This window comes from Arthrobacter sp. A2-55 (assembly GCF_025548615.1).
In the GTDB taxonomy this organism is placed as follows: domain Bacteria; phylum Actinomycetota; class Actinomycetes; order Actinomycetales; family Micrococcaceae; genus Specibacter; species Specibacter silviterrae.
This window is the reverse complement of the sequence record NZ_JAJLOZ010000034.1, coordinates 1-44,732: the sequence shown is the minus strand read 5'-3', so window position 1 is coordinate 44,732 and position 44,732 is coordinate 1. Positions and strand designations below refer to the sequence as shown.

General features: G+C 65.7%; 38 protein-coding genes. 27 read left to right on the top strand and 11 right to left on the bottom strand.

Annotated elements, in window-relative coordinates; all coding sequences use genetic code 11:
* Positions 1 to 145 precede the first annotated feature (145 nt).
* Positions 146 to 955, bottom strand: a complete 810-nt coding sequence (locus tag LPN03_RS11125) for a helix-turn-helix transcriptional regulator (protein WP_165180652.1) — start codon at positions 953 to 955, stop codon at positions 146 to 148.
* A 149-nt stretch (positions 956 to 1,104) separates the two neighbouring features.
* Here LPN03_RS11125 and LPN03_RS11120 point away from each other — a divergent pair, with 149 nt between their 5' ends.
* Positions 1,105 to 2,496: an FAD-binding oxidoreductase gene (locus LPN03_RS11120; protein WP_165180653.1), complete on the top strand. Its 1,392-nt coding sequence runs from the start codon at positions 1,105 to 1,107 to the stop codon at positions 2,494 to 2,496.
* Between the two features lie 37 nt (positions 2,497 to 2,533).
* On the top strand, positions 2,534 to 2,728 hold the full coding sequence (locus LPN03_RS11115; protein WP_165180654.1) for a DUF1059 domain-containing protein: 195 nt from the start codon (positions 2,534 to 2,536) through the stop codon (positions 2,726 to 2,728).
* Between the two features lie 72 nt (positions 2,729 to 2,800).
* Here the strand turns inward: LPN03_RS11115 and LPN03_RS11110 are convergent, their stop codons facing one another.
* Positions 2,801 to 3,436: a uracil-DNA glycosylase gene (locus LPN03_RS11110; RefSeq protein WP_165180655.1), complete on the bottom strand. Its 636-nt coding sequence runs from the start codon at positions 3,434 to 3,436 to the stop codon at positions 2,801 to 2,803.
* A gap of 213 nt (positions 3,437 to 3,649) precedes the next feature.
* On the opposite strand from LPN03_RS11110, the gene LPN03_RS11105 reads away from it, so the two are divergent.
* The 6 genes from LPN03_RS11105 to LPN03_RS11080 all read left to right on the top strand — a co-directional run bounded on the left by LPN03_RS11105 (position 3,650) and on the right by LPN03_RS11080 (position 9,415).
* The gene (locus LPN03_RS11105; protein ID WP_165180656.1) at positions 3,650 to 4,027 is read left to right on the top strand and encodes a PadR family transcriptional regulator; all 378 of its coding nucleotides are present in this window, start codon (positions 3,650 to 3,652) and stop codon (positions 4,025 to 4,027) included.
* A complete protein-coding gene (locus LPN03_RS11100; RefSeq protein ID WP_262454273.1) occupies positions 4,024 to 4,971 on the top strand; it encodes a permease prefix domain 1-containing protein in 948 nt (315 codons plus the stop codon). Before LPN03_RS11105 ends, LPN03_RS11100 begins: the two co-directional genes overlap by 4 nt.
* Positions 4,972 to 5,126: 155 nt before the next feature.
* Positions 5,127 to 6,122, top strand: a complete 996-nt coding sequence (locus LPN03_RS11095) for an ATP-binding cassette domain-containing protein (RefSeq protein ID WP_262454272.1) — start codon at positions 5,127 to 5,129, stop codon at positions 6,120 to 6,122.
* A complete protein-coding gene (locus LPN03_RS11090) occupies positions 6,119 to 6,904 on the top strand; it encodes an ABC transporter permease (RefSeq protein ID WP_262454270.1) in 786 nt (261 codons plus the stop codon). Before LPN03_RS11095 ends, LPN03_RS11090 begins: the two co-directional genes overlap by 4 nt.
* Before the next feature lie 73 nt (positions 6,905 to 6,977).
* Positions 6,978 to 8,216 carry a pyridoxal phosphate-dependent aminotransferase gene (locus LPN03_RS11085; protein WP_165180660.1) on the top strand — a complete coding sequence of 413 codons (1,239 nt, stop codon included), beginning with the start codon at positions 6,978 to 6,980 and terminating at the stop codon, positions 8,214 to 8,216.
* A gap of 140 nt (positions 8,217 to 8,356) precedes the next feature.
* Positions 8,357 to 9,415 (top strand): LLM class flavin-dependent oxidoreductase, encoded by a 1,059-nt coding sequence (locus LPN03_RS11080; protein WP_262454269.1) that lies wholly within the window; start codon positions 8,357 to 8,359, stop codon positions 9,413 to 9,415.
* A gap of 40 nt (positions 9,416 to 9,455) precedes the next feature.
* Here the strand turns inward: LPN03_RS11080 and LPN03_RS11075 are convergent, their stop codons facing one another.
* Together LPN03_RS11075 and LPN03_RS11070 are read right to left on the bottom strand one after the other, a co-directional pair.
* The gene (locus tag LPN03_RS11075) at positions 9,456 to 10,166 is read right to left on the bottom strand and encodes an SDR family NAD(P)-dependent oxidoreductase (RefSeq protein ID WP_262454268.1); all 711 of its coding nucleotides are present in this window, start codon (positions 10,164 to 10,166) and stop codon (positions 9,456 to 9,458) included.
* A 101-nt stretch (positions 10,167 to 10,267) separates the two neighbouring features.
* Positions 10,268 to 11,275, bottom strand: coding sequence for a pirin family protein (locus tag LPN03_RS11070; RefSeq protein ID WP_262454267.1), 1,008 nt, complete (start codon positions 11,273 to 11,275; stop codon positions 10,268 to 10,270).
* A gap of 316 nt (positions 11,276 to 11,591) precedes the next feature.
* On the opposite strand from LPN03_RS11070, the gene LPN03_RS11065 reads away from it, so the two are divergent.
* The gene (locus LPN03_RS11065; protein ID WP_165180779.1) at positions 11,592 to 12,950 is read left to right on the top strand and encodes an inorganic phosphate transporter; all 1,359 of its coding nucleotides are present in this window, start codon (positions 11,592 to 11,594) and stop codon (positions 12,948 to 12,950) included.
* Positions 12,950 to 13,258 carry a hypothetical protein gene (locus LPN03_RS11060; RefSeq protein WP_240901660.1) on the top strand — a complete coding sequence of 103 codons (309 nt, stop codon included), beginning with the start codon at positions 12,950 to 12,952 and terminating at the stop codon, positions 13,256 to 13,258. The genes LPN03_RS11065 and LPN03_RS11060 overlap by 1 nt, the downstream gene beginning before the upstream one ends.
* Before the next feature lie 124 nt (positions 13,259 to 13,382).
* On the opposite strand, the gene LPN03_RS11055 is transcribed toward LPN03_RS11060, so the two are convergent.
* Entirely contained in the window at positions 13,383 to 13,841 is a 459-nt protein-coding gene (locus LPN03_RS11055) for a hotdog fold thioesterase (protein WP_240901661.1), read from the bottom strand.
* Positions 13,842 to 13,956: 115 nt separating this feature from the next.
* Between LPN03_RS11055 and polA the strand changes: the two genes are divergently transcribed.
* The 3 genes from polA (at position 13,957) to LPN03_RS11040 (ending at position 19,338) form a co-directional block, all read left to right on the top strand.
* Positions 13,957 to 16,587 carry a DNA polymerase I gene (gene polA / locus LPN03_RS11050; RefSeq protein ID WP_262454274.1) on the top strand — a complete coding sequence of 877 codons (2,631 nt, stop codon included), beginning with the start codon at positions 13,957 to 13,959 and terminating at the stop codon, positions 16,585 to 16,587.
* Positions 16,588 to 16,643: 56 nt separating this feature from the next.
* On the top strand, positions 16,644 to 17,987 hold the full coding sequence (locus tag LPN03_RS11045) for a GNAT family N-acetyltransferase (RefSeq protein ID WP_165180665.1): 1,344 nt from the start codon (positions 16,644 to 16,646) through the stop codon (positions 17,985 to 17,987).
* Between the two features lie 106 nt (positions 17,988 to 18,093).
* Positions 18,094 to 19,338, top strand: a complete 1,245-nt coding sequence (locus LPN03_RS11040; RefSeq protein WP_165180666.1) for an NAD(P)/FAD-dependent oxidoreductase — start codon at positions 18,094 to 18,096, stop codon at positions 19,336 to 19,338.
* A gap of 32 nt (positions 19,339 to 19,370) precedes the next feature.
* On the opposite strand, the gene LPN03_RS11035 is transcribed toward LPN03_RS11040, so the two are convergent.
* On the bottom strand, positions 19,371 to 20,123 hold the full coding sequence (locus LPN03_RS11035) for an ABC transporter permease (RefSeq protein WP_262454266.1): 753 nt from the start codon (positions 20,121 to 20,123) through the stop codon (positions 19,371 to 19,373).
* Positions 20,124 to 20,313: 190 nt separating this feature from the next.
* Between LPN03_RS11035 and rpsA the strand changes: the two genes are divergently transcribed.
* Together rpsA and LPN03_RS11025 are read left to right on the top strand one after the other, a co-directional pair.
* Positions 20,314 to 21,792 (top strand): 30S ribosomal protein S1, encoded by a 1,479-nt coding sequence (rpsA, locus tag LPN03_RS11030; protein ID WP_165180668.1) that lies wholly within the window; start codon positions 20,314 to 20,316, stop codon positions 21,790 to 21,792.
* Between the two features lie 126 nt (positions 21,793 to 21,918).
* On the top strand, positions 21,919 to 22,284 hold the full coding sequence (locus LPN03_RS11025) for a hypothetical protein (protein ID WP_165180669.1): 366 nt from the start codon (positions 21,919 to 21,921) through the stop codon (positions 22,282 to 22,284).
* A 26-nt stretch (positions 22,285 to 22,310) separates the two neighbouring features.
* Here LPN03_RS11025 and LPN03_RS11020 read toward each other — a convergent pair whose 3' ends face one another.
* Positions 22,311 to 23,033, bottom strand: coding sequence for an IMPACT family protein (locus tag LPN03_RS11020; RefSeq protein ID WP_410468583.1), 723 nt, complete (start codon positions 23,031 to 23,033; stop codon positions 22,311 to 22,313).
* A gap of 19 nt (positions 23,034 to 23,052) precedes the next feature.
* Between LPN03_RS11020 and coaE the strand changes: the two genes are divergently transcribed.
* Complete coding sequence (gene coaE, locus LPN03_RS11015) at positions 23,053 to 24,267, top strand: dephospho-CoA kinase (protein ID WP_262454264.1); 1,215 nt, start codon at positions 23,053 to 23,055, stop codon at positions 24,265 to 24,267.
* A gap of 50 nt (positions 24,268 to 24,317) precedes the next feature.
* Here the strand turns inward: coaE and LPN03_RS11010 are convergent, their stop codons facing one another.
* Entirely contained in the window at positions 24,318 to 24,662 is a 345-nt protein-coding gene (locus LPN03_RS11010) for a DUF4190 domain-containing protein (RefSeq protein ID WP_262454263.1), read from the bottom strand.
* Positions 24,663 to 24,785: 123 nt separating this feature from the next.
* Here LPN03_RS11010 and uvrB point away from each other — a divergent pair, with 123 nt between their 5' ends.
* A complete protein-coding gene (gene uvrB, locus LPN03_RS11005; protein WP_165180672.1) occupies positions 24,786 to 26,861 on the top strand; it encodes an excinuclease ABC subunit UvrB in 2,076 nt (691 codons plus the stop codon).
* Between the two features lie 162 nt (positions 26,862 to 27,023).
* Positions 27,024 to 28,019 carry a TerC family protein gene (locus tag LPN03_RS11000; protein WP_165180673.1) on the top strand — a complete coding sequence of 332 codons (996 nt, stop codon included), beginning with the start codon at positions 27,024 to 27,026 and terminating at the stop codon, positions 28,017 to 28,019.
* A 24-nt stretch (positions 28,020 to 28,043) separates the two neighbouring features.
* Here LPN03_RS11000 and LPN03_RS10995 read toward each other — a convergent pair whose 3' ends face one another.
* Both LPN03_RS10995 and LPN03_RS10990 read right to left on the bottom strand, forming a co-directional pair.
* Entirely contained in the window at positions 28,044 to 29,330 is a 1,287-nt protein-coding gene (locus tag LPN03_RS10995) for an alpha/beta fold hydrolase (protein ID WP_240901662.1), read from the bottom strand.
* Positions 29,327 to 29,827: a GNAT family N-acetyltransferase gene (locus LPN03_RS10990; RefSeq protein ID WP_165180674.1), complete on the bottom strand. Its 501-nt coding sequence runs from the start codon at positions 29,825 to 29,827 to the stop codon at positions 29,327 to 29,329. The genes LPN03_RS10995 and LPN03_RS10990 overlap by 4 nt, the downstream gene beginning before the upstream one ends.
* Before the next feature lie 171 nt (positions 29,828 to 29,998).
* Here LPN03_RS10990 and LPN03_RS10985 point away from each other — a divergent pair, with 171 nt between their 5' ends.
* Positions 29,999 to 31,372, top strand: a complete 1,374-nt coding sequence (locus LPN03_RS10985; protein ID WP_165180675.1) for an MFS transporter — start codon at positions 29,999 to 30,001, stop codon at positions 31,370 to 31,372.
* A gap of 20 nt (positions 31,373 to 31,392) precedes the next feature.
* On the opposite strand, the gene LPN03_RS10980 is transcribed toward LPN03_RS10985, so the two are convergent.
* Positions 31,393 to 33,930, bottom strand: a complete 2,538-nt coding sequence (locus tag LPN03_RS10980; RefSeq protein ID WP_262454261.1) for a DEAD/DEAH box helicase — start codon at positions 33,928 to 33,930, stop codon at positions 31,393 to 31,395.
* On the opposite strand from LPN03_RS10980, the gene LPN03_RS10975 reads away from it, so the two are divergent.
* The 8 genes from LPN03_RS10975 to uvrC form a co-directional block, all read left to right on the top strand.
* A complete protein-coding gene (locus LPN03_RS10975; RefSeq protein WP_262454260.1) occupies positions 33,929 to 34,771 on the top strand; it encodes a trans-aconitate 2-methyltransferase in 843 nt (280 codons plus the stop codon). The genes LPN03_RS10980 and LPN03_RS10975 overlap by 2 nt on opposite strands.
* Before the next feature lie 37 nt (positions 34,772 to 34,808).
* Positions 34,809 to 35,507, top strand: coding sequence for a PIG-L deacetylase family protein (locus LPN03_RS10970; RefSeq protein WP_205677967.1), 699 nt, complete (start codon positions 34,809 to 34,811; stop codon positions 35,505 to 35,507).
* A gap of 115 nt (positions 35,508 to 35,622) precedes the next feature.
* Positions 35,623 to 37,365 carry an ABC transporter ATP-binding protein gene (locus LPN03_RS10965; protein ID WP_262454259.1) on the top strand — a complete coding sequence of 581 codons (1,743 nt, stop codon included), beginning with the start codon at positions 35,623 to 35,625 and terminating at the stop codon, positions 37,363 to 37,365.
* Positions 37,362 to 39,296, top strand: a complete 1,935-nt coding sequence (locus LPN03_RS10960; protein WP_165180679.1) for an ABC transporter ATP-binding protein — start codon at positions 37,362 to 37,364, stop codon at positions 39,294 to 39,296. Before LPN03_RS10965 ends, LPN03_RS10960 begins: the two co-directional genes overlap by 4 nt.
* Entirely contained in the window at positions 39,293 to 39,685 is a 393-nt protein-coding gene (locus tag LPN03_RS10955; protein ID WP_240901663.1) for a GntR family transcriptional regulator, read from the top strand. The genes LPN03_RS10960 and LPN03_RS10955 overlap by 4 nt, the downstream gene beginning before the upstream one ends.
* A gap of 93 nt (positions 39,686 to 39,778) precedes the next feature.
* Complete coding sequence (gene uvrA / locus LPN03_RS10950; RefSeq protein ID WP_262454258.1) at positions 39,779 to 43,273, top strand: excinuclease ABC subunit UvrA; 3,495 nt, start codon at positions 39,779 to 39,781, stop codon at positions 43,271 to 43,273.
* Positions 43,260 to 43,928 carry a lysophospholipid acyltransferase family protein gene (locus tag LPN03_RS10945; RefSeq protein WP_165180682.1) on the top strand — a complete coding sequence of 223 codons (669 nt, stop codon included), beginning with the start codon at positions 43,260 to 43,262 and terminating at the stop codon, positions 43,926 to 43,928. Before uvrA ends, LPN03_RS10945 begins: the two co-directional genes overlap by 14 nt.
* A 2-nt stretch (positions 43,929 to 43,930) precedes the next feature.
* Positions 43,931 to 44,732, top strand: an 802-nt coding sequence (uvrC, locus tag LPN03_RS10940) for an excinuclease ABC subunit UvrC (protein ID WP_262454257.1), incomplete at its 3' end; no start/stop codon positions are given.

The window sequence follows — 44,732 nt, the reverse complement described above, 5'->3', positions numbered from 1 at the left end:
CGCTGACAACCGTGCTTCCCTGTGGGGATGCCGGTGCAGCCGTGGAGCAGCCCGTGGTGGCAAGTACGGCGGAGGCGGCCAGTGCCAGTGCGACCGCCAGCGGCAGTTTCATGGTCTGAGCCTAGCCCAAGCCTGCCTGCACGGCTCAGTGCTCCGCCCCGCTGCTGTGCTGCCCGCTTAGAAGTTCCAAGTGGTTCAGGGCTTCGCTGTCGGCCGCAAATTTGGCGGCGGCTTGCGAGCGGTCCTGCACCTGGAGTTTGCGATAGGTGTGTTCGAGGTGTTTTGCGACAGTGCGGGGACTGCAGCCGGTCCGCCGGGCGATGGCGGCGTTGGTTTCGCCCGCTGCCACCCTTGAGAGAACGTCGAATTCCGCGTCAGTCAGCAGGGCCAGGGTCCGGCCTGGTGACGGGGCATAGTCCCTGTTCCGTTCCGCGGCCCGGACCAGGCAGGCGAAGGACTTGGCCAGGGGCCGCTGCAGCACTGCCAGGATGGCGCGGTCCGTTTCGGTGAAGTCGTGCTGTGAGCGGTTCAGGGCGATCCCTACCACTGTGGGGCCGGGCGCCTCCACGGTGATGGCCATTTGGTGTTCCACGGGGATCGGGCGAAAAAAGTACTCATAGAGGTCGAGCCGGTGGAAATGCCCCGTGTCGAGGAAGTCGCTCACCTTGACCGGGTCCACGTGGTGCGGGTCCTTGTAGTAGTTGACCAACGGGTGTTCAGCGACAAATTGCGCAAAGACCTGGCGGGTTTCCAGTGCCAGGCTGCCGGACGGGAAATCCCGGTAGCTGACACCCTGGGGCCCAATTTCGTTGTACGTTGCCACATCGCAGCCCAGCAGCGACGCCAGGGCCGGAAGCACCAATTCCGGAAATTGCTCAGGGCGGGACAGCGAATCCAGGCCCCCGACCAGGTCCACAACAATCTCCAGCTGGCGCAGCGATATGTACATGTCCATCGACCGATTTCACGATGCGGTTCGGCGGCAATGCCGTTCCGGCCAAGGGCCGGGGCGGCGTGCACAATGTGCGTATAGTCTACCGCCGCCCGTGTGCCTAGCGTAGGGGCTGGGAGGAAGCCTATGGCGACAATTGAGGACGGGACATCATGGACACCGGACAAGTGGCACAGTTGCGCGAGAGCATTCACGGAACAGTTATTTCCCCCCAGGATGCGGGCTATGACGCGGCGCGGGCCGTGTACAACGGCATGATCGACAGGCACCCTGCCGCCGTGGTCCAGGTCTCTGACGCCGGCGACGTGGTGGCCGCCGTCGCCTTTGCCCGCGGGCAGGGCCTGGACATCGCCGTCCGCGGCGGGGGCCACAGCGCGCCCGGTTTTGGGACGTGCGACGGCGGCTTGGTCATCGACTTCTCCAAGCGCACCGGCATCCGGGTCGACGCTGCCGCGCAGACGGCACGCGCGGAAGCCGGGACCACCTGGTCCGGATTCGACCACGCCACGCACACCTACGGGCTGGCGACCACGGGCGGCATCATCGGATCCACCGGCATTGCCGGGCTGACACTGGGCGGCGGCATCGGATACCTGGCGCGCAGGCATGGACTGGCCTGCGACAACCTGCTGCAGGCAGACGTGGTGCTGGCAGACGGCCGCCTGGTCAGCGCCAGCATTGACGAAAACGAGGACCTCTTCTGGGCCCTTCGCGGCGGCGGCGGAAACTTTGGAGTGGTGACTTCGCTGGAATATGCCCTGCATCCCGTCGACACCGTCTACGGCGGGGTTGTCATCTTTCCGGCCAGCGCGGGCCGTGAGGTGGGCGGGTTCTTCCGCGAGTACATTGCCGCAGCCCCGGAGGAATTTGGCGCGTTCCTCGGTTTCCACCAGGGCCCGCCCGTGCCATTCCTCCCGGAGGAGTTCCATGGAACACCCATTTGCGTGGTGGTGGGGGCCTGGTCCGGGGCCCTGGCCGACGGCGCCCGCATGTGGGAGCCGGTCCTGGCGGCAGGACCCGTGCTGGGACAGTTCACCGGGCCGATGCCCTACCCCGCGGTCAACGGGCTGTTTGACGCCCTGCTTCCGGCCGGGCTGCAGGCGTACTGGAAGGCGGACTTCATGGGGGAGCTCAGTGACGCGGCCCTCGGGGTTGCCGTTGACTTTGGTTCGAAGGTTCCCAGTGTCCAGTCCGCCAACCATTTCTATCCCATTGACGGGGCCGTGCAGCGCGTTGCTGCCGACGCCACGGCATTTGGGTACCGCGACGTTGGCTTTGCGCCTGTCATTGCGGGCATGTGGGAGGACCCCGCGGACAACGAGGCCAACATCAACTGGGTTCGGGACTATTGGACTGCGCTGCACCCTTACGCGGAGGCCGGCGGATACATCAATTTCATGGACGCCGACGACCAGCACCGCATCCAGGAAAACTATCGCGGGAACTTCGACAGGCTGGCCGCAGTCAAGGCCAAGTACGATCCGGACAACGTGTTCCACCTCAACCAGAACATCGTTCCGGCAGTGCCCGCCGCATCACGGTAGGGATGGCAGCCGGATGGCATGAAAGGAGGTGAATGAAATGGCACGGGTAATGATTGATTGCCGCAAGCTTCCCAGCGACGTGGGCTGCACACTGACCGTGGCGGGAACGGAGGAGGAAGTCCTGCCGGTCTCCACGGCCCACGCGGTGGCGGTGCACGGAGAAGTGGACGGCCCCGAGCTCCAGGAAATGCTCCGCAGCGCCATGGAACCTGCCGAAGCGGCCATGGCGTAGGACGCCGGCAACGGTGCAGGTGCCGCTCCGGGCGGCACCGGCTCCGTGCTGCCCGGCACGTTGGTGGTTCGGTCAGCGGCCCTTGACGGGAATGCCGTTGCGGGTCATGGACTCGGCGTATGCCTTGGCCGACTCCAGGAGCCAGCCTGCCTGCCGTTCGGCGGAGCCGGCAAAGCTGCGCCCGCTCAGGGAGCGGACCTTGTAGATCCCGAAGCCGCGCTTGTAGAGCATGGGCCCCTGGGCCTTCAGGAGTTGGTCGGCCAGGCGATGTGCCTCGGTGCCGTGCGCCACGAGGGCGGAAGCCCGGGGGACCAAGGTCAGGAACTTCACGAGGGGGCGCAGTCCCTGTTCAATCTGCTGTGCGCTCAAGCGGCCGTTGGCAGCACCGGGCGTGAACCACGGATGGACATTCCACGGCATGACATAGCTTGGCTTGAGCCCCAGCTGCCAGTGGATGCCGAGGAGGCGCGTGGCGGCCTGCTCGTCGCCGGCGGTGACAAAGCCGGCCTCATCCAGTTCCCCCACGTTGGAGAACAGGCTGATGATGCGGCACTCATCGACATCGTGCACCGGATCCACATACGCAACCTGCTGCCCGGGCCGGGCCTCGGCCAGTGCGTCGCAGAGTTCGGTGATGGGCGCTATGTTCTCGTCGTAACGACGGTTCCAGAGCTGTTCACGCAGTGATTCAGTAGCCACGGATGTCATTGAGGGCTTGGTCTCCTTGGGGTTTGGGAATGAGTGACCCGCGCTTCCCCAAAAGCGGGTTGGTCCAGCGATTGAGCCTACCAATTTTCCGCCGTTCATGGGCGCTGGAGGTTTGTGCTAGGCCCTGCGGCGGGCCGCAAGTGTGAGAAACTCAACAGCCATTTTCGATATACCCCTTCCCAGGCTAGTAGTTGATCAGATACAGTAATAGTCATGGTTCAGAACCCCAGCGAAAGCCCCCCGCAGTCCGAACCCTTTGCGGCCGACCTGCTGCGGGGCCACACGGACACGATCGTGCTGGGCGTCCTTCGCGGGGCCGAAAGCTATGGCTTCGAGATTTACAAGACCATCAGGGATGCCACAGGCGGCCTGTACGAAATCAAGGAAGCAACCCTGTACGCCACCTACCGCCGGCTGGTCAAGGACGGACTCGTCGAGGCCAGCTGGGGTGACGAGACCCAGGGCGGACGGCGCAAGTACTACCGCATCACCGACGCCGGCCGGGCCGTCTACGCCAAGAACGTCCAGTCGTGGACGGCAACACAGCGGATCATCAACACGCTCCTGAACGTGAAAGGCGGCACGCCATGAGCAGCGCCGAACACTCCAACATTCACCGCTACCTGGACGACGCCTTCGCTGGCCTGCCCATGAACGCCGAACTTCAGGACCTCAAGGAGGAAATCCGCTCCAACATGCAGTCAAGGGTGGCTGAACTGGAAGGGCAGGGCGTGGCGCCTGCCGCCGCGGCCGCCACGGCCATTGACGAGTTGGGCGACGTTCGGGCCATCATCGGGGACAGTGGCGCCGGAACCAACGAAGGAAGCAACGCAGGAAGCAACGGAAGAACCGCAGGAACCGTTGCCGAGCACCTGGCCGCGCACGCCGCCAACAAGGTCAGGCCACGGCCGGGCTTCGTCACAGGCACGGTGCTGTTGTCGGTCATTGCCCTGGCGGCCCTGCTGCTCTTTGTCCTGGTCCTGGGAGACCACGGTTCGCCGGCGCCTGCCGTCCTCTTCGGATTCGCCCTCGCCATGTGCGCAGGGGCCATCACGGCGTGGAGCCTGCAACAGGAGACCAGCCAAAACTATCCGCTGCCACGGCGCCGGGCCCTGGGATACGGCGCGGCGGCAGCGGCCGCCGTCGTCGGGCTGTGCCTGTGCGCGCTGGTGGCGGTGGCCGGCACCGGACTGCTGGTGGCGGGCATCTTCGTGGTGCTTGGCGCCACGGTCGGATTCATCCGGCTGGGCCTGTCCCAAACGAACCGGCGCAAGCCCTGGGTGCGGGCCATGGCCCGCGACTACCAGGCGCAGGACAGGTTCACGCAGGACCCTGTGGCGGCGGCCAGGTTCGGCATTTATACGGCCGCCATTTGGATTCTGGCGATCGCTGTCTTCATCTGGCTGACCTTCACCTTGGGCTGGGGGATCTCCTGGCTGGCCTTGCTGACGGGCCTGGCCCTGTTCCTGGTTGTCCTGGCGCGCATGCTCTTCCCCGCCGGGGAGGCTGAGCGGCGCCAGGCAAAGAGAGAGTAGTCCCAGGAAAAACAAACGGCCCGGATGTTCGAGCATCCGGGCCACCTGTTCCAACCATTGAGTCTCCCCAGGGGATTAGCCGCAGCGAACTCAAGGCACACCCACAGTTTACTGCAGCGGCCCCGTCGGCAGGCTCCGTTTCAAAGGAGCCCATCATGGCACACAACCCAACCCCGGCGGCCATCGAGGCCGGCGGCCTGACCAAGAGCTATCCCGGCGGCCGAGGAAAACCGCCCACCCGGGCCTTGGCCGGACTCAGTTTCGCGGTGGAGCCCGGCACCATTTTCGGCCTGCTGGGGCCCAATGGCGCCGGCAAGTCCACCACCGTCAAAATCCTGGCCACCCTGGCAACCGCCGACTCCGGCAAGGCCACCGTTGCCGGGCACGACGTCGGCCGGCACCCCGGGCGGGTCCGTCACGCCATCGGCTTTGTCGCCCAGAAGCAGGTGTCCGACCCCATGGACACGGGCCGGGAAAACCTGGTCCTGGCCGGCCGCCTCCAGGGCCTTTCCGGACCCGCGGCCAGGGCCCGGGCCACGGAGCTGCTGGAGCGCTTTTCCCTCACGGATGCCGCCGGGCGCCTGGTCAAGACGTATTCCGGCGGCATGGCCCGCAAGCTGGATGTCGCCATCGGCCTGATGCACCGGCCCCGGGTCCTTTTCCTTGACGAGCCCACCACCGGGCTGGACCCCGAGGCGCGCGCGGACATGTGGGCGGAGCTGGAAGGCATGGCCCGGGCCGAGGAGATGACGGTGCTGCTGACCACGCACTACCTGGAGGAGGCGGACAGGCTGGCCAAGCGGCTCGCCATCGTCGACAAGGGGCGGATCGTGGTCGAGGGCACCCCCGGGGAACTGAAAGACGCGCTGCACGGGGACGCCGTCGTCGTCGAACTTGCCGATCCTGCGCGGGACGCGGGCCGGGCCCGGGAGGTGGTGGCCGGAGCCGGACTGCTCCGGGAGATCCTGGCGGACGGCCGCTTCCTGCGGGGGAGGGCGGATGCTGGCGGAACCGCGCTGCCGGCAGTGCTTGCACGGCTGGAGGCGGCCGGCATCGCGGTCGTTTCCGCAACCGTCGCCCGGCCCAGCCTTGACGACGTCTACCTGCGCCACACCGGGCACGTCTTTGCGCAGCTGGAGGTGGCGGCATGAGCATCCTGGGCGCCACCACACACACCGCGATCCTCACGGCCCGCCAGTTGCGAGCGTTCGGGCGGATGCCGGTGTACCTGGCGATGAACCTCATCCAGCCCATCATCTGGCTGCTCCTGTTTGGGCAGCTGTTCAAGTCGGTGGTCAACATCCCCGGCTTCAGCGGAGGCAGCGACTACCTGGTGTTCCTGACCCCCGGCATTGTCATGATGATGGCCCTCTTTGGCAGCGCCTGGGCCGGGACGTCGTACATCCAGGACATGGACCGGGGAGTCATGGACAGGTTCCTCACCTCGCCCACCAGCCGCGGTGCCATGATTCTGTCCACCATGCTGTTCCAGGCCGTGCTGACGGTCCTCCAAACACTGGTGGTGCTGGGCGTGGCATGGCTTGCCGGTGCCAGGTTCGACGGCGGACTGCCGGGCCTGGCCGTCCTCCTTCTTTCCGCCGTGCTCCTGACGTTTGTGTTTGCCGCCTTCTCCAATGGCATGGCCCTGCTGGCGAAGACACAGACGGTCCTCATCGCCATCTCGCAGCTCATTTCCTTTCCGCTGATGTTCCTCAGTTCCGCCATCATGGACACCTCGCTTTCTCCCGCGTGGGTGGGCGTGGTGGCGCGGTTCAACCCCTTCGAATGGGCCGTCGCCGCGGGGCGCGGGGCGCTGCAGGCGGCGCCCGACTGGGGTTCGGTCTGGGGTTCTCTGGGACTGCTGGCGGCGCTTGCCGTGCTCATGACCTGGCTGGCCGCGCGGGCGTTCCGCTTCTACCAGCGCGGGCTGTAGAACGGCGGGGGCTGGCGGCCGGATGGTGGACAAATCCGGCCGCCCGGCCCCTGTTTGTGTGAAGATGGATGGCATGCGCCCCATGCAACACTCCAGCAAACTCGCCAATGTACGGTATGAACTTCGCGGCCCGATTCTTCACGCGGCCCAGAAGATGGAGGCGGAGGGCCACCGGATCCTGCGCATGAACCTTGGCGACACCGCGCCCTTCGGGCTGGAGGCCCCCGAATCCATTGTGGTGGACATGATCCACCACCTGCGCGGCGCCCAGGGCTACAGCGATTCCAAGGGCATCTTCTCCGCCCGCACCGCCATTTCGCAGTACTACCAGACCCGCGGCCTGATGAAGATCGGCGTCGAGGACATTTTCGTGGGCAACGGCGTGAGCGAACTGATCTCCATGACCCTGCAGGCGTTTTTGGAAAACGGCGATGAAGTGCTCATCCCGGCCCCCGACTACCCGCTGTGGACGGCCTCCGTGACGCTGACCGGCGGGGTTCCCGTCCACTACCTGTGCGACGAGGACAATGAATGGTGGCCGGACATGGCGGACGTCGCGGCCAAGATCACCCCGAACACCCGCGCCATCGTCATCATCAACCCGAACAACCCCACGGGCGCCGTTTACCCGCGGCACATCCTGGAGCAGTTTGTGGACCTGGCCCGGGACAACGACCTGGTCATCTTTGCTGACGAAATCTACGAAAAGATCCTCTACGACGGCCGCACGCACATCCACATGGCCTCCCTGGCCGACGATGTCTGCACACTCACGTTCAGCGGACTGTCCAAGGCCTACCGGATGCCCGGCTACCGGGCCGGCTGGGTGGCGCTGTCCGGGCCACGTGCCGCCATGGCGGACTTCAAGGAGTCGCTGGAGCTGATCGCCTCCCTGCGCCTGTGTTCCAACGTCCCAGCCCAGCACGCCATCCAAACGTCCCTGGGCGGCTACCAAAGCATCAACGACCTGACGAAACCCGGCGGGCGGCTGTGCGAGCAGCGCACCCGCGCCTCGGAGCTGCTCAACGCGCTGCCGGGCGTCTCCTGCGTCCCCGCCGCCGGCGCGATGTACCTCTTCGTGAAGCTGGACCCGGAGATGTATCCGATCGACAATGATGAGAAATTCGTCATCGACCTGCTGCAGGACCAAAAGCTCCTGGTGTCCCACGGCACCGCCTTCCATTGGCCCACGCCGGACCATTTCCGCTTCGTGGTGCTGCCCTCCGTTGGCGACATCGAAGAGGCCGTGCGCAGGATTTCCACCTTCCTGGCGGTCTACCGGCGCAAGTACGCCGCGGCAGCCCAGCGTTAGCCGGGCGGACGCCGCCTGCCGCCGACAGACGCCCGGGAATAGTTCCGGGCACGCCAAAGTTCCCAATGTAGATACAAACGCATATTCATGACCGGGGTGCTTGACCGCCTCGGCAGAACAACAGAGCGGACGGAACACACGTGGCAAACGGAGCAATTGAAGCCCCCGGCATTGAGCTGGGACTGGACACCTTTGGCGACGTCACCCTGGCGCCGGGCGGGGAAGCGAAGCCGGCCGCCCAGGTGATCCGCGACGTCGTCGAACAGGCCGTGCTGGCCGACTCCCTGGGCCTGGACTACTTCGGCGTGGGGGAGCACCACCGTGACGACTTCGCCATTTCCTCACCGGACATGGTCCTGGCGGCGATTGCCGGGCAGACGAAGCGGATCCGCCTTGGCTCGGCCGTCACCGTCCTCAGTTCCGACGACCCCATCCGAGTCTTCCAGCGCTTTTCCACGCTCGACGCCGTTTCCTCCGGCCGCGCCGAAGTCACCCTGGGCAGGGGGTCCTTCACGGAATCCTTCCCCCTGTTCGGCTTCGACCTGAGCCAGTACGAGGAACTGTTTGAGGAAAAGCTGGCGCTGTTCGCCGAACTCCTCAAGCAGGGCCCGGTCACGTGGAGCGGAAACACCCGGCCGGCCCTGACGGAGCAGATGGTCTACCCGCACACCGAATCAGGCGCGCTCAGGGCCTGGGTTGCGGTGGGCGGCAGCCCGCAATCCGTGGTCCGGGCAGCCCACCATGGGATGCCCCTCATGCTGGCCATAATTGGCGGGGAACCGCTGCAGTTCGCGCCGTTCGCCGACCTCTACCACCGTGCGCTGGCCGAGTTTGGCCGGCCAGAACTTCCCATCGGTGTGCATTCGCCCGGGCACGTGGCGGAGACGGACGAACAGGCCATGGAGGAGCTGTGGCCGCACTACGCAGCCATGCACAACCGCATTGGCCGCGACCGCGGGTGGCCGCCGCTGACCCGCCTGCAGTTCAACGCAGTGGCAAGCCCCAACGGCGCACTGGTGGTGGGCTCCCCGGAGACAGTTGCCCGGAAGATCACGAAAGTGGCGAAGGCGCTGAAGCTGTCTCGCTTCGACCTGAAGTACAGCCATGGCACGCTCCCGCACGACGCCATGCTCAGGAGCATCCAGCTCTACGGGTCCCAGGTGGCGCCGATGGTGCGGGAAAACCTCGCCAAGGGCTGAGCCGGCCCTCTGGCCGAATCCGGCCTTCTGGCCGGGCCGGTCACCAGGGGACGGCTTCGCCGCGATAGTCCAGGAATTGCAAGCCTCCCCGGCCGTGCTGGGCATCAATGGTGCGCACCAGGCGGGGGATGCTTTCCCCAATTGTCAGCGGGGCATTCGGGCCGCCAACGCCGGTGCCCTTGATCCACCCCGGCGCCATGAGCAGCAGGGTGCGGGGGTCGCGGGCGTTGCGGGCGGCGTAGCTGCGCATGAGCTGGTTGAGGGCGGACTTGCTGGCACGGTAGATCTCGAAGCCGCCACGGGTGTTGTTGGCGACGCTGCCCTGGCCGGAGGACATGACGGCGATGGTCCCCGCGGCGGAAACCAGGTCCTTGAATTCCTCGACAACGCGCAGGGGGCTGAGGGCGTTGGTGACCATGAGGCGGGTGAATTCTTCGGTGCTGACGTTCGCCGCTGTTTCGTTTGCGGCATTGGCCACCCCGGCATTGACGAACAACAGATCGAACCGTCGGGCGGCCAGCCTGCCGTGGAGGCTGGTGAGTTGGTCGGGGATGGTGATGTCCACGGTCTCGATCTCCAGGTGGCCGGCAGCACGGTCCTGCAGTTCATGCAGGGAGGTGCGGCCGGGTCCGCGCACCGTGGCAACCACGTTTGAACCGTTGTTGAGGTACTCCTCTGCCAGGGCCAAACCCAAGCCGCGGGAGGCCCCGATGATGAGAATTGAGGTGTTGGGTTTGGCTTGGCTCGTCATGAATCCCGTTTCCTTTTTCATGGTGCTGGACGTTGCATTCCTGCGACCCATTCAACACCCGGCCCCCCGACGCGGGTACCGGCGCCACGACGGAGGCAGGCCTAGCTTGGATTGCTCCGCGGGCGCAGGTTGACGGTGGGAAGCCCGGGGGCCGGCAGCGGCGGATCCACCTGGTTGGCGGGAAGCCCGAACTGGCGGTCCCCGCCCGGCACGCCGCCCATGCCGTCCGGCGTCGTCCCGAAGGCGGCAATCTCCGCCTGCCACGCCGCACGGAAAGCCACCACTTCCTCGTGGGAGCGCCCCACGAAGTTCCACCACATGACGATTGACTCGCCCAGGGGAGTTCCGCCGATCAGCAAAAGCCGCACCGGCGCCTGTCCGGCGACCAGCGTCAAGGACCCGCGCCCGGGGCCCGTGTACCCAAGTTCGCCCGGCGCCAGGGCGTTGCCGTCCACGCTGAGCGTGCCGGAATCGACCAGGAAGCCGTGTTCAAAGGCAGGGTCCACGTCCAAGCTGACGGTGGCGCCGGCGTCGAGCAGCAACTCCGCCCCCAGGAGGGGGGTGTGTGTAACCACCGGGGACGTCCCGCCGGCAAGCGACCCCAGGAAAACGCTGAGGGTCACCCCCGGCAGCTGCACGGGCACCGGCCGGAAGTGCTCAAATGTCGGTTCCATGAACCGGGCATGCTCCGGCAGGGCCACCCACAGTTGGGCTCCGTGCAGCACGGTGGTGCCGGGCGTGGAGTATTCGGAATGGCTGATGCCGCGGCCCGCCGTCATGAGGTTCAGCTCGCCGGGCCGGACCATGGCGTGATATCCGGCACTATCGGTGTGTTCCACCTCGCCGGTAAACAGCCAGCTGACGGTCTGCAGGCCTGTGTGCGGATGCGGCGGCACGGCCATCCCTCCCGTCGCCGAAACGTCATCCGGGCCGTAGTGGTCCACGAAGCACCACGCCCCAATGAGGGAGCGCTGGCGCTGCGGCAAAGTCCGGCGCACTGTCATCGCCCGGGGACCGCCCAGGGGGACCATCCGCGGTTCCAGCACCTCCACGGCGCCCGGACTGCTGGGGCAGAGGAGCTCCTGCGGCTCCGAATCCAAATTGCTCATCTCAATGCACCATTCCCTACGGCAGGTCGGCGGCCAGGGCCCTTTCCTTGAATCGTAGTGCGTGCCGGGCCGCCCTGCAGCGCGGCACCCGCGGCCCGGGAGCATACCGCCGGCAGGTAAACGCCAGCCAAACGCCAGCCAAAGAAATGGGTGGCGCCAGGCAAATCCGTCGTAGGATCGTAGGGGCTGGTTCCCCGCCCGGACAGGTTCCCCACGGCGCCCGCCATCCCGCACGCCGCAGTTGTCCGACTAGACTCTTTGCTGTTTCGCTTTTGCCCCCAATAGAAATGGATCTCGGGTGGATCACCTCACCTTCATGGTCGTGCTCGTCATTGCACTGGCTCTTTTCTTCGATTTCACCAATGGCTTTCATGACACGGCCAATGCCATGGCAACACCGATTGCCACCGGGGCCATCAAGCCCAAGACCGCCGTGGCGCTGGCAGCCATCCTGAACCTGGTCGGAGCGTTCCTCTCCACCGAGGTGGCGAAGACCATTTCCGGCGGCATCATCAACGAGAAGCAGTTTGCCATCACGCCGGCCATCATTTTTGCCGGGTTGATGGGGGCCGTGCTGTGGAACCTGTTCACCTGGCTTTTGGGCCTGCCGTCCAGTTCCTCGCACGCACTCTTCGGCGGATTGATCGGTGCGGCCATCGTGGGCACCTGGAACTTCGGGGCCGTCAATTTCCTGGTGGTGCTTTCCAAGGTCATTTTCCCGGCACTCCTTGCCCCCGCGGTTGCGGGCCTTGTTGCCTACGTGTGCACGAAGCTGGCTTATGGAATTACGCGCCGTTCGGACCCGGATTCCGGGGACAAGCTCACGCAGAAGCGCGGCGGGTTCCGACGCGGCCAGGTCTTCAGCTCATCGTTGGTGGCGCTGGCCCACGGCACCAATGACGCGCAGAAGACCATGGGCGTCATCACCCTGGTGCTGATAGCCTCCAATCTCCAGGAATCCGGCACCGGACCGCACATTTGGGTCATCACCGCGTGCGCGCTGGCCATTGCCGGCGGCACATATGCCGGCGGCTGGCGGATCATCCGCACGCTGGGTTCGGGCCTGACCGACGTCAAGCCGGCCCAGGGCTTTGCCGCTGAAACCAGCACCGCCGCAGCCATCCTGGCCTCCAGCCACCTGGGCTTTGCACTGTCCACCACCCACGTGGCGTCCGGTTCCGTGGTCGGCTCGGGCCTTGGTCGCAAGGGTTCCACCGTCCGCTGGGGCGCCATTGGCAAGATCAGCCTGGGCTGGCTGTTCACGCTGCCGGCTGCCGCCGTCGTCGGGGGGCTGGCTGCCCTGCTGATCCGCACCGGCGTCCTGGGCCTGGTCATCGTCACGGTGCTGGGCATCGGCGCAATCCTGTTCATGTTCTTCCTCTCCCAGCGGGAAACGGTCGACCACAACAACGCCATCAGCGACGTGGACGCGGTTGGCGAGGCCCTCCACATCCCCAGCAGGAAGGAGCGGGACCGCCTGGCGGCCAAGGCCCGCGCCGCAGCCAAGCTGGCCGACAAGGCCGCGAAGCGCGCCGCGGAAACGGCAGCCATCCGGGCCAAGGCGCAGGCGGCCGTGGACCAGGCGGACACCGCCGTCCTGAAGGCCATGACCAAGGCCGCACAGGCAGCAGAATCGCCCAAGGGCAAGAAGCAGACCAGCAAGAAGGGCAAATAATGCAGTTGGCCTCCATCACCGCCATGGCAGCAGCAGCTGCCTCCAAGCCCGTCATTGACTGGATGGGATTCGTTGTCGTTGCAGTGGTCACCCTGGTCGGGGCGGGCTTCGTTGTCGTCATGTACTCGCTGGGCGTGCGCCTGACAGCCGTCAGCGGCGACGGCGACGGCACCCGCGCCAGCCTCGCCGCCAAATGGGGCGCCTATGTGTCCTTCGGCTTCAGCGTGCTGGCCGTCGTCATCGGGATCGTGCTGATCGTTCCCCCGTTTTACAAGTTCGCCATGCACCTGTTCGGCATCACTGCCTGACTCTGCACGCAGCCCACCCCGTTCAAGAACGACGCCGGGCACCCGCCCTCCGCTGACAGCGGCACGCGGGTGCCCGGCGTCGTTTGTTGACGGCGGCGGGCGGGCCGGGCGGGGCGGAAAGTGCTCAGTTGTCCAGGATCATGTTCGTGATCCTGGCGGTGGAGAGCTTGCGGCCCTCCGGATCCGTCATGACCACTTCATGGGTGGCCAGCGTCCGGCCCAGGTGGATGGCGGTGGCGGTGCCCGTGACCAGTCCGGACTTGATGCCGCGGTGGTGGGTGGCGCCAATCTCGATCCCCACCACGTGGCGGTGCGGACCGGCATGCATCGCGGCGGCAAAGGAGCCCAGCGTCTCGGCCAGGACCAGGTGGGCGCCCCCGTGGAGCAGCCCGGCCACCTGGGTGTTGCCCTCGACGGGCATCGTGGCCGTCATGTGCGCGGCGGACATCTCGCCGAACACGATCCCCATCTTCACCACCAGGGCGCCGACCCCCATGTGGGACAGCCATTCATGCATCTCCTCGGGAACCCCCGCGGCCACGAGTTCGGCGGTATGGGCATGTGGCGTGAAATTACTGTTCATGATGACTAGGCTGGCACCTGTGAGTGAATCTGCCAAGACGGCCCCCCCGACACCTGTTTCCGCTGCCACCCAGGACGGGGAAACGCCGCGCCTGCTGGTGATCGACGGCCATTCCATGGCATTCCGCGCCTTTTACGCCCTGCCGCCGGAGAATTTCGCCACGGACACCGGCCAGCACACCAACGCCGTCCACGGCTTCACGTCCATGCTTTTGACCATGATCCGCCAGCAAAAGCCCACACACGTGGTGGTTGCCTTCGACCTGGACACCCCCACCTTCCGGTCCCTGGAGTACACGGAATACAAGGGGGGGCGCAACAAAACGCCCGAGGACTTCTACGGGCAGATCGACCTCATCATCAAGGTCATGGCCGCCATGAACATCCCCACCATCTCCGTAGACGGCTTCGAGGCGGACGACATCATTGCCACGCTCTCCGTCCAGGGTGAAACCGCCGGCTGGGACGTGCTGGTGGTGTCGGGGGACCGGGACGCCTTCCAGCTCATCACCGACAAGGTGCTGGTGCTCTACCCCAAAAAGGGCATCTCCGACATCCCGCCCATGGACGCCGCCGCGGTGGAAGCAAAGTACTTCGTGCCGCCCAACAGGTATTCGGACCTGGCCGCGCTGGTCGGGGAGACGGCCGACAACCTCCCCGGCGTGCCGGGGGTTGGCCCGAAGACGGCTGCCAAGTGGATCAACCAGTACGGCGGCCTCGAGGGCATCCTGGACAACCTGGACTCGATCGGCGGGAAGGTGGGCGAGTCACTGCGTGCCCACGTGGACGACGTCAAGCGCAACCGCCGCCTCAACCACCTGCTGCGGGACATGGAACTCCCCGTTGCCCTGGATGACATGGTCCTCCAGGCGCCTGACCGCGAGGCTGTGGAGGAGCTCTTCGACGCCCTCCAGTTCAACACCCTCCGCAAGCGCCTCTTCGACCTGTTCGGTGAGGAGGAGGAGCACGACGACGGCGAGGGCCACCAGGTGCCAGCCCACCAGTTGGTCACGGAGGCTGCCGCGCTGAAAAAGTGGCTCGCGGCCGGCAAGGCCACGCTGACCGCCGTGGACGTGCTGAGCGAGCCCCTGGGTCTCCAGCGGGAGGCAGTTGCGGTGGCGCTGGTCCGCGCGGACTCGGCCGCCGTCGTCGAACTCGGGACGGCAGACGAGGCCCTTGACAGGCAACTCGGCACGTGGCTGGCGGGGGACGCGCCCAAGGTGGTCCACGAATACAAGGAAGCGCTCAAGGCGCTGGCCCCCCGCGGGCATTCGCTGGGAGGAGTGGTGGATGACACGTCACTGTCCGGCTACCTGATCCAGCCCGACCGCCGCAGCTACGACCTGCCGGACCTGAGCCAGATGCACCTCAAGGTCACCTTCGCCGCGGCCGGCACCTCAGACGCCGGCCAGCTTGACCTGGGCCTGGAAGGCGGGGCCAGGTTCGCCGACGCCGTCCAGCGCGGCTACGTGGCCCTCCTGCTCAGCGAACACTTTGCCCCGATGCTGGCGGAGCGCGGCGCGGCCACACTGCTGGCACAGCTGGAACTGCCGCTCGCCGCCGTCCTGGCGCAAATGGAACTGACAGGCATTGACGTCTCCCAGGAGCGCCTCGACGCCCTCCTGGCTGATTTCACGGCAGCCATGAACGCCGCCCAGGCAGCGGCCTTTGATGCCATCGGCCACGAGGTGAACCTGGGCTCGCCGAAGCAGCTGCAGGAGGTGCTCTTTGAGGAGCTGGGCCTGCCCAAGACCAAGAAGATCAAGACCGGCTACACCACGGACGCGGCCTCCCTGAAGGCCCTGCTGGAAAAGACCGGACACGAATTCCTGGCCCAGCTCATGGCACACCGCGAGGCATCCAAGCTCAAGCAGATGGTGGAAACCCTGAAGAAGTCAGTGGACGCCGACGGGCGCATCCACACCACCTACGCACAAAACGTGGCTGCCACGGGCCGGCTGTCCTCCAACAACCCGAACCTGCAGAACATCCCCATCCGCAGCGAAGAGGGGCGCCGCGTCCGCGACCTGTTCGTGGTCAGCGACGGCTATGAATGCCTGCTGGCAGCGGACTACTCGCAGATCGAAATGCGCATCATGGCCCACCTGTCCGGGGACGCCGGCCTCATCCAGGCATACGCCCAGGGTGAGGACCTGCACCGCTACGTGGGATCGCACGTGTTCGGCGTTGCCCCCGAGGAGGTCACCTCCGCCATGCGCTCCAAGGTCAAGGCCATGTCCTACGGGCTGGCCTACGGGCTGACCAGCTTTGGCCTGTCCAAGCAGCTGGAAATCTCGGTGGATGAGGCCCGCACCCTGGTCAAGGACTACTTCGACAGGTTTGGCGGGGTGCGCGACTACCTGCGCGGCGTGGTCGAACAGGCCCGCATTGACGGCTTCACCTCCACCATTGAGGGCCGCCGCCGCTACCTGCCGGACCTGACCAGCACGGACCGCCAGCTCCGCGACCTGGCCGAACGCGTGGCGCTGAATTCGCCCATCCAGGGATCCGCCGCCGACATCATCAAGCACGCCATGCTCGGTGTTGCCGCGGAACTGGACAAGCAGGGGCTCAAGTCCCGCATGCTTCTTCAGGTCCACGACGAACTGGTCCTGGAGATCTGGCCGGGGGAGCGGGACGCCGTCCAGGCGCTGGTCGTGGCCCAAATGGGGGCTGCCGCAGACCTGTTGGTGCCGCTGGAAGTCCAGGTCGGCGTCGGCTCCAGCTGGAACGACGCCGGCCACTAGCCGCCCCGCCCGCCCCACAGACAGCCAGAGAAAAACGGACCTACGGAGGAAGCACCATGAGCCACGAGCGTGAGATCCCCGGCCGGAATCCGCGGTCGTTCCCTTATGAACTGCGCTCGTTTCCCGTCCGGCTGGTTGACGGGGTGGTCCCCGAGGAAGTCGCCAAGTGGTCCCAGGCCGTTGCACTCGGTTTCTACGGGGACGCGCCCACAGGGGAGAACCTGGCCAAGTTCGCCGTGCTGGAACAGGCTGACGGGCGCATGGCCACGGGCGCGTACCTGAAGGACGCGGCCGCCCCCGCGGGTGCATGGGGCCCGGAGTACCCGGTGGCCACCTACGCGTACCACCGCAAGAACCTCAACGTCGGCGGGGGCACCCTGCTGCCGGTGCACCAGATCACCGCGGTCACCGTGCGCCCCAGCCACCGGCGCCGAGGGATCCTGCGTGCCATGATCAGCTCCGACCTGGCCCAGGCCAAGGCCGCCGGCATCCCCCTGGCCGCGCTGACCGCGTCCGAGGCAACCATCTATGGCCGTTTCGGCTTTGGCGTCGCCACCCACAAGTGCACGGTGGAAGTGGCCACGCGGGGCGGCATTGCCTTCCACAACCCGTCCGCCGCTGCGCAGGGAACCGTGGAGGTGGCCGATCCGCTGGTGGTCCGTGACCTGCACCATGAAATTTTTGCCCGCGTGCACGCTGCCACCTACGGGTCGATCGGCCGGCACGACATGTACCGGCTGGTGGCCTCGGGCCAGGGCAATTACGCGTCCATGACCCCGGTGCGCAACATCCGGGCCGCGCTGCACTACGACGACGCCGGCGAGATCGACGGGTATGTCACCTACAGGCCAAACGAGGAAGCGAAGCCGCCCACGGTTGAGGTGGTGGACCTGCTGGCGGTCGGTGAAAGTGCATATTTGGCGTTGTGGAACTATCTGGGCTCCTTGGACCTGATCGAACGGATCACGTGGACCATGGCACCGGAAGTGGACCCGCTGGAATGGGCCATGGCTGCCAAGCGCGACTACAACCGCACCGGCACCGAGGACCACCTGTGGCTGCGCATCCTGGACACGCCTGCAGCCCTGGCCGCACGGCACTACCTTTCCGACGGCAGCATCACGGTCCACGTGGGGGACCCCCTGGGCCACGCGTCCGGCATTTTCCGCATTGACGTGGTCCACGGGATGGCCACCGTGAAACGCTGCCCCGAAGACGGCTCCGTTGAAGCAGAGCTGGGCTTGGGGGTCAGCGAACTGTCCAGCATCTACCTGGGTGCTGTCAGCGCGCGCACCCTGTCCGCCGCGGGACGGGTCCGGGAGGACGTCCCGGGGGCCGTGGCCCGCTTCGACGCACTCTTCGCCCCGCCGGGCCCCGCCCACAGCCTGACAAACTTTTAGGCGCCTGCCCCTGTCCTGCCACTTCGCCCGTGTCGCGGGTAGGATGCATCACAAGAGGCAGCAGTTCCACGGCCGGCGGGCCCGGCACGGATGAAGGAGCCAGGCAATGGAAACGTCGTTCCAGGTCATCGTGGTGGGCGGAGGCTTTGCCGGCGTGGCCGCCGTCAAGGAACTGGGCCGCAAGGGCGTGAAGGTGCTGCTCATTGACCAGCACAACTACCACCAATTCCAGCCCTTGCTCTACCAGGTGGCGACAGCGCAGATTGGCGTCTCCGAGGTCACGCGGACGTTCCGCGGCCTGTTCCAGCGCTACCGCAGCGCCACCGTGCTCACGGCGAAGGTGGCGTCCGTGGACGTTGCGGCCCACACCGTCACCACGGACCAGGGCGACACCTTCCACGCCGACATCCTGGTCCTGGCTGCCGGCGCCGAGGCGAACTACTTCAACACCCCCGGCGCCCAGGAGAATGCCTACCCCCTGTATTCCGTGACTGACGCGGTGCGACTGGGCAATGCCATGGTCCACACGCTTGACGCGGCCCAACGGGACAGTGGTGGCGGCGGCGTGCACATTGTGGTGGTCGGCGGCGGGCCCACGGGCGTGGAGACGGCGGGGGCCATCGCCGAGAACTTCAAATACGTCATTCCCAAATACTTTTCCCCGGAACTGGCCGCGAACTCAAGCGTCCATCTCGTGGACATGGTCCCGAGCGTGCTGACGCCCTTTTCGGACAAGTCCAAGGCCTACGCCACGAAGCGCCTCCAGGAGGCCGGCGTCGTGCTCAAGATGGGCTCCGGCGTCACCGACGTCCGCCAGGACGGCGTGACCTTTGCCGACGGCACCTCGCTGCCCGCCCAAATTATTGTCTGGGCCGGCGGGCTCAAGGCAGGTGCCGTTGTCGCCGCGTCGGGCCTGGAACAGGGACGCGGCGGCCGCATTGACGTCAACCCGGACCTGACGGCCCCCGGCGCCCCCGGCGTCTACGTCCTCGGCGATGCAGCCAACATGACCGACGCCCACGGAGTGAAACTGCCCCAGTTGGGCTCATGTGCCCAGCAGGCGGGAAAGTGGGCTGCCCGCAACATCCACGCCGACCTCACCGGCGGCACGCGGGCACCGTTTGCCTATGTGGACAAGGGCTACATGGCCATGATTGGCCGGGGCGCCGCGGTGGCCGAGCTGGGCCCCAAGCGCATCCAAATGCAGGGACCGCTGGCGTTTCTGGCCTGGCTGGGCGTCCATGTGGTGCTGCTGTCGGGCAACCGCCAGCGCATCAGCGCCCTGGTTTCGTGGGCGGACGACTACCTCACCCACAGCCGCTCCCACGTGGTCCTGGGCAACCCCGACTGACAGTCGGGCCCTGCCGGGGCCCGGGGGATGCTTCAGGCGGGCTCCCGCACCCACGCTCCGCGGCAGGCCAGCCAGAGCGTGGCCGCGGCTGCCGTCGAGTTGACCAGCAGCAGTGAAATCAACACCAGCAGCTGGATGAGGCCTGCATCCAAGGGGGTGGCACCGCCCAGGATCATCCCCACGAACGCGCCGGGCAGGGTCACCAGGCCGGCCGTGCGGGTTTGGTCGATGGAGGGCAGCACAGCCTCCCCGGCCACCGGGCGGCCCACCATGAGCCGGGCTGCCGGCCACTGGAATCCAAGCGCGACGGCGGCCTCCACCTCGCCGCGGCGCACGTCCAGTTCGTCCCGCACACGCCGCCCGCCCAAGGTCACGGTGGACATGGCCCCGCCGATTTGCTGGCCCACCACGGCAATGATGGCCAGGGCGTTGAACGGCAGCACGCCCGCCGCAAACATCAAGGCAGCCACCGGCACCACCCCGGCCGCCAGCGGGACGGCGGCCATCCACCACCGGCCCGACGGCGCCACCCGGTGGCCGGAGGTCCAGACGGCCACCACAAACATCAGCCCCACAAAGGCGAACGCCCAGGCGCCGCGGTTGGCCAGGAACGCGATGACCAGCGCAACGGCGGCCAGCTGCACCAGGGCGCGCAGCCCCGCCACCAGCATTTGGGCAGGGGAGCCCTCCAGGGCCAGGCGCCAGACTGCGGCGGCCAGGACCAGCAGGGCGGCCAGCAAAATCCAGGCAGCGGGGCCCAAAACCAGGAGGGTCGATTTATCCACAATCGCCATTATTGCCGCCGCACCCGGGTTTTGCGCTCCTAGGCGCGAACAACTAGACTAAATGGGCACGTAATGGGCGGTCAATCCTGCCCGGAACCGTGCAGGCACCATCCGCAGGAACCCCTGCAACCATCATCATTAGCCGGACGTGTCCGGCCCAGCCAACTATCCACATCGGAGCCCCTACTACATGACCATCACGACCCACGAGAAGACTGGTACCCCTGTTGTTGCGATCAACGACATCGGTACTGCTGAAGAATTCCTCGCCGCAGTGGACGCAACCATCAAGTACTTCAACGACGGCGATCTCGTCGAAGGTGTTGTTGTCAAGGTTGACCGCGACGAAGTTCTGCTCGACATCGGTTACAAGACCGAAGGTGTCATCCCCTCCCGCGAGCTTTCCATCAAGCACGACGTCGACCCCGGGGACGTTGTCTCCGTGGGCGACCAGGTCGAAGCCTTGGTCCTCACGAAGGAAGATAAAGAAGGCCGCCTGATCCTCTCCAAGAAGCGCGCACAGTACGAGCGCGCCTGGGGCGACATCGAGAAGGTCAAGGAAGAAGACGGTGTCGTCACCGGTACCGTCATCGAGGTGGTCAAGGGTGGTCTTATCCTCGACATCGGCCTGCGCGGCTTCCTGCCCGCATCGCTCGTCGAGATGCGCCGTGTGCGCGACCTGGCTCCGTACATCGGCCAGCAGATCGAAGCCAAGATCATCGAGCTGGACAAGAACCGCAACAACGTGGTCCTGTCCCGCCGTGCCTGGCTCGAGCAGACCCAGTCCGAGGTTCGCTCCACGTTCCTCAACAAGCTGGAAAAGGGCCAGGTTCGTCCCGGCGTTGTTTCCTCCATCGTCAACTTCGGTGCCTTCGTGGACCTGGGCGGGGTGGACGGCCTCGTCCACGTTTCCGAGCTGTCCTGGAAGCACATCGACCACCCGTCCGAGGTTGTCGAAGTTGGCCAGGAAGTCACCGTCGAGGTGCTCGAAGTGGACCTGGACCGCGAGCGCGTGTCGCTCTCGCTCAAGGCTACGCAGGAAGATCCGTGGCAGACCTTCGCCCGCACGCACGCGCTGGGCCAGGTTGTCCCCGGAAAGGTCACCAAGCTGGTTCCGTTCGGCGCGTTCGTTCGCGTTGAAGACGGCATCGAAGGCCTGGTCCACATCTCCGAGCTGGCCGTGCGCCACGTGGAGCTGGCCGAGCAGGTTGTCTCCGTGGGCGACGAACTGTTCGTCAAGGTCATCGACATCGACCTGGAACGCCGCCGCATCTCGCTGTCCCTCAAGCAGGCCAACGAAGGTGTCGACGTCGACTCCACCGAGTTCGACCCGGCCCTCTACGGCATGGTTGCCGAGTACGACGAAGAGGGCAACTACAAGTACCCCGAGGGGTTCGACCCCGAGTCGAATGAATGGCTCGAAGGCTACGAGAGCCAGCGCGCCGTCTGGGAGCAGCAGTACGCTGACGCCCAGGCCCGCTGGGAGTCCCACAAGAAGCAGGTTGCCCAGCACGCCGCAGAAGATGCAGCAGCTGACGGTGCCGGTGCCAGCGGCGAAGCCGCAGGCACCAGCTACTCCTCCGAGCCGGCTGTCTCCGACGCCGGAGCCGGCACCCTGGCTTCCGACGAGGCCCTGGCCGCCCTGCGTGAGAAGCTCACCGGAAACTAATTTCCGACAGGCGTCCAACGCTTCAGTGATCGGGTCCTCCACCTTCAGGTGGGGGACCCGTTCCCTTTAACAGCCCGGCACCCCACCAAGGAGTGCTGCACCCAGCCACCACACGAAAGGTCAGGCATGCCCGCGTCGACTTGGATGAAGGTTGCCCGCTCCGGAGACGGCGAGACCGTCGGCTATCTGGCGCCGCTGGCCCCCGACTGGTCCGAAGTCCAGCCGTACAACCTGCTGGGCCACGCCGTGGGCGGGCCCACCGACTTCCTGGCGGGTGAGGAACGGCTGCTGGAACGTGGGATTTCTGAGCTGGCGGAACGCTGGCAGTTGCGCGACCCGGATCCTGAACTGTGCAACGGCGTCGTCATACTGGAGGTATCCCAGGACGGCATTGTCGTGGCTCACGCCGACCTCACCAAGGCACTCGTCTTTGGGAAGCGCCTCACGGTGCCGTGGCCGGACGTGGCAGGGGCCCTGGCCCGCGAACGCTGAATCGGCCGGACCATCGGACGGGCGCTTCAGCGCGCCGCCAGCGGCCTATCCACCCAATCCGTGCCAGCCGGCACCAGCATGGCCCGGCCCGCCGTCAGCGAGGCCAGCTTGTCCTGCGCCGCGGCAATCACGGAGGAATCGTCGGCCATCGCCAGCCCCACCAAGGTGGTGGCGGCACCGTAGCTGTTGCCCGTCATGGTGTAGCCGGCACTGCGGAGCTCGTGCTCCAGCCGCCCCGCGTCCCCATGCGCCACAGCCACCGTAAACAGCTGCATGCGGTCCCGTCGCACCAGCGGCGCCACGGCAAGGGAGCTGCTGACGGACTCCGAGTACGCCCGCACCAGCCCTCCGGCACCGAGCAGGATGCCCCCAAAATAGCGCACGACGACGGCACACACGTCGCTGAGCATGGCCTCCGGAACGGCGCCGCCCCCGGTGTCGCGCTTGAGCAGTGCCTCAAGCATGGGCAGCCCGGCCGTGCCGGAGGGCTCGCCGTCGTCATGGGAGCGCTGCACACCCCGCCCGGGACCCAGCACAAACGCCGAACAATGGTGCCTGGCGTCGTAAAACTCCCTCCGGAGTTCGGCCACCAGCAGCCGGGCCGCGGACTCATCCTCCACGCGCCGCAGCACCGTGATGAAACGGGACTTCTTCACCACCAGCTCATGGCGCACGTCCGGCCCGGCTGCCAGGGTGGCGTAGCTGCTGATTCCAGGCGTGGCGGCAGGCTGCTCGGAGTGGGTCACCAGGACAGTCTAGTGTGGAGTCATGCTTTCGATTGGGCTCACGGGCGGCATCGCATCCGGCAAGTCACTTCTGTCCGCACGGTTCCGCGAGCTGGGCGCCGTGGTCATCGATGCGGACCAGCTGGCCAGGGACGTGGTGGCGCCCGGGACCCCCGGCCTGGCCGCCGTGGCGGCCGAATTTGGCCCCGCAGTGCTGGCAGGGAACGGTTCCCTTGACAGGCCTGCCCTGGGGGCCGTGGTGTTTGCCGACCCCGACAAGCTGAAGGCACTCAATGCCATTGTCCACCCGCTGGTCCGCGCGGCGGCCGCCGCGTTGAAACAGGGTGCCGGCCCGGGAGCCGTAGTTGTCCAGGACATCCCGCTGCTGGTGGAGACCGGCCAGGAGGCATCCTTTCACCTTGTGGTGGTGGTTGATGCCCCTGCGGCGGTGCGCCGGGAGCGGATGGTGTCCCGCCGCGGCATGAGCGTGGCCGATGCCGACGCCCGGATGGCCGCGCAGCTTGGTGACGAACAGCGGCGGGCTGCTGCCGACGTCGTGCTGTCAAACACGGGCATGCCCGAGGAAGTGCTGGCGCAGGTGGATGTCTTGTGGCACCAGCGGCTGGTGCCCTTCGCCCGGAACCTGGCGGCCGGCGTGCCCGCACCCACGGCCGGGCCGCCGGTCATCGTGGAGCCGGATTCGGCCTGGCCTGCCCAGGCAGCCCGACTGGCCGGGCGGATCAGGCACGCCGTGGGCAGTTCCGCCCTGGGCGTGGACCACATCGGCTCGACGTCGGTGCCCGGCCTGGCTGCCAAGGACGTTCTCGACCTGCAGCTGCGGGTTCATTCATTGGCCGCGGCCGACGCCGTGGCGGATGAACTGGCCGGCGCCGGCTTTCCGCGCCGGGCGGGGGAGTGGTGGGACACGGGCCACGATTTCGGTGGCGGCCACACCGGGGAACGGTGGGCGAAGCGCCTGCACAATGCGGCGGACCCCGGGCGGCCCGTCAACCTGCATGTGCGGGTTGACGGCTCACCTGGCGCGGTGCTGGCGCTGGCCTTCCGCGACTGGCTGCGGGCCGACACCCACGTGCGCCTGCGCTACGAAAGCTTCAAGCGGGGCCTTGCCGCGGAACACTCCGCGGATGCCACCACGGCGGCCTATGCGGATGCGAAGGAGCCGTGGTTTCCCGCTGCGCTGCCGGAGCTTGCGGCGTGGATGTCCGCCACGGGCTGGGCGGCCCCCGGCAGGCAATAAGAAAGGCAGGTGCCTCCCTTGCGGGATGACACCTGCCTTGCTGGGGGCTCTTAGTTGCTGACCAGTCCCGGGTTGTTGAGGAGGGCCACGATGGCGATGATGTAGATGACCGCCACGATCAGGCCAAGAATGGTGAAGATCCAGCCAAGAATGACGCCGACGTTCGCGGGGGTGTTCTTGAACCCTGCCGCGGTGGACTTCTTCTTAGCAATGATGGACACGATCAGGCCGGCCAGGGAGAAGACAAAGCAGAGCACCAGGCCCACGATGCCCAAGGTCTTGCCGGGATCTTCGGCCGGGGCGCCGTAAGGCTGCTGGCCGTAGGGTGCAGGCTGTGCATAGGGCGCTTGCGGTGCAGGCTGCCCGTAGGGGTTTTCAGGTGTATTGGAAGTCATTTTTTCCTCATTCGGGTGGTGGTGCGATGATGTCTCGGACTATTTTTACATGCAGTGGACTAATTGACGCATCGAATGGATGGGGAGTCCTCCCCATGTCGCAACGGGGGTACCGTTAACCGCATGAGCCTTGCGCAGGAAATTAACCGTGTTGTTGCCCCTTTTGAGGTCATTAGCGACTTCCAGCCGGCAGGCGACCAGCCGGCCGCCATCAAGGAGCTGACCGAGCGGATCACCAACGGTGAGAAGGACATTGTGCTCCTGGGCGCCACGGGCACCGGCAAGTCGGCCACGGCGGCATGGCTGATCGAGCAGGTCCAGCGCCCCACGCTGGTCATGGTGCAGAACAAAACACTGGCAGCCCAGCTGGCCAACGAATTCCGCGAGCTGCTGCCCAACAATGCAGTGGAATACTTCGTCTCCTACTACGACTACTACCAGCCCGAGGCCTACGTTCCGCAGTCGGACACGTTCATTGAAAAGGACTCCTCCGTCAACGAGGAAGTGGAACGCCTGAGGCACTCGGCCACGAATGCACTGCTCACCCGGCGTGACGTCATCGTGGTGGCCACGGTGTCCTGCATCTACGGCCTGGGCACGCCGGAGGAGTATGTTGCCGGCATGGTCACCCTGACGCGGGGCGCAACCATGAACCGGGACGAGCTGCTCCGGAAGTTTGTCGGCATGCAGTACGCACGCAATGACATTGACTTCCACCGCGGCACGTTCCGGGTCCGCGGGGACACCGTGGAGATCATCCCCATGTATGAGGAACAGGCCCTGCGGATCGAATTCTTCGGCGATGAAATTGAAAACATTTACACGCTGCACCCGCTGACCGGACAAGTGATCCGGGAAGAAACGGAAATGTATGTTTTCCCGGCCTCGCACTACGTGGCCGGCCCTGAACGGATGGCCCGCGCCGTCAAGCAGATCGAGGAGGAGCTGGCGGAGCGCACCAGGGAGCTGGAAAGCCAAAACAAGCTCCTGGAGGCCCAGCGGCTGCGCATGCGCACCACCTATGACCTGGAAATGATGGAGCAGATGGGCTTCTGCAACGGCATTGAGAACTACTCGCGGCACATTGACGGCCGCGAGCAGGGAAGCGCACCGCACTGCCTGCTGGACTACTTCCCGGACGACTTCCTGCTGGTCATTGACGAGTCCCATGTGACGGTGCCCCAAATTGGCGCCATGTATGAGGGCGACATGTCCCGGAAACGGACCCTCGTGGACCACGGCTTCCGGCTGCCTTCCGCCATGGACAACAGGCCGCTGAAATGGGACGAATTCCTGGACCGTGTTGGGCAGACGGTCTACATGTCGGCCACCCCGGGCAAGTACGAGCTCGGCAAGTCGGACGGCTACGTCCAGCAGATCATCCGCCCCACCGGCCTCATTGACCCCGAAATCATTGTCAAGCCGTCCAAGGACCAGATCAACGACCTCCTGGGAGAGATCCGGGAGCGCACCGAAAAGAGTGAACGCGTGCTGGTCACCACGCTGACCAAGCGGATGGCCGAGGACCTGACGGACTACCTGCTCGGCAACGGCATCAAGGTCCAGTACCTGCACTCCGACGTTGACACGCTGCGCCGGGTCGAACTGCTCCGTGAACTGCGCATGGGCGTCTTTGACGTCCTGGTGGGCATCAACCTGCTCCGCGAAGGCCTGGACCTGCCCGAGGTGTCGCTGGTCAGCATCCTGGATGCGGACAAGGAAGGGTTCCTGCGCTCCGGGACGTCCCTGATCCAGACCATTGGCCGCGCTGCCCGGAACGTGTCGGGCCAGGTGCACATGTACGCGGACAGGATCACGGCCTCCATGCAGTTCGCCATCGATGAGACCAACCGGCGGCGTGAGATTCAGGTGGCCTACAACACCGAACGCGGCATCGACCCCCAGCCGCTGCGCAAGAAGATCGCTGACATCACGGACCAGCTGGCCCGCGAGGATGCTGACACGGCAGCCCTGCTGGAGGAAGCCCGGGGCAAGCGCGACAAGGCAAAGTCCGCCGTCCGCGCGGACGGGCTGGCCGCCCGCCCCGCCGCGGACCTGGTGCAGTTGATCGAAGAGCTTACGGCCCAAATGCACGGCGCCGCCGCCGAGCTGCACTTCGAACTGGCAGCCCGGCTGCGCGACGAGGTGGCGGATCTCAAAAAGGAGCTCCGCCAGATGCGGGGCGCCGGCCACGCGTAGGCGGCTGCCGCAAATACCGTGTAGGCTTAATCGCACGTAGGGGAGTATCCCAAACGCTACATTCGTCAACACGTGCGGCACCGTTGCTGCGCCGGGTGTAGCGGCCGCCGTCAAGGTGGTGGAGAGACTTATGTCTTTCCTCCATGCCTTGAAAGGTGCACGATGCACAATTTGCCCGTATGGTTTGAGGTCGGCTCCTTTGCCGTCCTGGGCCTGATCCTCCTCGCCGACCTCCTGCTGGTCATCAAGCGCCCCCACATTCCCTCCATGAAGGAATCCGGGCTGTGGGTGGCCTTCTACGTTGGGCTCGCCCTTATTTTTGCGGCGATGCTGTTCCTTTTCACCGGCGCCGAATTCAGCGGCCAGTTCGTGGCCGGCTGGGTGACTGAATACAGCCTCAGCATCGACAACCTGTTTGTTTTCATCATCATCATGGCCCGCTTCTCCGTGCCGCGGCGCTACCAGCAGGAAGTGTTGATGGTGGGCATCATCATTGCCCTGGTCCTACGCGGCATTTTCATCATGGTGGGTGCGGTGGTGATCGAACAGTTCAGCGCGGTGTTCTACATTTTCGGCGCCTTCCTGCTGTGGACCGCGTGGAAGCAGAGCCGCCCGGAAAGCGAAGGTGAGGACGCCGACAAGGAGAACTTCCTCATCCGTGCCGTGCGCCGCGTCATTCCCATGACCGACAGCTACGACGCCGGGCGCCTCCGCACCACCACCAGCTCCGGCAAGAAGGTGTTCACGCCCATGCTGGTGGTGTTTGTCACCATCGGCGTCACTGACCTGCTGTTCGCCGTGGATTCCATCCCTGCCATCTTCGGCCTGACGCAAAGCGCGTTCATTGTCTTCACCGCGAACATTTTCGCGCTCATGGGCCTGCGCCAGCTGTACTTCCTGCTAGGCGGTCTCATGGACCGGCTGGTGTACCTCAAGCACGCCCTGTCCGTGATCCTGGCGTTCATTGGCATCAAGCTGGTGCTTCACGCCATGCACGTCAACGAGCTGCCATTCATCAATGGCGGCCAATCCATATCCTGGGCCCCGGAGATCCCCACCTTCGTCTCACTGGCCGTGATCCTCGGTACCATGGCCGTCGCAATCGTGGCCAGCATAGTCCATTCGAAAAACAAGGAACGCCGACTCAACGCCGGTTGAGCCGGCCAGGGGGAAGCTGCCGTGCTAGGCGGCTTCCCCCCGAACCAGTTCCAGGAGCCGGGCGAAGATGCCCTCGCCGTCGTCGGCTATGCCGTCATGGTGGAAGTCGGCGCTTTCCCACACCCGCAGGCCCCTGACGGCGGCGGCGGTGGCCATGGAAAGGTCCCGGTCCACATAGATGTCGTCCGAGTAGACGGCGGCGGCCACCGGCACCGTGTTGCGTGCCAGCTGCCCTTCGTCGTACAGGGGGCCCCAGCCCTCGGTGCGGGCAGCGAGGAGCTCCGCGAGCCCGCGCAAGGGCACCAGTGACGGGTCCTGTTCAAAGTACCAGGGGTAGACTGCCTCGCCGGTCAGCAGGGGCTCCGGGGCATCGGGCGCGAAGTGGGGCCGGCCGGCCAGCACGCGTGCCGCGGCCCAGTTGCTTGCCACCCCCTGGACGTAGATGGATTCGTGCATGAGTGCATACAGGGGATTCGCCGCCCGGGTCACCAGCGCGGAAAGCTGGCTCAGGAAACTGTCCGAGAGCCGGTCGCCGTCGGGCGTGGAAACAAAGGCGTCCTCCAGCAGGTAGTGCAGGGCGTCAATGCGTGTGTTGCCGCCAAAGTAGTTCCCCAGCATCTGCACCCGCTCCGGCGTGAGCCGTTCCCCGGTCGGCAGTGCCTCGTGGACCGCGGCGACATGGCGCATGAGGCGTGTTACCAGGGCCCTGTCCTGGGGATAGCGGGCAAAGTACTCGGCGTTGCGGGCCACCAGCCGCCGGAACGTTGCCTCGTAGACCTGGTCGGCGGGGCCGTTGAGCGGGCCCAGCCCGCCCGTGACCAGCACCTCCTTCAGGCCCTCGGGGGCAAAGGACAGGTAGCTCAGGGCACAGAATCCGCCGTAGCTCTGGCCGAAAACCGACCACGGGCCCGACCCCAGTGCCCGGCGGATGAATTCGGCGTCCGCCACAATGTCCGGGGCCCGGAAATGGGAAAGGTAGTCGGCCTGCGCGGCCGTGTCACCCACCAGCGGGAGCGTCTGCCGTGAAGCCGGCGTGGACAGGCCCGTGCCGCGCTGGTCCAGCATCAGCACGCGGAAATTCTTGCTGGCTTCGCCCAGCCAGCCGTTCAAGCCAAGGGGGCGGTTCCCGCGGCCGCCCGGGCCGCCCTGCAAAAAGAGCAGCCAGGGAAGTTCCGTGGCGTCGCGGGCCGGGTCGGAAAGTTCCCTGGCGAAAAGTTCGATGGTGGGCCCGGCCGGGAAGGCGTGGTCGAGGGGAACCGTAAAATGATGGTCGCGCATCTGCACTCCGCGCATGATGTACGGCGCGCTCATGCCGAAACTTCCGCGGCGTTGCCGAAGCGGCCCAGCGAGGGGCCTTCGAGCCGGTACACGTGCCAGCCGTCCATGGGTGCTGCACCAATGGACTTGTAAAAGTCGATGGACGGCTTGTTCCAGTCCAGCACGCTCCACTCAACCCGTGCATAGCCGCGCTCCACGGCAATGCCGGCCAGGGTGCTCAGCAGCTGCTTGCCGTAACCGCTGCCGCGGGCCTCCGGGCGCACGTACAGGTCCTCGAGGTGGATGCCCATGGTGCCCTCCCAGGTGGAGTAATTCAGGAACCAGAGCGCAAAACCAACGATCGGCCCGCCGGCTTCGGGGTTGTCCACCACGTGCACGTGGACTCCCGGGTCCGCTCCAAAAAGGTTTTCGTGGAGCAGCGCCGCCGTGTTCTTGACGGCGTCGGGCTCCTTTTCGTAAACGGCCAGATCGTGGATCAGGCCGAGAATGGCCGGGACGTCGGAGGGGACGGCGGTGCGGATCAAAGTCATGAACTGAGCATATCCGGTGCCGCCGCGCGGCCGCGATGGCCCTCCAATCACGGAAATGCACAGCCGGCACCCAGAACTTCCGCGTGGTTCCTTGACAAAACTCCCATGCAACCTTAAGACGGAAAGGGGGGACGCGGTGGAAGCATTCAACTCTTGAAAGCGTACAAAACCATGACCACGGGTAATTCGGCTGCCTTGGACGGCCGCGAACAGCAAAGCCAGGTGCGCAAGGCGGCCATCGCCAGCACCATCGGCACAACCATTGAATGGTATGACTATTTTCTCTACGGCGCCGCGGCGGCCCTGGTGTTTCCGCACGCGTTCTTCCCGCACATGTCTCCCTACCTTGGCCTAATTGCCTCCTTTGCCTCCTACTTTGTCGGCTTTGTGGCCCGGCCCATTGGCGCGGCCATCTTTGGCCACTGGGGCGACCGGATTGGCCGGAAGGCCATGCTCATCACCACGCTGCTCATGATGGGCTTGTCGACGGCACTGATCGGCGTGCTGCCCGGCGCAAACTCCTGGGGCGACGCCGCACCGGCAATCCTGATACTGCTGCGCGTCCTGCAGGGCATCGCGGTGGGCGGGGAGTGGGGCGGGTCAATCCTGCTGTCCATGGAATGGGGCGACCAGAAGCGCCGCGGGCTGATGGCCAGCTGGCCGCAGCTTGGCGTGGCCATTGGCATCATCCTCTCCACCGGACTTATGGCAATATTCAACGGCATCATGGGCACAGAGGCGTTTGTTGCGTGGGGCTGGCGCATCCCGTTCCTGCTCAGCCTGGTCCTGGTGGCCATTGGGCTGTACATCCGGATCCGCATCATGGAGACCCCCATGTTCGCCGAGGTGGTCCGGAACAACAAGACCCAGAAGGCGCCCGTAATGGCGGTCATCAAGCGCTACCCGAAGGAGATCATCCTGTCGGCCCTGCTGCGCATGTCGGAACAGATGCCGTTCTACATCGTGACCGCCTTTGTCCTGTCCTACCTGACGGACAAGAACCACCATTACGGCTACAACTTCGTGCTGATCGGCACCATGGTCGCCGCCGCCCTGGAGCTGTTCTTTGTACCGTATTTTGGCCACCTCTCGGACAAAAAGGGCCGGCTGAAGATTTACCAGCTCGGCGCGGCCATCACGGGCGTGTGGGGGTTTGTCTATTTCGCCATGCTTGACAGCGGCGCGGCCTGGCTCGTGTTCATCGCGCTGTCCGTGGCCCTCGTGCCGCACGCCATGCAATACGGTCCGCAGGCTTCGATCATTGCCGAGAACTTCCCGACAAACCTGCGCTACACGGGTGCCGGGCTGGGATACCAGCTGGCCTCGATTGTTGCCGGCGGCCCGGCGGCACTGCTGGCGACGGTGCTCATGCACCAGTTTGGCACCGGATATGCCGTCTCCGCCTACATCCTGGTCTCCGCGCTCATCACGCTCGCGGCGTCGCTGGGACTCAAGGACCACTCCAAGTCGGACATTTCGGACTCCGGGACCTACTCACCGAGGACCGCGCCGTCCACGTCCAGCGATCCGCACAACGTGCATTAGGGCTGCGGCCGTCCCGCCGCCTACATGCGGCTAAAGTCCTCCAGCACGACGACGGCCGCGCCGGCCTGGTTTGATGCCTCCAGGTCGACGGTGGCCGTCATGGACCAGTCGTGGTTGCCGGCGGGGTCCGCGAGGGTCTGGCGCACCTTCCAGGAAAGTGCGCCCTCCGTGATGTGAAGCAGCGCCGGGCCGCGGGCGGCCGGGCCCGACTCGATGTACTCGTGTTCGTCCCAATAGCCGTCCAAGGCGTCGGCCCAGCGGTCCGCGTTCCAGCCGTGGTCGCCGTCGAGCTCGCCCAATGCCTCAAAGTTGTCATCGGCCGCCAGCTCCACCCGGCGGAACATTTCGTTCCGGACCATCACCCGGAAGGCGCGGTGGTTGTCCGTGAGCCGCGGCGGGGCCGGGGGCAGGGCCGTTTCGTCCGGGAGGTCCGGCTCTTCTCCGTTGGTCATCTTTTCCCACTCGTCGAGCAGGCTGGAGTCAATCTGGCGGACCAGTTCGCCCAGCCAGGAAATGATGTCCTGGAGGTCCTCCCGCAGGGCGTCCTGCGGAACAGTCTGGCGCAGCGCCTTGTAGGCATCCGTGAGGTAGCGCAGCACAATGCCTTCGGAGCGGGCCAGCGAGTAGTACTGGACGTATTCGCCAAAGTTCATGGCGCGCTCGTACAGGTCGCGGATGATCGACTTGGGGCTGAGCTCGAAGTCGCCCACCCATGGGGCTGCCTTCCGGTACACCTCGAAGGCCCCGAAGAGCATCTCGGCCAGCGGCTGCGGGTACGTGACCTCATCAAGGATGGCCATGCGTTCGTCGTATTCAATGCCGTCGGCCTTCATGGCCGTAACTTTCTCGGTCCGTGCGCGCTTGAGCTGCGCGGCGAGGATCTGGCGCGGCTTTTCCAGCGTGGACTCGATGACGGAGATGACGTCCAGGGCGTAGCTGGGGGACTCGGGGTCCAGCAGCTCCAGTGCCGCCAGGGCGAAGGGGGAGAGTGGCTGGTTCAGTGCAAAGTTCATCTGCAGGTGCGTGGTGAGCCGGACGGTCCGTCCGTCGCCCTCCAGCTCCCCTTCCGGGATGCGTTCCACAATCCCGGCGCCCAGCAGTTCGCGGTAGATGCCCAGGGCCTTGCGGATCAGTTTCCGCTGGGCGGACGGCGTTTCGTGGTTTTCCGTCAGCAGCTTCCGGGCCGCCTGGAACGGGTCGCCGGGACGTTCCAGCAGGTTCAGCAGCATGGCGTGGGTGACGCTGAAGCTCGAGGTGAGCGGCTCCGGCACGGATTCACTAAGCCGCTTGAACGTGGGCTCGCCCCAGCTGACAAACCCCTGCTGCGGCTTCTTCCTGACCACCTGGCGGAGCTTCTTTTGGTCGTCGCCGAACTTTGCCACGGCCTTGGCCATGGCCTTGGTGTTTTCAATGACGTGCTCCGGCGCCTGCACCATCACGGTGCCGGCCGTGTCGTAGCCGGCACGCCCCGCGCGGCCGGCAATCTGCTGGAACTCGCGGACCTGCAGCACGCGGGTGCGCACGCCGTCGTACTTGCTCAGGGCAGTCATGAGGACAGTGCGGATGGGCACGTTGATGCCCACGCCAAGGGTGTCGGTGCCGCAGATTACCTTCAGCAGCCCTGCCTGCGCCAGCTGCTCCACCAGGCGGCGGTACTTGGGCAGCATGCCGGCATGGTGCACCCCGATGCCGTGGCGCACCAGCCGGTTGAGGGTCTTGCCAAAGCCTGCCGAAAAGCGGAAGCCGGCGATGAGCTCGCCGATCCGGTCCTTTTCCTCCCGGGTGCAGACATTGATGCTCATCAGGTTCTGTGCCCGGTCAATGGCTTCGGCCTGGCTGAAGTGCACCACGTACACCGGTACTTGTTTCGTGGCGAGCAATTCCTCCAGCGATTCATGCACGCCGGTGGTGACGTAGTAGTAGTGCAGCGGAATGGGGCGCACGCCGGAGGAAACCGTGGTGGTGGTCCGGTTGGTCAGCTCGGTCAGCTCGCGTTCAAAGCGCGTCACGTCCCCCAGCGTGGCGCTCATGAGCAGGAACTGGGACTGGGGGAGTTCCAGGAGGGGCAGCTGCCAGGCCCAGCCGCGCTGGGGATCCGAGTAGTAGTGGAACTCGTCCATGATCACCACGCCCACATCGGCATGCTCGCCCTCACGCAGGGCAATGTTGGCCAGGATTTCCGCCGTGCAGCAGATGATGGGGGCGTCCTGGTTGACCGAGGAATCCCCGGTGATCATGCCCACGTTTTCCGCCCCGAAAATCTCGCACAGGGCAAAGAACTTTTCCGACACCAGGGCCTTGATGGGGGCCGTGTAGTAGCTGGCGGCCCCGCGTGCCATGGCGTTGAAGTGGGCGGCGATGGCCACCATGGACTTCCCGGAACCAGTGGGTGTGGAGAGGATCACGTTGTTGCCGCTCACCAGTTCAATCGCGGCGTCCTCCTGTGCGGGGTAAAGCTCCAGCCCGCGGTCCATGGTCCACTCCAGGAATGCGTCCAGGACGTCGTCATCACTGGAGGTTTGGGGGTCAAGGCCGGAAAGCTGCTCAAGAAGGTTCATGGTGGTTCCAGTCTACGGGGGCAGGCTGTGGCAGGATGACGCCATGGGATACGAACAGCTGACCTGGGATCCTGCAAAATACGTGGAATTTGGCGACTTTCGCAACCGGCCCTTCTTTGACCTGACGGGCCGCATCACGGCCGATGCGCCGCGCCACGCCGTGGACCTGGGGTGCGGGCCCGGCAACCTGACAGCCACGTTGTCCCGGCGCTGGCCCGGCGCGAACGTGGAAGGCCTTGACAGTTCCGCTGAAATGATTGCCAAGGCCAGGCACGACGCCGGCACCCGGGACGGCGGGTCCCTCACCTTTGCCGAGGCGGACATCCGCAGCTGGCGCCCGGAGCCGGGCACGGACGTGGTCGTCTCCAACGCGGCACTTCAGTGGGTGCCGGGCCACCAGGAACTCATGTCCGCCTGGCTGGCCGCGCTTGCCCCGGGTGCGTGGCTGGCGGTGCAGGTGCCCGGCAACTTTGCGTCCCCGTCGCACGTGCTGATGCGCGAGCTTGCGGAATCGCCGCGATGGCGGAAGCAGCTAGACGGGGTGCTGCGCCACAATGACGCCGTCTGGGAGCCCGGGCAATACCACGAGCTCCTTTTGGGTGCCGGAGCCCGGGCCGATGTGTGGGAGACAACGTACAACCAGCTGCTGCAGGGGGATTCCCCCGTGCTGAACTGGGTGCGGGGGACCGGCCTGCGGCCCGTGCTGCAGGCGCTTGGCACCACGGACGGCGCCGAGTACGAGGCCGAATATTCAGCGTTGCTTGATGAGGCCTACCCGGCCGGGGAATTTGGCACCATCTTTCCGTTCCGCCGGATCTTCATGGTGGCGCAAAAACTCTGACAAGTTGTTTATGGAAATAGTGGAAAGGACCATGGCAATGGCTGGCTTGGAGGCATTTCCGCAGGACTGGCAGACGGCCCTGGTGCTGGTTGCTCACCCGGATGACCCGGAGTACGGGATGGCGGCCGCGGTGGCGGAATGGACGGCTGCGGGCAGGGACGTCCACTATGTGCTGGCCACCCGCGGCGAGGCCGGCATCGCCGGGCTGGCCCCGGCCGCATCAGGGCCCCTGCGGGTCACTGAGCAGGAACGTGCCTGTGCCCGGGTGGGCGTGTCGAACCTGGTGTTCCTGGACCACCCCGACGGCCGGATTGAACCGGGGCTGGCGCTCCGGCGCGAGTTCGCCCGCCATATCCGCCGGGTCAGGCCGGAGGTGGTGCTGACCTTGAACCACCGCGATGAATGGGGCCCCGGGCGGTGGAACAGTGCCGACCACCGGGCAGTGGGCCGGTGCGTGCTGGACGCTGTCTCCGACGCGGACAATGAGTGGATTTTCCCTGAACTCATGGCGGAGGACCTGCCGCGGCACAAGGTGCGCCACGTTGCGGTCATGTCCCCGCACCCCACGCACGCCCAGCCCGTCAGCCAGGCGAGCATTGACAGCGCCATCGCGTCGCTGGCGGAGCACCGCGAATATCTCAAGGCCCTCAGCACTACACCTGTGGAGGACCAGGCCCGGGCCCAGGTGGAATTGGTGACGGCCGGCGGCTCCGTGAGATTCGAGCTTTTCGGCTAGCTTCCGGCGCAGCCGGGTTGCGCTGTGGGAAAACTGCGCTGACACGGGGTCCCCGCAGGAGTACGTTATTAGCTGAACTAGTGTCCCGGGGTAAGCAGTCAAAAAGGAGTCCCACGTGCTGTTTCGCTTGATTGCGCACAACCTGGCGCCGCACAAGGCGCCCTTGGTGGCCATTGTGGTGCTGCAGTTCCTGTCCACCCTGGCCTCCCTATACCTGCCCACCCTCAATGCCGACATCATTGACAACGGCGTGGTCAAGGGCGACATAGGCACCATTTACTCGCTGGGCGGGTGGATGCTGGCCATCACCGCCGGACAGGTGGTCTGCGCCATTGCCGCCACCTACCTCAGCGCCCGCCTGGCCATGGGCGTGGGGCGGCAAATGCGCCGTGACCTGTTCAACAAGGTGGAGACGTTTTCAGCCCAGGAAGTGGGCATCATTGGCGCACCGTCCCTGATCACGCGCACCACCAACGACGTCCAGCAGGTTCAGATGCTGACCCTGATGTCCTTCACCATGATGGTCATGGCGCCCATCATGTGCATTGGCGGCATCATCCTGGCCATGAAGCAGGACGTGCCGTTGTCCGGCCTGCTGCTGGTGATCCTGCCTGTGCTGATCGTGGCCATCGCCTTGATTGTGCGAGTGCTGGTGCCCACCTTCCGCAAGGTCCAGCGCCAGCTGGACGACATCAACGGGGTGCTGCGCGAACAAATCACCGGCATCAGCGTGATCCGGGCCTTTGTGCGCCGGGACTTTGAGGCCGAACGGTTTGCCACGGCCAATGGCGCCCTGACCGCCTCCCAGCTGCGCGCCGGCCGCCTCCTGTCCCTCATGTTCCCCACCATCTTTTTCGTGGTGAACGTGACCAGCGTGGGCGTGCTGTGGTTTGGCGGGCAGCGAATCGATGCCGGCAACATGCAGATCGGCGCATTGACAGCGTTCCTGAGCTACATCATGCAGATCCTCATGTCCGTCATGATGGCAATGTTCATGTTCATGATGATCCCGCGCGCCGCCGTCAGCGCCGAGCGCATCCAGGAGGTCCTGGACACCGAGGCGTCCGTGGCCGACAAGCCGGGATCCCTGCAGGTGGACCGGCTGGACGGGACCCTGTCCGTGAACAGCGCCGCCTTCAAGTACCCCGGCGCGCAGGACCCGGTCCTCTCCGGCGTCACCTTCACCGCCGCGCCCGGAAGCACGACGGCGGTGATCGGCTCCACCGGCAGCGGCAAGTCCACGCTGGTGAACCTCATACCGCGGCTCCTGGAGGCCAGCGACGGCACCATCCGGCTGGGCGGGCACGACATCAGGGACGTCACGCTGGCGTCGCTCCGCAGCGCCATCGGCCTGGTGCCACAAAAGGCCTACCTGTTCTCCGGCACCGTCGGTTCGAACGTCCGCATGGGAAACAGCAACGCCACCGACGAGGAAGTGTGGGCGGCGCTGGAAGTCGCCCAGGCGGCGGATTTTGTGCGGGAGATGCCCGAGGGCCTGGACGCCCCGATCGAGCAGGGCGGGTCCAACGTCTCAGGCGGCCAGCGCCAGCGCCTGTGCATTGCACGGGCCGTGGTGGCCAAGCCGTCGCTGTACCTTTTTGACGACAGCTTCTCCGCCCTGGACTACGCCACTGACGCAAAGCTCCGGGCAGCGCTGAAACCCGTCACCACCGACGCCGCCGTCCTGGTGGTGGCCCAGCGGGTGGGCACCATCCGGCATGCCGACAACATCCTGGTCCTGGATGAGGGCAAGCTGGTGGGCCAGGGCACCCATGACGAATTGCTGGAAAGCTGTCCTACCTACCAGGAAATTGTCACCTCCCAAATGACCGAGGAAGACCAGGAGCACGCAGCATGAGCATGATGAGGGGCCGGGGAGGCCCGCCGCAAAAGGCCGCAGCATTCGGTCCCAGCCTCAAGCGCATCCTGCGCCTGATGGCCCCCGACAGGCTGCGAATCATCTGGGTGGTCTTTCTGGCCGCCGTCTCGGTGGGCCTCTCCGTGGTGGCACCCAAGGTGCTGGGCCACGCCACGGACCTCATCTTCAACGGTGTGGTGGGCCAAATGCTCGCCAAGTCCTTTCCTGCCGGCACCACCAAGGCGGCAGCAGTTGCCGGGCTGAAGGCCCACGGCCAGGGGCAGCTGGCGGACATGCTCTCGGGCATGGGTGTGGTTCCCGGCCAGGGACTGGACCTGGGTGCCCTGGGCTCCGTTTTGATGATTGTCCTGGCTTTGTACATCGTGGCCTTCTTCTTCAACTGGTCCCAGGGCTACATCACCACGGGCATTGTGCAGCGCGCCATGTACCGGCTGCGCCAGCAGATCGAGGACAAGCTGGACAGGCTCCCCATGTCGCACTTCCAGCAGGAGTCCCGCGGCGATGTGCTGTCCCGCGTCACGAATGACATTGACAACTTTTCCCAAACCCTCAACCAAACCCTGACACAGCTCCTGATCGCCGCGCTGACGGTGGTTGGCGTGCTGGGCATGATGTTTTCCATCTCGCCCCTTCTGGCTGGCATCTCGCTGCTGACGGTGCCGGTGGTGGCGTTCCTGACCGTGTTCATTGCCAAGCGTTCCCGGGTGCAGTTCGGGGTGCAGTGGAAATCCACCGGAGAGCTCAACGGGCACGTTGAAGAGATGTTCACGGGCCACGAAATTGTCAAGGCCTTCGGCCAGCAGGAAGCGGCCATCGAGAAGTTCCGGGTTTCCAACGACGAACTGTATGAGTCAAGCGCCAAGGCGCAGTTCATTTCCGGCATCATCATGCCCAGCATGAATTTTGTCTCCAACCTGAACTACGTGGTGGTCGCCGTTCTTGGCGGCATCCAGGTGGCCTCGGGCATCATCACCATCGGCAGCGTCCAGGCGTTCATCCAGTACTCGCGGCAGTTCAGCCAGCCGATGGCACAGATCGGCAGCATGATCAACCTGCTGCAGTCCGGGGTGGCGTCGGCGGAGCGTGTCTTCGACCTGATCGACGCCCAGGAGCAAACCCCCGACCATGTCCCGGCCGCGAAGCCCGCGCCCGCCCGGGGGCGCGTGGTCTTCGACCACGTGAACTTCAGCTACAACCCGGACGAGCCCCTCATCAAGGATCTCTCCCTCACGGCGGAACCCGGGGAGACGGTCGCCATTGTCGGACCCACCGGTGCCGGCAAGACCACCCTGGTCAACCTGCTCATGCGCTTCTACGAGATTGATTCCGGCAAGATCACGGTGGACGGCGTCGACACGTCCGAACTCACCCGCGACGACCTCCGGCGGCAATTCGGCATGGTGCTCCAGGACGCCTGGCTGTTCGGCGGGACCATCAGGGAAAACCTGGCGTACGGCAAGCTCGGGGCCACGGAGGAGGAAATCCTGCAGGCTGCCGAGGCCACCCACGTGGACCACTTTGTCCGCTCCCTGCCGGACGGCTATGACACCGTTCTGACGGACGACGGCGGCGGGCTCAGCCAGGGCCAGCGCCAGCTCATGACGATTGCGCGCGCCTGGATTGCCAACCCCGGCATCCTGATTCTCGACGAGGCCACCAGCTCGGTGGACACCCGCACCGAGGTGCTGATCCGCCAGGCAATGAACCGCCTGCGCAGCGGCCGCACCAGCTTTGTCATCGCCCACCGGCTCTCCACCATTCGCGACGCCGACCTGATCCTGGTCATGGACGACGGCAGGATCCTGGAGCAGGGTACCCATGCTGAACTGATCGAGGCGAAGACGTTCTACTACGATTTGTACATGAGCCAGTTTGGCGACCCGTTGTTTGAGGAGGCGAGCACAGCATGAATGCCATGGACGTGATCATGCGCAAGTGGAGGCTGGACGCCACTTCCACGGTGCCCCCGTACGAACAAATCCGGCTCCGGATCCTTGACCTCGCGGCGTCCGGTTCCCTGGCCGTCGGCACCAGGCTCCCTTCGGTGCGGTCCTTCGCCACCGACCTGGGCGTGGCGGCCAACACGGTGGCCCGCGCGTACCGCGAATTGGAGCAGGCCGGCATTCTCCTGACCGCCGGCCGCAGCGGAACCGCCATAGCGTCCGGCGGAGACCTGGTCCAGGCCCGCATGGCCGAAGCTGCCGAGACATTTGCCGCCGTCGTGCATGAACTTGGCGTGCCGGCGCCCAAGGCCCTGGCCATTGTGTCCGCGGCGCTGGAGAGCGGCACCGCACGCTGACCCGCCCTGCGTTCGAACGAACATTCGACTATACTTGCAAGAGTTGCTGCAGCATCATGTCCAAAATCTTGGGACAGAACTTCAAAGGAAACAATGCCGGAAACACAGGCCCAGCCCAAAAACCCCACCACCGTGGCAAAGCGCCCCGACCTCTCGCGGCTGGTGGTCAAGGGCGCACGGGAAAACAACCTCCGCAATGTGGACCTGGACCTGCCCCGGGACTCCATGATCGTCTTCACCGGCCTGTCCGGCTCCGGCAAGTCATCGCTCGCCTTTGACACCATCTTCGCCGAGGGCCAGCGGCGCTACGTTGAGTCGCTGTCCGCCTATGCCCGGCAGTTCCTGGGCCAGGTGGACAAGCCGGACGTCGACTTCATTGAGGGCCTGTCCCCGGCCGTGTCGATCGACCAGAAATCGACCAGCAAGAACCCCCGCTCCACGGTGGGGACCATCACCGAAATTTATGACTACATGCGCCTGCTGTGGGCCCGGGTGGGGACCCCGCACTGCCCTGTCTGCGGGGAGCCCATCGCCAAGCAGACGCCCCAGCAGATTGTGGACCAGCTGCTGGAAATGCCCGAGGGCACCCGGTTCCAGGTCCTGGCCCCCGTGGTGCGCGAGCGCAAGGGCGAGTTTGTGGACTTGTTCCGCGAACTCACCGCCAAGGGCTACTCCCGGGCCAAGGTGGACGGGGAACAGGTGCAACTTTCCGACCCGCCCAAGCTGAAGAAGACGTTCAAGCACACCATTGAGGTGGTGGTGGACCGGCTGGTGGTCAAGGACGGGATCTCACAAAGGCTCACCGACTCGGTCGAGACCGCCCTGGGGCTTGCCGAGGGCCGCGTCCTGGCCGAGCTGGTGGACCTGGGGGAGTCCGACTCCGGCCGGATCCGGTCGTTTTCCGAAAACCTGGCGTGCCCCAACGAGCACCCCCTCGCCATCGATGAAATCGAGCCGCGGTCGTTTTCCTTCAACAACCCCTTTGGTGCCTGCAGCGCGTGCAGCGGCATTGGCACCAAGCTGGAGGTTGACGAGGAACTGGTGGTCCCCAACCCCTTCCTGTCCCTGGCCGAGGGCGCAATTGCCCCGTGGTCGCTGGGAACCGCCACCACCGAATACTGGAACCGGCTCCTGGAAGGGCTGGCCGACGAGCTCGGCTTCTCCCTCAGCGATTCGTGGAACAAGCTCAGCACGGATTCCCGGCAGGCCATCCTGTACGGCAAGGACCACAAGGTGGTGGTCCAATATCGGAACCGCTTTGGCCGTGAACGCAAGTACAGCACCGGCTTTGAGGGCGCCGTGCAGTACATCCAGCGCAAGCACATGGAGACGGAGTCCGATTCCGCCCGTGACCGGTATGAAGAGTACATGCGCCAGATCCCGTGCCCGACGTGCGGCGGCGCGCGGCTGAACCCGGCATCGCTGTCGGTGCTGATCAACGGCAAGAACATTGCCGAGGTCTGTGCCCTGTCCATGCGCGACTGCTTCGACTTTCTCTCGCACCTGGTCCTGACCGGGCGCGAGGAGCAGATTGCCAGCCAGGTGCTCAAGGAAATCCAGGCCCGGCTGAAATTCCTGCTGGACGTGGGGCTGGAATACCTGAACCTGGAACGCGCCTCCGCCACGCTGTCAGGCGGGGAGGCCCAGCGCATCCGCCTGGCCACCCAGATCGGGTCCGGGCTGGTGGGTGTCCTGTATGTGTTGGACGAGCCCTCCATCGGCCTGCACCAGCGCGACAACCGGCGCCTCATTGAAACCCTGACCCGGCTGCGCGACCTCGGCAACACCCTCATTGTGGTGGAGCACGACGAAGACACCATCAACGAGGCCGACTGGATAGTGGACATCGGTCCCGGCGCCGGCGAGCACGGCGGCCGCGTGGTCCACTCCGGTTCGCTGGCCGGCCTGCTGGAAAACACGGAGTCCCTCACGGGCGACTACCTGTCCGGCCGCAAGTCCATTGCCATCCCCGCCAAGCGGCGCAAGTATGACAAGGGGCGGGTGCTCAAGGTGGTGGGCGCGCGTGAAAACAACCTGCAAAACATTGACGCCACGTTCCCGCTGGGGCTGCTGACAGCCGTCACGGGTGTCAGCGGCTCCGGGAAGTCCACGCTGGTCAACGAGATCCTCTACAAGGTGCTCGCCAACAAGCTCAACGGAGCCAAGCAGGTGGCCGGACGGCACCTTCGCGTGGACGGGCTGGAGCACCTGGACAAGGTGGTGCACGTGGACCAAAGCCCCATCGGCCGCACGCCGCGCTCCAACCCCGCCACGTACACGGGCGTCTTTGACAACATCCGGAAACTTTTTGCCGAGACCAACGAATCCAAGGTCCGCGGCTACCAGCCCGGCCGCTTCTCCTTCAACGTCAAGGGCGGGCGCTGCGAGGCCTGCACGGGAGACGGCACGCTCAAGATTGAAATGAACTTCCTGCCGGACGTGTACGTGCCCTGCGAGGTGTGCCACGGCGCCCGCTACAACCGTGAAACCCTCGAGGTTCACTACAAGGGCAAGTCCATCGCCGACGTCCTGAACATGCCCATCGAGGAAGGCGCAGATTTCTTTGCCGCATTCACCCCGATCGCCCGGCACCTGCGCACGCTGGTCGACGTGGGGCTTGGCTACGTTCGCCTGGGCCAGGCGTCCACCACCCTTTCCGGCGGGGAGGCCCAGCGCGTGAAGCTGGCCGCCGAGCTCCAGAAGCGTTCCAACGGCCGCAGCGTCTACGTGCTGGACGAGCCCACCACGGGCCTCCACTTTGAGGACATCCGGAAACTGCTGCTGGTCCTGCAGGGCCTGGTGGACAAGGGCAACACGGTCATTGTCATTGAACACAACCTTGACGTGATCAAGAGTGCAGACTGGATCGTTGACCTGGGGCCCGACGGCGGCATCACAGGCGGGATAGCGCACGCCCTGGCGGCCGTGGGCCTGCCCGTGCCGGGCGACGACACCCTGTCGGCCATGATCGGGCCCAAGCTGGCGGACGCCCTGGTCTCGATTGCCGGGGTCCCGCAGGAGCGGGTGCCCGAGGTCATCGACGCATACCGCAGCTGGTATGCCGCCACCGGCATGGACATGTCACGCGTCTACCCCGGCGTCAGGGAGCTGCTGGCGGGGCTGAAGGCACGGGGGCACCGTTTGGCTGTTGCCACCCAGAAGCCCGAGCCGCTGGCCAATGCCCTGCTGGCCCACCACGGGATCAACCGCTGCTTTGACGTGATCCGGGGCTCGCATTCGGATGAAACCCTCATGCCGGGGGAGCCGGGCTACCGTGCCGGCAAATCGGAAATCATTGCCTCCGCCCTGGCGGGCGTTTCATCACTGGCGGCCTTGGGCGGCTCTCCCAACGCAGTCCCCGGCACCGTCCGGGAGGCCGTCATGGTGGGGGACAGGCACCAGGACGTCCACGGGGCCCGCAGCAACGGACTGGACTGCATCGGCGTCTCCTGGGGCTTCGCGCCGGACGGCGAGCTGGCAGCGGCGGGTGCTGCCGCCGTCGTGCATTCCGCTGCGGAACTGGGGGAACTGCTGGGCCTGGCCGCCGGGCCCGTTGCAGGGCGGGAGGCCGTCCATGGCGCTGTATGACCTGACCCGGGTGCTCACGCGCGGCACCATCGCCGGCCTGTGCCGTCCCACCGTGGAGGGGCTGGCCAATGTGCCCAAGGACGGGCCGTTCATTGTGGCACCCAACCACCTGTCGTTTTTTGACTCCGTCATTGTCCAGGCCTTGACGCCCCGGCCCGTTTCCTTCTTTGCCAAGGCCGAATACTTTACCGGCACGGGCGTCAAGGGCCGGCTCATGAAAACGTTCTTCGAGTCCGTGCACTCGATCCCGGTGGAACGCGGTGAGCAGGCCGCCAGTGTCAAGGCACTCAAAACATTGCTGGACATTCTGGGCCGCGGGGACGGCGTGGGCATCTACCCCGAGGGCACGCGCTCCCGCGATGGCATCCTGTACCGCGGCCGCACCGGCGTTGGCTGGCTGGCCCTGACCACCGGCGCGCCCGTGGTGCCAGTGGGCATCATCGGCACCGAAAAGCTCCAGCCGGCGGGGCGGAACACTGTCAAGCCGCAGCCGTTCACCATGAAGTTCGGCAAGCCCCTGTACTTTGACAAGACGGGCCCGGACCATTCGCTGCCCGCCCGGCGCGCCGTCACGGACGCCATCATGGACGCCGTGGCAGCCCTCTCCGGCCAGGAGCGCAGCGCCAAGTACAACCAAAGCCCCAGTGTTGAGTAGCCGTGGCTGACCCGGCATCGTACCGGCCCAAGCCCGGTGAGATTCCCACGGACCCGGGCGTTTACCGGTTCCGCGACGAACACGGCCGCATCATTTACGTGGGCAAGGCCAAGAACCTGCGCTCCCGCCTGAATTCGTACTTCGCCAACCCGGCCACCCTGCTGCCCAAGACGCATGCCATGGTGCACCATGCCGCCAGCGTGCAGTGGACCACCGTGGGCAGCGAGCTGGAGGCGCTCCAGCTTGAATACACCTGGATCAAGGAATTCGCCCCCCGCTACAACCTGGCGTTCCGCGACGACAAGACCTACCCGTACCTGGCTGTTTCCATGGGCGAAACAGTGCCGCGGGTGCAGGTGATGCGCGGGGAGCGGCGCAAGGGCACCAAGTACTTTGGCCCCTACACGGCCGGGGCCATCCGCGAAACCATGGACACGCTGCTGCGCGTCTTTCCCGTCCGCAGCTGCAGCATGGGCGTGTTCAAGCGCGCCGAACGCAGCGGCCGCCCCTGCCTGCTGGGCTATATCGACAAATGCGCCGCGCCCTGCGTGGGCCGCATCAGCCTGGAGGACCACAAGGCGCTGGCGCAGGATTTCTGCGACTTCATGGGCGGGGAAGCCAAACGTTTCATCGGCAAGCTGGAAGCATCGATGGCGGCCGCCGTGGCGGAACTGGACTACGAACAGGCAGCCCGGCTGCGCGATGACCTCATTGCCCTGCGGAAGGTGTTTGAGCGCAACGTGGTGGTGCTGGCCGAAGACACCAACGCCGACATTTTTGCCGTCGAACAGGATGAGCTGGAAG

Coding starts and splice junctions, on each gene's coding strand:
- LPN03_RS10960 (WP_165180679.1), top strand. CDS start 37,362: ATGAGCATGATGAGGGGCCGGGGAGGCCCGCCGCAAAAGGCCGCAGCA.
- LPN03_RS11040 (WP_165180666.1), top strand. CDS start 18,094: ATGGAAACGTCGTTCCAGGTCATCGTGGTGGGCGGAGGCTTTGCCGGC.
- LPN03_RS11125 (WP_165180652.1), bottom strand. CDS start 955: ATGGACATGTACATATCGCTGCGCCAGCTGGAGATTGTTGTGGACCTG.
- LPN03_RS11120 (WP_165180653.1), top strand. CDS start 1,105: ATGGACACCGGACAAGTGGCACAGTTGCGCGAGAGCATTCACGGAACA.
- LPN03_RS11090 (WP_262454270.1), top strand. CDS start 6,119: ATGAGCATCCTGGGCGCCACCACACACACCGCGATCCTCACGGCCCGC.
- LPN03_RS11065 (WP_165180779.1), top strand. CDS start 11,592: ATGGTCGTGCTCGTCATTGCACTGGCTCTTTTCTTCGATTTCACCAAT.
- LPN03_RS10975 (WP_262454260.1), top strand. CDS start 33,929: ATGGTGGTTCCAGTCTACGGGGGCAGGCTGTGGCAGGATGACGCCATG.
- LPN03_RS10970 (WP_205677967.1), top strand. CDS start 34,809: ATGGCTGGCTTGGAGGCATTTCCGCAGGACTGGCAGACGGCCCTGGTG.
- rpsA (WP_165180668.1), top strand. CDS start 20,314: ATGACCATCACGACCCACGAGAAGACTGGTACCCCTGTTGTTGCGATC.
- LPN03_RS11095 (WP_262454272.1), top strand. CDS start 5,127: ATGGCACACAACCCAACCCCGGCGGCCATCGAGGCCGGCGGCCTGACC.
- LPN03_RS11060 (WP_240901660.1), top strand. CDS start 12,950: ATGCAGTTGGCCTCCATCACCGCCATGGCAGCAGCAGCTGCCTCCAAG.
- LPN03_RS10990 (WP_165180674.1), bottom strand. CDS start 29,827: ATGACTTTGATCCGCACCGCCGTCCCCTCCGACGTCCCGGCCATTCTC.
- LPN03_RS10945 (WP_165180682.1), top strand. CDS start 43,260: ATGGCGCTGTATGACCTGACCCGGGTGCTCACGCGCGGCACCATCGCC.
- LPN03_RS11000 (WP_165180673.1), top strand. CDS start 27,024: ATGCACAATTTGCCCGTATGGTTTGAGGTCGGCTCCTTTGCCGTCCTG.
- coaE (WP_262454264.1), top strand. CDS start 23,053: ATGCTTTCGATTGGGCTCACGGGCGGCATCGCATCCGGCAAGTCACTT.
- LPN03_RS10985 (WP_165180675.1), top strand. CDS start 29,999: ATGACCACGGGTAATTCGGCTGCCTTGGACGGCCGCGAACAGCAAAGC.
- LPN03_RS11115 (WP_165180654.1), top strand. CDS start 2,534: ATGGCACGGGTAATGATTGATTGCCGCAAGCTTCCCAGCGACGTGGGC.
- LPN03_RS11025 (WP_165180669.1), top strand. CDS start 21,919: ATGCCCGCGTCGACTTGGATGAAGGTTGCCCGCTCCGGAGACGGCGAG.
- LPN03_RS11100 (WP_262454273.1), top strand. CDS start 4,024: ATGAGCAGCGCCGAACACTCCAACATTCACCGCTACCTGGACGACGCC.
- LPN03_RS11010 (WP_262454263.1), bottom strand. CDS start 24,662: ATGACTTCCAATACACCTGAAAACCCCTACGGGCAGCCTGCACCGCAA.
- LPN03_RS11045 (WP_165180665.1), top strand. CDS start 16,644: ATGAGCCACGAGCGTGAGATCCCCGGCCGGAATCCGCGGTCGTTCCCT.
- LPN03_RS11075 (WP_262454268.1), bottom strand. CDS start 10,166: ATGACGAGCCAAGCCAAACCCAACACCTCAATTCTCATCATCGGGGCC.
- uvrB (WP_165180672.1), top strand. CDS start 24,786: ATGAGCCTTGCGCAGGAAATTAACCGTGTTGTTGCCCCTTTTGAGGTC.
- LPN03_RS10995 (WP_240901662.1), bottom strand. CDS start 29,330: ATGAGCGCGCCGTACATCATGCGCGGAGTGCAGATGCGCGACCATCAT.
- LPN03_RS11110 (WP_165180655.1), bottom strand. CDS start 3,436: ATGACATCCGTGGCTACTGAATCACTGCGTGAACAGCTCTGGAACCGT.
- polA (WP_262454274.1), top strand. CDS start 13,957: ATGGCATTCCGCGCCTTTTACGCCCTGCCGCCGGAGAATTTCGCCACG.
- LPN03_RS10980 (WP_262454261.1), bottom strand. CDS start 33,930: ATGAACCTTCTTGAGCAGCTTTCCGGCCTTGACCCCCAAACCTCCAGT.
- LPN03_RS11085 (WP_165180660.1), top strand. CDS start 6,978: ATGCGCCCCATGCAACACTCCAGCAAACTCGCCAATGTACGGTATGAA.
- uvrA (WP_262454258.1), top strand. CDS start 39,779: ATGCCGGAAACACAGGCCCAGCCCAAAAACCCCACCACCGTGGCAAAG.
- LPN03_RS11055 (WP_240901661.1), bottom strand. CDS start 13,841: ATGAACAGTAATTTCACGCCACATGCCCATACCGCCGAACTCGTGGCC.
- LPN03_RS10955 (WP_240901663.1), top strand. CDS start 39,293: ATGAATGCCATGGACGTGATCATGCGCAAGTGGAGGCTGGACGCCACT.
- LPN03_RS11070 (WP_262454267.1), bottom strand. CDS start 11,275: ATGAGCAATTTGGATTCGGAGCCGCAGGAGCTCCTCTGCCCCAGCAGT.
- LPN03_RS11105 (WP_165180656.1), top strand. CDS start 3,650: ATGGTTCAGAACCCCAGCGAAAGCCCCCCGCAGTCCGAACCCTTTGCG.